Below are 52,731 nucleotides of genomic sequence, written 5' to 3'. Positions count from 1 at the left end.
CAGCTGTAGTCGTTTTCTTTCCCGGTCGACGGCACCACCATGGCAATCTTCTGCCAGTCGGACGGAGCCTGATCAAAGGCGTTCTGGAAGGTCGCTTTCAGATTAATGAAAATCTGACGTACATTTTTTACGTTAATTAACACGGTTCTCTCCTTATTAAATCAGAACCCAGACGCCATCATTCTCAAGACCCAGCACCTTTCCGGCGACCGGGCGGGCGTTGGTATCACTGGTTTTGGCCACGGTCTGGCTGTCCACCACGTAGCAATCCTTGCCAGTCTGCGCCAGCGTGACCGGGTCAGCAGTGCTGTTGGCAAGGAACCAGGCTTTACCGCGACGAACCAGCACGCTCGCATCACCGGCTGCACCGGCAGTGTTATCAACCCAGCCATCACAGATTCCGAGGGTGGTATTGGCTGCAGTGGCGCTGCCTGGTACAGCAAAGCCCGCTGCGTTGGCCGCAATAATGTGGCCGCCAAAGAGTTCTGTGGCTGCCGCAACCGGGACGGCAAACAGCTGGCCGTCGCGATAAGGGGTATGACGATCCATTTCGCTCTCCTTTATTTGAGGTATTTCGCGACGCTTTCCGGGTCATTGCCCATCATTGAGCAGATGGCCGGGTCAATCGCATCATCTTCAGCACCCTGTGACGGGCGTGACGGAAGGCCTGCAGGCGGTTGCCCCTGAGTCTGACTGGTAGTCAGTGCGGCAATCTTTGGCGTTTTTTCGATAAAGGCGGTAAGACTGGCCGGATCGGATTTCGCCAGTGATGCAGCCCATTCCTGCTGTGCCGGAAGCAGACGACCGTCGCCGAGGGCAACCGTAATCAGCGCTTCAGCCTGCTGCGTGGCAAGCGCGGCGGTATTTCCCGCACCGGCACGCTCTGTCGCCTGCTGAACGGCTGAATGCATGACCTCCACCGAAACCCACTTAGCCGGGTCAGGCGTGTCGAGTTTCGCCGTCAAGTCGGCGATGTTCTGCGCGTTCTGGTTCAGGATATCCAGCAGACTGACCGACGCCGCTGCAGTCCCCTGGCCACCGGAAATCATGGTGATGATTTTTTGCAGCTCAGCCATGATCTCTTCTTTCGTTGAAGCGGTTGGCAGATTGAGCATCCAGCGCAGGTTGCTCAGTAACTCGTTGAGAAATTCTTCATCCATTTCGGTCTGACCCTCTGTGGTTAAATGCGCGGCCATCAGGGAGGCGGCAGCAAGTAACACTTCCTCCATCCCGTCGACCGCTGGTGTATTGGTCAGCGCGGCGTTGAGCAACTCCAGCACCTGACCGGTTTTGTCGTAAGAAAATACGGGGGAAATAAAGCGATATGCTTTTGCTGCCACCATGTCTGCAGCGGCAGTGGTCCACTCAACATCGACAGCAAAGAGGCCTTCACCTTCGCGCCACTCCAGCTTTTTGAAAAAGGCCGCAGCGGGAGCTGGCAGACCATTTTTGGCTGAACGTAAAGTCTGATGTTCATAGTCCAGGACATACGGCGTCTCGCGTTCATCGGCTGCGGCAATCAACCGCTCGGCGATTTCACGCGTCATCAGCCAGGCGGCACATTCGGTCGGACGGCCATCTCGGGCGCGGAATTCACCAGCCGGGAAGAGCTGGATGACACCGGGAGTGGCGGTGTTAATTTCCTGGGTGAGTGAAGCGATGAGTGTCTTTTTCATGGTGCCGACGATACGGCACCACTGCGGGGAGGTTCAGATGAAGAGGTTCAGTGGATTATTGCTGAGGATCGTTTTCTTTGGTTGTCGGCTTATCGGGTTTAGCAGACTGACGCTTCTGATGCCGGCGGGCAAAGTATCGGTCAGTGAGCCACTCAGCAACCTTTATAACCAGGCCCCCAAAGATGCCAATGAAAACCCACTGCTGCGGGGTGAAATAATCAAGGAAAGCTTTGAATGTGTCCAGTTGCTCGCTCCCGTAATGCATTTATGAGCCCAGACCTTTTTAAACCGCTTTTAAAAACGTCTGAATACCTTCTGGCCGAATCACTCTAGCACAATCAGACTGAACGCGTCACAGCGCCTTACAGGACGAATTTGCCCTCAGTCTAAAATACGTTTCAGATATTGCTCAGCCGTACTCTCCATCTTCTCCACGTCATCTTCGGTGAGATGCAGGAAAGGACGCGCGGGCATCTTAATTTTATACGCCCCGATAGTGTTCCACTGCTCGAAGTTGGAACGGGATTTTTTAACGAACCGGTTACCCACTGAACCATCCTTGTTCTGGCGGTAGTAGGCTTTCTGGCTGCGGGCCGGAATGCTGATTTCCCCACCTTCCTGATGAATGCGGGCATATTTCACATTGGTCCCGACCGTCGCCTCATCATTCGTGCTGTACTGCGTGATACTTGCCGCCAGTCGACCGCTCTTCTGGAGAATTTTACCTCCCCGGCGCTGACGGGCATATGCCGGGCTCCAGCCCATCCACGCGGGCCGCCCCTGTTGCGCGAAGTTTTCTTCAACCGCATCTCCCATAGCAGCGGCCATCTCACGCATCAGGGGGGCGCGGTTTTCCAGCTTTTTAATGAGTTCACCGAGTGAGCGCTCAAAGTCACCAATGTCATACCTGATGGCGTAGCTCATGATTTCAGCTCCAGCAGCTGCGCCGCGCGTTCAGATAACACATCGCCAGGGGTGACTGTGGCACCGGCGTTTACAAGCGACAGACGCCAGCCATCGTCAGACTGCACACCACGCACGGCGCGGGTGCCGTTCTGCCCGGACAGGAGCCACACCAGAGCGTCATCATCAAGCCAGACACCAGCAGGCTGACGGAGCAGAACGGGAAGCTCTGACCACATCGGGCCCGGAGCCAGCCGGACATCCTCTTCGTGAATACTTAATGTGATCGCACCGTTAACACCACGCTCTTCGAGGCGATTCAGCAGCTCAGGCTGGATACCGCCAACGCGCCTCAGGTCGCCACGGGTCTTCTGCCGCACGCTGACGGTGTCGACCCAGCGACGCACATCATCGCTGACGGCATCCAGCACAGCTGGTTCAGACAGGGTTTCATGGATAGCCTGAGAGGCAATCCGGGGCGTGGTAGTTGCAGATTTATCCATCAGGCGCTGTCCGAGAGAAGAGAGCCAGCCCTGACCCGGATTGTGCCCGAATCCGGCATCAGGCGTATAAAGCTCGCCGTTGAAGCGTAACGCCTTAACGTCACGGGTTTCTTTTGGTCCCCATGCCTGCTGTACCGTGACAATGTCCTGCTCCCATGATTTGACCTCAATCCCCATGCGGTCTGCATCTGCCTGAGTTCGGGCACGAATGCGGCAGCGGCAGTGGTAACCGTCAGGCGGGTACATAAACTGCCACACTGGATCGTCATAGCGGGCAGTGAAGCCATTGAGTCTGGCGTGGAGTGGCCGGGTGTGCATATCCATGACGGCCACGCGTTCCCATATGGGGCGAAATTCCGCGTTGGCCATCTGCTCCGCATAGCGACCGGCACCATAGGCCGCCTGCATATTGGTTTCAAAGATGGTCCGCAGACGGCGTGGCGTGAGTTGCTTACCCTCCAGAACGCCATCTTCATCGGCGACCAGCCTGGCACGGTCGGCGAGCCAGCCCTTACGGATCAACGTTGGGGTAATCTGCCGTTCGAAGTCACGAAGCGTGCCGCCGTTAACAATATGCTCGCGAAGCGATTTATGAATATCCTCAAGCACATCCTGTTTAAGGACGCCCGCCACGGTGAAACTGGTGGCATGGGCGCGGGCCTCAATATCGTGCCAGTTAAAGCCGGTGGCATAGCCCTTCGATTCGAAGTAGGCAATCGCTTCTTCGGGCTTTAACCCGATGGCGTACCCCAGATCAACATCAGCTTTCGGCATTGAGTCGCCCCCAGACCTCGCTGACAAACAGCGCCTGCTTTATCAGCTGTTGCAGCTGCGTATCATCCAGCTGAGGGTAACTCGCAGCAATGATATCCAGTGCCTCATCAGGGCTTTGCCCCTTGCTCAGGGCCGAGACCAGCGGAGCAATCAGCTTATCCATGGCCACCGCGATGCTCTCCCCTGGCGACGTGGCGCTGTCCAGCGCATCCTGAGCAGGGTCAACAACCTCGCCCGTGGTGCTCAGTGCCGCGAAATGACGGAATACCGGCGTGGTGCTCAGCCCCACCGGAGAGGGAGTTGCGGGCGGCGTCAGTACAGCTTCGTTCTCTTTTGGCACCGGAATCCCGACCTTTTTGTGTATCCATGAGGTCGGGATAGTGTCCATCCCGGCGCGTACCAGTGCGGAAACACCATTGGCGAAGGTTTCAATGCTCTCCAGCTCACGGGTATCAAATACCAGACGAGGCTGACGGCGCGGGCTGACGTTATAACCATTAATGGCCAGTAACATACGAATGAAGCCACGATAAAACCCTTCCAGCTGGCGGGCATCAGCGGTCAGCAGATCGTGGCGGACTTCGTTATGCACATTACCAAGGGCATTTGTTGAGGACTTGCCATCTGCCTGTGACGTCAGCGTGCCGCCCAGAATGACCTTTGATTCGGTACGTTCGCACCAGTTAATCATCGCCATGAAAGGATCGGACTGCCCCTCGGCGGCATCCTTAAATTCGATTTTGGTGTTATCAGGGATGATCCCCGAGGCGTTATGACCGATGCTGACCAGCGCCTCCATAAGTTTATCCTGTTCATCCTGGCTGGCCCCGGACATATACGACCCGATACGCGGTGGCAGCCCGTAGATTTCCAGGAACTCAGCGAGATCGCGCACGCTGTAGTTTTTAAACAGATAAGGCCAGACCAGTACGCGGTATAAGCCGGACTGCGCGATATAGCCTGACTTGGCGTTGTGCGTATGCACCAGCCAGCCAAACGGCCAGAGTTCTTCTCCACCCAGCGTGCCGGTGTTAAGGCGCACCTCATCCCCGGCTTCCGGCGTGGTACAGAACCAGCGATGCGGACGCAGTTTGATTTTGACGGGAAGCCAAAGATTGCCGTCAAGTTCCCACTTTTCAATCTCCTGAGCGGAAAAGCCATGCCCGATAGCTTCAGCCGCATTCAGGGTAATATCTTCCATCTCCTGAAGGTCAGCGAACCAGCTGGCCACCATCGCGGCGATCTGCTTTTCTTCCGCCGTCGCGTTCGGCGGTGGCTCGATGCTCCAGTCCAGAGTGAGCAGCGCATTCTTGCGCTTGGCCATTTCAGAAAAGATATGCCCGTCCCGCTCAACCATATCTTCGAAAAGGTCAGCCTGAGCCGCCAGGTCGCCGCGTTCAGCCGCTTCCAGCAGTCTAGGAAGCCGAGCAATGGTCATTCCCCGTGAGGGGTGAGTTGGCCAGTCACGCTGCAGCTCGAACGTGCGGGAGGTCTGGGGGGCTTTAAGCACCTCTTTATTAAGCGGGCGACCATACTGGTCAAGAATCTGAACCATTATCAAAATCCTCCTGAAGGACCGAACCTGTCCCCGCTATGTCCACGGCGGGGAACAGCTTTAAATTCGAAATTACCAGCGCCGGAAACGGCCAGCATCCAGAGCATATGCAGGGCATCAGGCCCGTCATCATGGTCAGCTTTGGGGAAGTGCCGGAGCTGGTCGATGAGAGTAGTCTGCGAAGGGTGCAGGCGTATCAGGCCGTTGGCCATATGTGGCTGCAGTGACTCAATGCGCAGGAGCTTATCAACCGAAGGCGTGACGGCTCTGGCAGGAACGGGGATACCCATCGCAGCGGAGCGCTTCACCAGTTCGGTGCGCAGGAACTCCTGGAACTGGACGGACTCGACCGCCCAGACGAGGCAGTTATATTCCCGCTGCAGCTCGATAACGTCAGAGATAATTTTGTCCGGCACACGCTTTCGGATACGCGCTTCAACAACATCCAGAATGCCGGTGAAGCGGTTGAAACCGCCAACCAGCAACGCAGAAGGGTCCCGGCTGTTGCCGTGTTTACCCAGGCTCGGATCACATGCGCCATAGAAACGCCACTCGTTAAGGCGGTTGACCCAGAAATTAATACAGCCGGTAAATGGCGCATCTTCGCCGCTGACGGGATCGTTCTGATATTCCGCATCAAAGGTACTGTGGCCATCACGGGCACGGATGAGCATCAGGGCATAAAGCGGACGCGCAGCCCATGACACCACGGCTCCTTCATCCATCTCAGCCTGATGCTCACGGTAGTACGCCTGTGCCAGCATCTGACCATCTTCGTCGTTGTTGCGCAGGATTTCTTCCCACTTATCCCACAGCGACATATTGTGCGGCCAGCTGATAAGCGCTTTGAACCGGGCCCGCGTCCATAGCGGATTTTTAAGGGTGCGGGAAAGCACGGAATCGTAGTGCAGGATTGTCCCGATATACACCACATCGAATTTGGCCCCCGCGCCGCCGAGCGGCAGTACGGTTTTTTTGAGCCAGTTATCGAGCTTGTCGCGTTGCTCAGGGTTACGCACCAGCTCATCGTTCTCGATATCATCGAGCACAGCCAGGTCAGGACGATACGGGCCATGGCGCAGACCACGCAGCTTTTTGCCACTACCGGCGACCTGTACCTTAATGTCGTTTCGGGTGAGGATTGTCCCGGCCTGCCAGACGCGGCCACCGCCCGTCGCTTCAGGGAAGTCCATCAACAGGCGGGGGTTAAACTGCAGCTCCGCCTTTATCGCCTCCAGCATCGGATAGGCCTGGTCGATGGAATCCATAATGATGACCGGGTAATGCTTGAGCGCCAGCACAATGCACCAGATGACAAAAAGCTGACTCACGATGGTGGATTTGGCTTCACCACGCGGAGCTGCGATCGCATCGTTCTGGCTCCCCGTGGCCTGGATGATTTCAGGCAGGCGCTTATAAAGATAGTTATGCAGCTCACTGCGGGCGGAATGGCGGACATAGTGCGGAAAATAATGCTGCACAAAGTATTCAAACCCCGTTACAGGGTCAGCAACGAGGCCGCGACGCTCAGCAATTGCTGCAGCGGAGGGGTCAAAGCCCACATCTTCGGCTTCAATGGTGCGACGCAGACTGGCGGAGAGTTCCGCCAGTTCGGCAAGAAAATCTTTGCTGGATAACTTAGTTCTGGCCATGATTAATTTGCCCTTAACAGCCTGTTAATGGTGATTGCGGAGGGCTTTATTAACCTCGCTGATGAAGCGGTTCATCGACTCGATGCCGGTTTTATCTCGTTCAACATCGAGGCTGTAGCAGCCTGTCGACGTCGCGACGGTTACGTTTCTGCCGCCCGCGAACCGGACGCCCAGCACGTCACTGGCCATCACATAGTTTTCACTGTTAACCCGGATTAACTGGTCAGCCATAGTGTTGCTCCATCTCCTTGCCGAAGGGTTCAAGGATTTCCACGAATGCGGCCAGATGCTTTGGATAGTGCTCGGCGACAAATGCGCTGAGCTTCTGGATAACATCCAGCGCCACCGCCAGCTGGCTTACCTCCGGCAGTATTTTCTTGTTTGCTGCGACAGCTTTGTTAAATGCATCAGCAAGGCTTGCCAGAAGCTCGACGCGTTCCCCCGGAGGGAGCTGAGACTCGGTTGTAAGCAGTTCCAGCGTGGTCTGATACTGGGTCATTAACCCGGTGAGAATGGCGCGGCCAATCTCTTCAAGTCCATTACCGGCCATAAGGTGAGCGGCGCGTAACTTATCCCAGTCATCGCCTGCGTCCTGTGCTTCCTTTTTCCAGCGGCGAGCTGTCGCAAATGCCACGCCAGCCTGAGCGGAGGCGATTTCGAGCGACATCTGGCCGAAGATATAAGATCGTCGCAGTTTTTCCCGTGTTTCCTGCGGATGCGCCATATCACAGCTCCAGTTTTGCGCGAATGAGCAGAATCGCTACCGTGATGACGCCGCCCGCGATGCCACCTGTAATCGCACCCGCAGAGGCACCACGGCGAGCGGCATCGTCGCTGATGGTAGTGAGACGAACATCAATCCGGCTCAGCTTGTCATTAATCCCGCCCAGAATGTCCGGGCTGACGGGAGCCTGCAGGCGATCGAGCTGAGCGGAAATCCGGCTCAGCGTTTCCTGTTCGCTCTGGCTGATTGTCGCGCGGCGGGTTCGGCGCTTGTGCCTGGCTTTCATTTGTCCTGTTTCCTGTCCAGTTTGTTATCAATGCGCTCGATAGCCGCTCGCAGCTCCCTCATCGCATCCATCATTGCGGTGTAGTTACTTTTGGCATCCTCACGGCGCTGGTATTCATCCCGGATGCGATCAACCGCCTTTTCCAGGTCGGTGATGTCTTTTTGCAGACGACGTATCCAGATGGTGCCGAAGGTTGCAGCCAGCGCCAGCGCAATCTGAAAGGCCATATCAAGAGTCATAATATTTTTCACTTCCTGTAATACTCGTTTATTGCCTGCAGCCTGCCCTCAAGGAGCTGGCACCATGCGCCGTATTCCGCTGAAAACGACACTATTCCCGTGGGGGAGAGTCCGCCACCGGTGCCTGTGGCCTGGCCGGAATGACCAGAAGTGCCGCTGGCGGTGGCTGGCAGATGCTGACCAGCGGGGAGGTTTTCGGTTCCGGGGTAGCCGAAGGCTTCACGGAAGAGTTGCAGGCCGCCAGGACCAATGCCGGTATAACCAGGACCATCTTTATCAAGTGCATCTTTAAGCCTCTTTTTAAGATCGCGAACAGTCTCGTCATGTGCCTTTTGTTTTTCAGCCAGCTCGCGGGTCAGCGCATCCGCTTTCTGCTGCCAGGCGTTCTGCTTATCAAGTGCAGCCTTCAGGTCAGTTGCATATTGATTCGCAGCACTGAGCCGCTCCTGATCCCACTGCCGTTCTTTTTCACTGAAACCATCAGTCAGGCGTTGCTTCTCCTGGCTGAAGGCCAGCGCCTGAGCGTCCAGCTTGTTGCCTGTGATGAAGGTGCCGAACCATATCCCGCAGCCTGTCAGTACCACGACGACGAGCAGCGGTTTCCAGCTAACCTTCAGGATTTTCAGGGCTGCTTCCCACATCGCGCACCTCTCTGGCTCGTTTGATGGACATGTGTTTTGATGCCTGGCTCTGTGCCACCCATGCGCCCAGATAGGTGAAATACAGCTCACCAGGTGTTTCGGGACGGGTTACGGTGATCCAGACCAGCACGAAGGAACTGACCAGGAAGGCCAGAAAAACGATGGTATCTGACGTTGAGAGACGACCGGTGGCCGGGTTCGTCACCAGATCGCGCAGAGAGATCGTCATAGCGCCGCCTTAGCGACATTCAGCCGCGCCACACGGTCGGCCTGACCTTCAGCCGGAGGGTTGATACGGCGGGTGACAGCCAGAAAATCGCCTTTGTCCGCCAGCTCGTTGCAGCCATTAGCCTTCCAGTACCAGGCCGCGCTGCGGGCTGCGTTGACATACTCCAGTAGCAAATCGGGGTTAGCGATGAGATCGAGACCCAGCGCCTTACCACAAAGCAGGTAATTATTGCGCAGGGTAATCTGAATCAGGCCACGCCCGCGAAAGCGCCAGCCATCGCCTGATGTTTCATTACCGTTACCCCCCTGATTCGCGTAAACATAATTCGCCATTTTTTCAGGGTTACGGGTATAACGGCGGGCAAATTCAATCTCGCCGGGCTCGATAATACGATTCTTATTGAGATCGAAGTCGCTGCGGAAAATACGCGCCACGCGCTCAGCATCTGAATAATAGAGATTTTCACTGAGCCGACTGAAACCCGCGCTTTCATGGCCGGTTTGAGCAATAAAGGCGGCAAGCCGAGCGGGTGTATTAATCTGGAATTCAGCGGTGGCTTTACTGAATGGTTCAAACCAGCGTTGCGCCATCACTGGCGAAAGGCCTGCTGCTCGCTGAAATTGTGGGAGTGTTAAAAGCATAACGCCATCCGGTTAAAAAAGGATGGCGTCAGTATTTCATCGGGTTAGGTGAATAATCAGGTGAAGGGGTTCAGTGGTTTATTGAGTAACATCAATTATCTCTACATCGTCACTTTCTTCAATATGTGCCGGAGGTGGGTTGTTAATTGCAAATTTACATTCCTTACCCTGTTTTATGTATGATTCACCCTGCGCATTCACAGCCTTAACATTATCAGTTTTTAATGAAGATAGCCTTGCCATCCAATATGAGTAAGCTGCTGCTGGTAACGTAGCACAAGAGCTAAAAGGTGTAGGGTTTAAAAGAAGATTCTCCCCATACAATTTTTTCGCATCCTCATCAAGGAGGAGGAAATGACGACTCACTGCAACAACTTCAGGTGTAAGATATCCTAGGTTCTTGTACATATCAAAAACAGCAGTTGCACCCATTAAAGTGCTCTGCGTTTCATTAAATATTCTTTTGGTTTCCTCAAGTTGATTTTTATAAGTTTCAACTGCTTTTGTATTGGGTACTGTTTTTGCTACTGCAGTAGTACTAAATACCACCAAGAAAAATGCCATATATCTCATTGTATTGCCCATTAGAATAATTTTCCTTGACTGTTACAATCTTTATTTTTCTGCTGTGCAAGAAGTTCCCACGCAAAGCGATCACTAAATCCATACTTAGGACAAAGAAAGGTCATGGCCATAAGAGAAGAAGAGCCTTGTTCACGCACTTCGGCGAACTCAGCAAGAAAGCGACGGTTACGTAATTCACGAAGGGCACGATCACAGCGGGGTAAATAGAGAACTTCGCCACCAAAATTCTTGATGAGTAACTGGGTTTTCTCATCGCCGATAGTATCGCGCAGGAGGGCTGCGCGGCTGGCTCCCATAGCGCGGAGGCCTTTACCTATCGGGAACGTGGTGCCACCAAAAGCAGACAGAAGCTGCTCGGTCGCCGGGAAGCCTATCAGGTCAGCTATTTGTATCACTGCTGATGGCAGCAGCTCCGTTACCTGTTCCAGATTCATTATTACGCTCCCGCTTTTTTCGCCGACTCGCATCAATGCTGAGAGCCTGCATGAGTTTGGTTAACTGTTCTGTCGTCAACCACTCGATGTATTTGACGTGGAACATATGATCGCACATTTTCTCGGCATAATTCCACGGACGTTTTGCATCTGCAAGTAATGCATGAATTTTAGCAAGAATTGATTCACGCGTTTTGGCAACTTTTGGGCGTCGACCGTGTTTTGCTGAGTAGCGAGGAAAGCCCTTATCATGCATATATTCCCTGACAGCCTGCAGTTCGTCGAGGGTGCATTTAGTGGATGATGTTTTACCGTTGCATAAGCGAGACAGAACACTACGGTAGGTTACATCATCCCACCCCAGATATGCCTGACCGGCTTTAATTGCCCCTATAAGACCTCGTTTTGCTGGCGTGGACATAATATTTCTCCTGTTGGTTGCCATTATCGCAGGCACTTTATGAAGTGCCTGCTGTAATGACTTACTTTAAAGGTTCCATTTTGCTGACGGATATACCACCGATTTTCCCTTCAACCCTGACAACCAGACGACCATTGCGCATATGCCAGGCTGCTGAGCTGGTTATTACAATCTCTCGCTCCGATACACCTGGTGTCAGGTAATAATGGAACTGCGAGCCAACGGGGAAGCGCTGGTTAAACGTCTTTGCTGTCAGATTTCTCAGGAGATGTTTCATCGGTTTCCTCCAGATTCGCATCGGTCGCGATAATGCTCAAAGGCCATAAGAGAAAGGCAAACCAGCAATTCTGGCGGGATAAATTAGCTAATCCCACTAATCGGACAAGGATGCATACCCAACACCAGCCAAGCGTTAAATACATCGCCAGCAATATGATAATGAAAGCTATATCCATCACTGTATTCCCCGAAGTTTCTTGAAAGACTCAATCGCCTTTCTCATATCAGCCTGAGTCCCCTTATTACGAACGTTGCGGTTACTCGCATCGTAATAGTTGAACCGCAGCTTAAGAGGCACCGACAACAACTCAACAACCTGGCTGTTATCACGGAAGAACCAGACACGGCGGTTGCCGTTATCCTGGAACTGGCAACCCGTTACGCTATGCATAACTCTCCTCCGTTAATGGGTGACGTTTACGGTGGATCGCAATCGACACGCTCTCCCAGTCCTGGTAAAGGAACAGCAGGCCCAGCTCACAGGCGCGATCAAACTCCCTGGTTGCGCCGGTGCTTTTTTCCCACCCGTTAAGCAGGAAAACAGCATCAGCCTGTTCAAGCATGGACAACGTAATTTGCAGGTACTGCTCATGCTGCAGGCCGTCCGGAAGAATGGCCGGGTTAAGAACGGTGAAGCCGCGCTCTTCAAGGATGCGTGCCTCAGCATTGAATTCATCGCGGTTAAAGTTGTGATAGCCGGTCATCGGGCCTGCAATGAACACCACAGACTTACGCTCAGATTGTTTATTTATATTCATCAGAGATACCTCGCATGATTTTTCCAGCGGTTCTGTGCAGCGCTGCGTTTCTTCTTGTCACACCACTCCTTGCCTGGCTGGGGTATCGTTGCTGGCCAGCCTGTCATCGCTTTACGGTTACTGAATTTGAAAGGCATGCGCAGCAGTCTTCTTGCTTTGCGGTTTGTCATTTGGCGGCTTCCTCAGAGCGGAACATCATGATTGTCAGAGCGCCCTTTGTGGCAAGACGAACGGTTGTACCTGGCTCAATGCCCTGCAGATCGAAGGCATCGTACAACTCATCAATAGCCTTCTGGCGACGTGATGATTTGCGATGTTTATCCCAAGATTTCAGGACAACTGAGGTAAACCACTTACCGGCCTGGACCATGATGAATAACCAACCCATGAAAGCGAGTCCGGTATTGAGAATTTCGGTGATCGTCATTTGCCATTCTCCGTTTGGGAAATGGATAAGAGCATGGCGGTGCGGCAGGCATTCCAGATTTTCTGTGCCAATAATTTATCTTCGATGTTATGCGCCAGCAGACTGACAATATGACCAGCCAGACCTTTTGGTATTCCCTCCGGCACTAGTGGTGCTGGCGGTGCGGCGTAAAGCATCACCTGACGGCGCGGGTCAGCAAATTTATTGGCATCACAACCAATAGCGAATAGATAGCCACTTCCTCCGTTATTTGCATCACGCAGTTCGTCCGCATCAGTCCACGCGACAGGCTCAGCGGCCAGCGAAGCCAACGTATTGGCGCGAGAGAGCTGAACATCCAGCTCTGTAGCCAGTCGGCTGACCAACTTTGCGATCTCGATTAAGGGGGTATCAGCCCCCATTGCTGCTGCAAATTCGTGGCCAGCCCGCACCAGTTCTTTGACTGGTGATGTTTCCAGTTGAGGCGAGGTTTTCATTTTGTCACTCCGATCTGTTCGCATTTATTAGCTGAACTGCTTACCGCGTGATGCAGCTGCGCATTGCGGCCAGCCAGATAACCCTCGTTTTCCGCCTTATCTGTTCCCCTGGCTTTGCCGGGTTTACGCGGCTCCAGCTTTTTCATGCCTTCGCTTAATTTCCTGCTGCGGTGACACTCCATCAGCGTTGTCTCCGCATCCGTGACGGCGAAATCACTGACAACGGCATAAGCACCGTTGACCCAGGCGGAGCAGAAGATATCTGCGCGGGCAACTTTGGTGGCCTGTTTGATGTTCTTGCGTAATGTGGAGAGGTAATCACGGCGGGCTTTCGCCAGTTGCTTACCCAGAACTTCGAATGAATATGCCGCTATCTGAGGGCGTTCGTCGGGGCCGTAATAGTGTATGGTGCGTTTTGCTGGCTTGCCCCACTGCTCAGTGCCATGGCTGGTATAAAACTTCACACCAAAAACGCGGGCGACCATCTCTGCCAGTATTGCCATATATTCCGGCATCTTCTCAGCATGAGAGGGGGCCTTCTGGGTAGAAGCTTCATTGATATCCATCAAATCAGCATCAGCCTCAGTCAGCTTGTGGGTTTCCATCAGACGCTGAGCGCGGCGGAGGGCAAGTGCGGCTTCTTCGGCGCTGGAGTTATTACGCGCCATCGCGAGCAGCTTTTTAATTCTCTGGATATATTTCTCTTTATTTTCCATTGTTCAACTCCTGAATTTGGCGTAAGCCAGCCCCTGCGGGTTTACGCCATTTTTAAAAGTGATTTAATTAAAAGTTATTTCAGCTAGCTGGTATCAGCGATTTAATATTGGCGAAATAAGGCTCCTGGTTTATTTCAACTACCGATACATCGCGGCAGTCACGAGCCTGGTCAACGGTGCTGACGACCTTACCGCCACGTAAAACCGGATTTGGCTGATAAATAAAGACGCTGCCAATCGGGTATCGCAGATTGAACTCTTTAGCTTTCATTCGGAATCCCCCAACCACGATTCGCCGCATGAAGACAGAACTCCATTCGCGATATTGCCCAGATAGAATTGACCTCTGTTTTCGCCAGGCTGAATGCAGTTTTCCAGGCTGTTGCAGCGTTATGAAAATCGCCAACTTGCTCAGCAAGTACAGCGCTGACTGCATAAGACATAAATGGACTGCATGGTTTACGGGCATGGGTGCGATCTACCAGAACATACATATCACACCCCCGCACCGGCAATATCGAGAGCAATCGGACGATATTCATCCGAATCACCAACACGTTCATACACGCGGATATAAGAACGGCTACCGACGACCTGCACCGCTTCACCGATTGCCTGCATGGCTTGCTGCCAGCGTTCATCATCAATTTCCAGGCGACGAAGTGCCAGAACGCGCCCGGTATTGATATTGCCTTCTTTGTCAGTATCAAACGCCTCATTGACCAGCGCCTTCAGCTCCGGGCGGGCACCTTCTGTCCAGTCAGCAAGACAGGTATCAATAAGCGCCTTTGCAGTCTGAATACGCTCGTCCAGGGCAATTCTGTCCTGCATGGCTCGCTGGATTTTGAAACGGCCATCAAAGCTGTAGAGCGTGACATTACCTTTTTTACCGCCTTTGATGGCCCCGTATTTTTCAGCCGAAAGGTCGATAAACGCCTGAATATCAGCAAAGGCGCGTGATTTCAGCTCACTCAGAGCAGAGGAAACGACAATCGCCTGCTCAACAAGTTCGCCAACGAGCTGGTCGCGATCGCGGTCGATTTCTTTAATCAGACTGACTGGCGTCAGAACGCCGCGAGCATCAGTCCAGTATCCCTCTGGAGCCTGGGTGGTAGTGTATTGTTTGATGGTGTTTTCAGTGGACATTGGACTTCCCCTTTTTCTGGATTGCATTACGGATTTTTTCGTTAACATGGCCCGCCAGACCATACCCCACAGTGGCTGCGACCTTCTGGGTCAGCTCACTGTCTTTTTCATCTGGAACAACCTGGCACTCCACACTGATGCCGCGCGGTGCATCGGTTATGCTGATCACGACTTTTGCCACTTATTTTCTCCTTCAATGAATAGATTCTGACCAGACGACACGACAGCCATCCTGGATGAAAAGGCCCTGGCGGTATTTACCCGATTTCCCCTGGCCATATTCGATGTAGCGGGCTTTACCGCTGCTGAGCAGGTAATCACACATGGCATGGCGCTGAATACGAATGACCGGCTGACCTTCCCGAACCACGATGCCTTTCACTTCCACGCCACGAGCCTGGAGGGAAACGACAACAGCTTCGGTACGATACAGCGCTGAAACCAGCGTGTTATCTGATGTTAAAGTCAGCATAAAACCTCCTTAAATCCGGATTAATGGATCAACATTTCGGCTATCTGATTGACGATATGACCGCTGACCGGAACATCATTCATTGCACTGGTACGAACTGCACCACGCAGCAGCTTGAACAGTCGGCGGGCATTACCTTTTGACGCGTTAAACAGCGCTTTGCTCAGGTCTTCATTCAGACCATCCGGGAGAACGCTGCTGGCGATGACGTCAATATCAGCACCCGGCAGGCTATGCCCGAGGTTGAGGGCGAAACCGACACGGCTATAGAGCTGTACGAGCTCACCGCGTTTGCCCTTGAGGTTCAGAATCAGGCGAGGCATACCAACCAGGACGATGCCGATCCCCGTTTTGTCATGGATGCGGCGGATAGATTCCAGCGCACGCAGAGGGAGGTTCTCAGCTTCATCAATAATCAGCACGCGCCCGGAGTCGCGCAGCTTGTTGATGCAGGCTTCGCTAAGTTCATGCATATTGCCGCGGGTACTGAGCCCCAGCAGGTTGCAGAGCTCTTCCAGGACTACGCGTGCGGTGTAGCCAGGGTCGGCCTCAATCAGCAACGCATCCCGGTATTTAGAGACGTAGGCTTTGCAAATCATCGTCTTGCCCAGACCGGCTTCGCCGTAAAGCACGTTAATATCACCTTCGACGTGCGCCATGCGTATAACATCAACGGCTTTGCGCGTTGTTGGGGTATCAACAAATTTGACGCTGATACGTGCCGAGCGCTCTTTTTCATGCTGACGATCGATAAAGCTACGAATATCGTTTTCCAGCGATGCAATATCGCCGTCGTATTTATTATTCAGGTACTGGCTGATTACGGCAGAGCTCTTACCAATAGCGCGGGCGACCTGCGTTTGGTTAAGACCTTTTGCTTTCATCAGTTCGACAAGTTCATTTTTAGCTGACATAATTACTTCCTCTGTTTTAGTAAATCAGCGGCCTGTGATGTCCAGTCAGAAGGCCGCTTTTTTATTGCCCTGACTTTTCAGCCATTCTTCTCGCTCTGACTCGAACAGGAACACGTGTTCCCGGTCATCATTAATACGCTCGGCATCTGATGGTATTAACGCGCCGAAATCAGGGTACATATCGCTTTCTGGCAGCAATCCTCGCGCCTCTGCTTCAATCTCTTCTCGCTGTTCGTCGATGCGCTTCAGACGACGCTGGCGGCGTTTCTCAACGGCGATATCCATCATGCTGGTTGGCAGCGCGGCACGCTTGTTGCCGTTCCAGATGGCGGTGCAGACATAAGTACCGTCCATACGGCGAACGATGACGGCGGCAGGGTCGTGAATGTCATAGGCAACACGAACCTCTTCACCATCGACCTGTATCAGGTCAGCGCTGAAATACTGGTTGTTCATCAGGTCAATCCAGCCTCTCTGGGCCGTACGGCACATTTCCGGCATGAAGGCTTCACGAAGTTCGATATCCGTCAGATATTCAATCTCGTCACCCTCAGTGGCCAGGACCTCGCGACGGTACTGTGCTGGCGTCATATGAACACCATTACGCTTCGGTAACTCGCTGTGCTCATGCAGGTTGTTGTATTTGTCGACTTCCTCAGCAATGGTATCCAGCAGCATCTGCCACGATGGAAGTTTACGCAGCGCGTTACGCTGTACGCTCGTGAGCTCGCGACCATTCTCCTGAGCCTTAATCGCTGACTGGATGGCGCGACCGGTCATCCGGACATGCTCACGGTCGGCCCCGAATCCGTTGTAAGTATCAAATTTGTTGGCGATCGCTCTCGGTATTACGGCGTTCAGGCGTTCGATAATCCCGCGAGACTGAGGTCGGCCAGGAATACTTGTCGGGTGATCAATACCCATGCGGGTGAAAATACCGGTGATATCAGCATCCAGCGTTTTGTTTGTTTCGCCGCCACCGTTATCCGAATAAACAAAAAGAGGTTTCCCGTGGAATTTCATGGCGTAGCGATAGGCATCCGCTACGGCGATGACGTTCTCCGAGAGCGCCAGGCTCCAGCCCACCAGGAAGCGGGTTCGTCCATCAATCACCAGCGTCAGTTCGGGCGTGAACGGGCGGCCATGGACCGGATGAGCAACTTTCATATCCAGCGATTTACCATCCGCAATCCAGCAACCATTTACGGGCATCTGTGACCAGTCACGTTTCTGGTAAACCTCAAAGGCCAGAGCCGCTGAACCGCTGATACGGCCGCGAGCGCGTTCACGTTTGGGCAATTTTTCCATCGCACGGCGAACGGCATCATAAGACGGACAGACGGCGAGCATCGCTGGCTGTCCCGCATAAATAGCCTGCCATTCAGCCTTGAATGAACGCCACGCATCCACCAGGGAAGGGCCTGATAGTTTCCGCCAGTGCGCGAGAAAATCAGGGAGCCACTTAATCTGTTCAGGCTTACGCGCTTTAAGATGGCCAGGGGCCAGTAAAGCAAGACGTTCGATACCTGGGCGGGTTGAAAGGTAAACAGACAACCATTCCTGGAGTGTTCTTTCACCCACGCCACGACGGCTGGAGCCTTTACGGGCATTCGCAATATCAGCCGCAGTCTGGATGTTCTCCGGCAGCGTACCCTTGCGTGACTCTTTGGCGATGAATTCAACCGCCGATGCGCGAGACATACCGATATCCCGAAGGCGCTCAACCTCTGCGGCTAATAATGCACGCGCATCGGCGATCTGTTTCTGGCGTTCGGTAAGGTCGGAAACTTCACGCTCCAGCAATACAGGACACTGACGCAATAACGCCAGTTCATCGCGGGTCGTGGTGACTTCCCGTTTTGGCGCTGCAGATGCAGATGCACAACCGCTTTGCTTAAGTACCTCGTGGTAATGGCGGGCTTTGACTATTTCACGAGCCTGTTCAGGGAGACAATCGACGTGATATTCGAAAGCTTTAGAACCAGTGCGGCGGCGACGTAATTCAGTGCTATCACCGACCCGTTTATTCAAACAATTTCGGATGTTGTGCTCCATACCAGGAAGACCAGGCAGGCCGACAGATTCCTTTGCGGTTAACCAGATAGACATTAATTCCTCCAGTTAAGCCGTAAGACGGCTGTCAGAAAAGTAGCGGCTCGGCCAGATCATCGAAGGTGATACTCCGATTTTTTCTGCGATAGCTTCTTCATAACGTCCGCATTTACGGTAGAAAACATTGCGGATCGCATTTTTGCCGACGCCCAGCTCGTTCTCCAAATCACTCAGGCTTACGCCCTGGCGATCAAGGGCAGCAATGATCGCCTTGCTCGACCAGTCTTGCCCTTCAGACACAAACAGGCTGGCCATATCTTGTCTCAGCAATTGCATTGTTGGTATGCTCCTCTGTTTATCTAAAACGATAATCACATTTGATAATCGTCTTCATACAATTTAATCGCACAATAAACCGAATTCAAGCGGTTTATTCGCAATATTGCACGATTCAAATTAAAGTCATTACTTATCAGGGTGTTATATGAATAAAACCGATGTAATAGAAAAAAACCGTGGGCGGTTTATAGCTATGCCAGGAATAAACCGATTTTCTGAGCGTCTAAAAATCGCAATGGATGGGCTTACGAATGTGGCATTAGCTAGTCGTTGTGACATATCTGAATCTGCGGTTCGCAGCTATTTAAGCGGCAAAAGTTATCCAGGCATCGACAAGATTCAGGCCATATCAGAAGCCTGTGAAGCCCCTTTAATCTGGCTAATTACCGGAGAAGATGTCGCAATAAATAACGATTTTGGCGCTGAATTTTGCGACGCCCAGCTTGCAGGTGTTTTAAGTGTCATGTCGAATGAACAGCGCCGTCAGTTGACTCTAGCCATCGTCCAGTATGGACTAACGGGGATTTTCAATGCACTAAGAGGGATCGAATCTATCTCTGAGTTTGCGATGCTTCCAGAAAATGAACGATCACAACTGATGAGATTGCATGGGAAGGTCAAAAAAGGGGCATCTGATGTTAGTGAGAACAACGAGCTAGACAACTCCACGCATAAGAACGTGGGTCGCGCTTAGTTTTACGGCCTGCGTTCTGTGTAGAGTTGTGTGCAATCCATGTAAGAGCATGAACGACATACGTCTGTATTCACAAAGAAAGAAAAGCAAAAAAGTAGTTAATTTTTACTTTTCCATACCAGTATTAAAGTTATTTTGTATCAACAAGTTATAGCTTGTTACTGAGACGACAAAAAGAAAATTATTTTTCTTTTTGTTGGGCAAGAAAAGAAACAAGCAAGAGGAGTTTGTATTTTGCTTATGACTGATTAAAGAGGAGTTAAACTCGATCTAAAAGAGCTCAACAGAGTGCAAAATTAAACGCAAAAATAGCTATTTTTACTCATTTTTGTTTTTGCAGTGCAAAATCACATAATCCACGCAATCCCTCTATTCATCGGCCTTCCCGGCATCCTCCTCTAGATTCTTCACAGTGCAGAAACGATCACCTCCCCACAAGAAGCGAATGCCACGGTACGGATCTACGACGGCATTACGCTGGTGGGCACGGTGACCGCCGACGGCAGCGGCAACTGGACTCTGCCGCAAACCACCCTCCCGCTGACGGAAGGCACGCATAACTTCACCGTCACGGCCACCGATGCGGCGGGCAACACCAGCGTGGCGTCAGCCGTGACGACGATTATCGTCGATACGATCGCCCCAACGGCGCCGACCGGGACCTTCAACGCCGACGGTAGCGTCCTGACCGGGAATGCCGAGGCAGGCAGCACCGTCAGCATCCGCCTTGCGGACGGCTCGACGGTGACCGCCATTGCGGGCAGCAACGGCACCTACAGCTACACCTTCCTGAACAAACAGACCGAAGGCCAGACGTTGCAAATCACCGCCACCGACGTCGCGGGCAACACCTCGCTGCCGGGCTCCGCCCTTGCGCCGGTGCTGCCGCTCTCCGCCAGCAATAACGTTGAAGAGCTGAACCTCAGCACCACGGCGACCGTGACCAACAGCCAGTACAGCGATTACGGCTTCCTGCTGGTCGGCGCCGTGGGCAACGTTCTGACGCTGCTCGGCAATGATACCGCCCAGGTGAACTTCACGGTGGGCAACGGCGGCAGCGCGGATATCGTGGTGAACGCCAACGCCACGGGCGCGGTGCTCTCGCTGCTCAATACTCTTGAGCTGGTGGTGCAGCACTACGTCAACGGCGTCTGGACCACCGTGGTGGATACCGGCCAGCCGCAGTTTGCCGATCTGCTGACCCTGGGCGCCACCGGCGTGTCGCTGAACCTGACCGGGCTGGCGGACGGCAACTATCGCGTGCTCAGCTATAACACCAACCTGCTGGCAACCGGCTCCTACACCAGCCTCGACGTGGCGGTGAAAGAGACCGGCCCGGGTACGGTTACCGGTGAAACCAGCCTCAACGGCAACGTGATCCTCGATACCGACCCGACCGCAGGCAGCGACAACGCGCCGGCCGGAACCACGATCTCCGCGGTCACGAACGCGCAGGGCGTCACTACCAGCGTCAACGCCGACGGCACGGTGATCCAGGGTCAATACGGTACGCTGACCATCAACCGCGACGGCAGCTACAGCTACAACCTGACCGACACCAGCGCGTCGGTCATTGGCCGGACGGAGAGCTTCACCTACACCATCACCCATAACGGCGTCAGCGCGTCGGCACAGCTGGTGCTGTCCCTGGGCGTCGGTACGGTTAGCAACGGCATTGTCGCCGTTGACGACACCAACGCCCTGACGTTCGACACCAGCGTGCACGAAATCAATAACGGCGCGTCGTCTCAGGCTGGCTTTACCCTGGTGGGCATTAATCTCGGCAGCACGCTGGGGCTTAACCTGCTGGACGATATGACCAACCCGATTATCTACAACGTGGAGGAAGGCACGACCCGCACCATGACCATCCAGGCCTCCGTGGGCGGCGTGGCGCTGGCGTCGGTATTCGATCTGTACGTCTATAAGTTCAACAACGCGACCCAGACCTTCGAGCAGGTTCGCGTTGAGTCGGGCTGGCTGCGCGCCCCGCTGCTGGGCGGCTCGTCATCGCAGCTGACGCTGAACCTGCCTGCCGGGGAGTATCTGTTCTTACTCAATACCGCGTCGGGGATCGCCGTTCTGACGGGCTATACGCTGAGCGTTCTGCAGGATCATGTCTACAGCGTATCGAGTATCAGCGAAACGACCACGGGCGACGTGCTGGCGAATGACCCGGTTCCTGCGGGCACGCTGGTTACCGAAGTGAACGGCGTGGCGGTCAACGGCAGTGGAACCACCACCATTCAGGGAGAATACGGCACGCTGACCATTAATTCGTCCGGCCAGTACACCTATACCCTGAGAAGCGGCGTGGGAGCGGATCATATCAGCACGCCGGATACCTTCGTTTACACCGTCACCGCCCCGAACGGCTCGAAGGACACGGCATCGCTCAACATCACCCCAACCGCGCAGGCGATGAATGCGGTCAACGACGTCAGCGCCGTCATGGACGTCACCTCGGTGCACCACACCTCGGCCTACTCCGACACGACCGTGGGCGTGGCCAGCTGGACGACGGCCCTGCTTTCGTCGACCCAGGGCAGCGGCAGCGGCACCTTTGTGGTGGATCCCAACACTGCCCTGCACAACGCGTCGCTGCACTTTAGCGTGGCATCGCTGCTGGCGCTGGGCGGGCTGACGGTCAACTGGACCATCAGCGACGGTTCTGGCGTGATCCGCAGCGGCTCCTTCAACGGCGGCTCGCTGCTGGGCGGCAGTATCGACGTCCCGCTGACCGGGCTGGATCTCAACGCCGGGACCTATACGCTGAACTTTACCGGCAGCGTCCCGGGGCTGAGCGTCGGTAACATCACCATTACCCCAAGCGTGAACGGCACCACCTACTCGCTGACTGATTTCGACGCGACCGGCACCCACACCGTCAACGGCAATATCTTCGACGGCACCGACTCGGGCGGCGTGCTGGATCAGCTGCACTCGGTGGATACCCGCCTGAGCGTGACCGGCTATAACGGCGTGACCACCACGCTGGATCCGTATACCGGCAGCGCAACGGTGAACATCACCGGCCATTACGGCATCCTGGCGATCGGCGCAGACGGGCATTACACCTATACCCTTAACAGCGGGGTATCGCTCTCATCCATCACCTCGAAGGAGACCTTCAACTACACCCTGACGGATGCGACCGGGAAGACGGACAGCGCCACGCTGACCATCAACATGGCGCCGCAGTTCATCAGCTCTGAACATAACGACGTTATTACCGGCACCGCCTACGGCGACACGCTGATTTACCAGGTGCTGAACACTACGGTGGGGAACGGCACGGGGGGGAACGTCAGCAGCAGCGCGGGCGACCACTGGACCGGCTTCTCGCTGGCGCAGGGGGATAAAATCGACATTAGCGACCTGCTGGTGGGCTGGAACGGTAGCGCCTCCACGCTCGGAAACTATCTCCATGTCACTAATAGTAATGGTAATACCGTGATCTCCATCGACCGTGATGGTGCAGGGAGCACCTACACTAATACCACGCTCGTAACGCTTGATGGCGTTCAGACCACCTACGACGAGCTCGTTAACCAGCAACACATCATCACCACATAGCACCTGTTGTACCTAACCCGGGCGCACCGCGCCCGGGCATTAATAATAAAGCTGCACTTATTTTATTAGGGACATGACATGGGAATGAAGATGCCTTACTGGTGGCTCTCGTGCTGCCTGATATCTGTGCCCGCTCTTTGCGCGAACCCGGCGGCAACCATCAATACCGGCGAACTCCGCGAAACGCAGGAACTCCCCTCGCTCAACGGCCGCGTTGCCCCGGCGGCGGGCAAAGCCGCGCCAGGCACACTGCAGCTGGGCGACGCCGTCAACCGCGCCGTCACCTGGCACCCGGCCATCAGCGAAGCCGTGGGGAAACTCTACCAGCAGAGTGAAGAGGTGGACGTCGCGAAATCGAAATACTATCCGCAGATTAATGCCGGCGTGGACAACGGTTACTCCCACGACGGCGACCAGAACGGCTTTACGCCGTCGCTGGTGCTTTCTCTCTCTCAAATGCTCTACGACTTTGGCAAAGTGGCCAGCCAGGTGCGCGCCGAGAGCGCCGGGGTCGCCCAGCAGCAGGCTAACGTGCTGGTGAGTATCGACACCATCGCCCACGACACCGCCGTCGCCATGGTGCAGGTGCAAACCTGGCAGCAGATGGTCGACACCGCCAAAGAACAGCTCGACGCCCTCTCCTCCATCGGCGCGCTGACCCGCCAGCGTAACGACGAAGGCGCCACCTCGCTCTCTGACGTGGTGCAGACCGATGCCCGTATAGAAGGCGCGCGCGCCCAGCTGATGCAGTACCAGGCAAACCTCGACAGCGCCCGCGCCACGCTGATGAGCTTTCTCGGCTGGAGCAACCTGAACGCGATCGACAATGATTTTCCGCAGAAGCTGGGACGTAGCTGCGACATCGCCGAGCCGGACGACCGTCTGGTTCCCGCGGTGCTTGCCGCCTGGGCCCAGGCTAACGTCGCCCAGGCGAACCTCGACTACGCCGACGCGCAGATGACGCCAACCGTCTCGCTGGAGCCTGAAGTGCGTCACTACATGAACGATCGCTACGCGGGGAGCGACACGCGGGACCGCACCCAGTATTCCGCCTGGGTGAAAGTGCAGATGCCGCTCTATCAGGGCGGCGGCCTCACCGCCCGGCGTAACGCCGCCGGACACGCGGTGGAGGCGGCGCAGTCCACCATTCAGCGCACGCGGCTTGACGTCCGCCAGAAGCTGCTGGAAGCCCGCAGTCAGGTGATGAGCCTGCAAAGCACGCTGCAAATTCAGGGCCGCCAGGAGGCGCTCAGCGCCCGCACCCGCGAGCTGTACCAGCAGCAGTATCTCGATCTCGGCTCGCGCCCGCTGCTCGACGTACTCAACGCCGAGCAGGAGGTCTATCAGGCGCGCTTCACCCAGCAGCAGACCCTCGGTCAGCTGCACCAGCTGCAGCTCAACTGCCTATACAATACCGGCCAGTTGCGCCATGCGTTCGATCTTGATAACCGCACCATCCAGACCGTGGAGATCCAGCCATGACGCAGCGTGAAACCCCGCAAGGTGAAAACATGACGGACGAGGCGCTGGCGCAGTGGGCGCAGGCCTTTGGCTTTGTCGCCACGCGCTACCGCGTCGCCTGCTCTCCCGGCGCCTTGATCGCAGGCGCGCCGTGGCTGAAGGGCAAACCGATGGTTCCCGCGCTTACTCAGCTGGCGCGCGAGGCGGGGCTGTCGTTTCAGCTGCTCACCGCTGACCAGCAGTCGATCAACAGCTGGCGTCTGCCGGTGGTGGTAGCGATGAATGACGGCCGGATCGGCGTGATCGAGCACTTCGACGGCGACGACACCCTGGAAATCAGCTTCTTCGACGAGGAGACCTACACCAACCGGCTGTCGATGACGGCGACGCTGCCCGCCATCCGCCACGTTATCGCCCTGCGTCCACTCGCCGCGCTGAAGGACAGCCGCGTGGATGCCTATATCTCAAAATACCGCCCGGACTGGCTCTACCGGCTGGTGATGCGCGATTTGCGCCCCTACAGCTGGGTGATGCTCGCCGCGCTGTTTATCAACGTGCTGTCGCTCTCCGGGATCGTCTTTTCCATGCAGGTCTATGACCGGGTGATCCCCGCTCAGTCCTACCCGACGCTCTACGTCCTGACCATCGGGGTGCTGATTGCCACCCTGTTTGGTTTTGTGCTGCGCGTGGCGCGCGGGCACATTATGGATCTGCTGGGCAAGCGCTCGGATATGCGCGTTTCGGATCGCGTATTCGGCCACGCGCTGCGGCTGCGCAACAGCGCGATCCCCCGCTCCACCGGCAGCTTTATCTCTCAGCTGCGCGAGCTGGAGCAGATCCGCGAGATGGTCACCTCCTCCACCATCTCGACGATTGTCGACCTGCCCTTCTTTTTACTGTTCGTGGTGGTGCTGGCGATCATCGCCCCGCAGCTGGCGTGGATCGCCCCGGTCGCGGCGGTGATCATGGTCCTGCCCGGCCTGCTGCTGCAGAAGAAGCTGGCGGAGCTGGCGAAGCAGTCGGCCCATGAATCGACCCTGCGCAACGCGGTGCTGGTGGAGAGCGTGCAAGGGCTGGAGGACATCAAGCTGATGCAGGCGGAAAACCGCTTTTTGCAGCAGTGGAACAGCTATATCCAGATCACCGCCGAATCCGGCCTGCGCACCCGCGAGCTGACCCAGAACCTGATCAGCTGGGGAATGACCATCCAGAGCCTGGTGTACGCCGCCGTGATCGTGGTCGGCGCGCCGATGGTGATCGACGGCACCCTGACCACCGGCTCGGTGGTTGCCGCGTCGATGCTGGCCTCCCGCATGATTGCCCCGATGGCGACGCTGTGCGGCGTGCTGGCGCGCTGGCAGCAGGTCAAAGCGGCAAAAGAGGGGCTGGACAGCATCATGCAGCTTCCCACCGAAAATCAGCGCGAGGAGACGCCGATCCGCCAGGACGTGCTGCGCGGACACTATCTTTTCGAGCAGGCGCAGTTCCGCTATCAGCCGGACGATCCGCGCATGGCGCTGCGCATTAACCGGCTGGAGATCCGGCCGGGTGAAAAAGTGGCGATCCTCGGGCGCAACGGCGCGGGAAAATCGACCCTGCTGCAGGCGATGGCGGGCGGGATGGATCTGGCGGCAGGCGAGCTGCGGCTCGATAACTTCAGCCTGCCGCATCTCGACGTCGCCGACGTCCGGCGCAACGTCGGCTTTATGACCCAGAACGCCCGGCTGTTTTACGGCACCCTGCGCGAAAATATCACCCTCGGCATGCCGCGCGCCACCGACGAAGAGATTTTCGAGGCGCTGGAGCTGACGGGCGCGGCGGGCTTCGTGCAGAAGCTGCCCAAGGGGCTGGACTACCCGATCATGGAAAACGGCGTGGGGCTTTCCGGCGGGCAGCGTCAGTCGATTCTGCTGGCGCGGATGCTGCTGCGCGATCCCAATATCGTGCTAATGGATGAACCGACCGCCTCGCTGGACGAGCATACCGAGCGGGAGTTTATCCAGCGGCTGGGCGACTGGCTTGGCAACCGCACCCTGATCGTCGCCACCCACCGCGTGCCGGTGCTGGAACTGGTGGAGCGCGTGGTGGTGTTGAAAGAGGGGATGCTGGTCATGGACGCGCCAAAAGCCCAGGCGCTCAACAACAGCCGTATGCAGCAACAGCAGCAGCAGCAGGCAGCAGCCGGACGGGAGTGGAAAAATGAAAATCAGTCAGCGTGACGTGGCGGCAATGGACGATCTGGATAACGCGCTGGATTCCGAGAGCGGCTATACCGGCGCGCGTCGGATCGTTTTCTTCTCGCTGCTGATGTTCGTGGTGCTGGGCGTCTGGGCGTGGTTTGGCATGCTGGATGAGGTCTCAACCGGATCGGGAAAAGTGATCCCCAGCTCGCGCGAGCAGGTCTTGCAGTCTCTCGACGGCGGGATCCTCACCGAGCTGAACGTCCACGAGGGCGATCAGGTACAGGCCGGACAGATTCTGGCGCGGCTCGATCCGACGCGTTCCGAATCGAACGTCGGTGAAAGCGCGGCGCGCTACCGGGCTTCGCTGGCCTCCAGCGCGCGCCTGTACGCCGAGGTGAACGATCTCCCGCTGAAGTTCCCCCCTTCGCTGGCAAAATGGCCGGATCTGATTGCAGACGAAACGCGGCTCTACAACTCCCGCCGGGCGCAGCTGGAGGACACCCAGCGGGAGCTGCGCGCCGCGTTAGATCTCGCCAATAAGGAGCTGGCCATCACCCAGCGGCTGGTCAAAACCGGGGCCGCCAGCCACGTGGAGGTGCTGCGCCTGCAGCGGCAGAAAAGCGATCTGGAGCTGAAGCTCACCGACGTGCGCTCGCAGTATTACGTTCAGGCCAGGGAGGCGCTCTCCAAGGCCAACGCGGAGGTGGATATGGTTTCCGCCGTCCTGAAAGGCCGCCAGGATTCCGTCACCCGCCTGACGGTAAAATCCCCGGTGCGCGGGATCGTAAAAAATATCAAGGTGACCACCATCGGCGGCGTGATCCCGCCCAACGGCGAGCTGATGGAGATTGTGCCGGTGGACGATCACCTGCTGATTGAAACCCGCCTGTCCCCGCGCGATATCGCCTTTATCCACCCGAACCAGGAGGCGCTGGTTAAAATCACCGCCTACGATTACGCCATTTACGGCGGGCTGCACGGGGTAGTGGAGACGATTTCCCCGGACACCATCCAGGACGAGGCCAAGCCGGAGGTGTTTTACTACCGGGTGTTCATCCGCACCAGCCAGGACTACCTGGTGAACAAGGCGGGCAGGCACTTCTCGATTGTGCCGGGAATGATTGCGACGGTGGACATCAAGACCGGCGAGAAAACGGTGCTGGACTATATGATCAAGCCGTTTAACCGGGCGAAAGAGGCGCTGAGGGAGCGGTAGTCAATCGCCGGGTGGCGGCTTCGCCTTACCCGGCCTACGTTCCCGCAGGCCCGCGCAAGCGTAGCGCCGCCGGGCGACGTGTTGCAGTATGAGTATCTTGAACCGCTCAATCTGAAAATCAGCGATCTCGCGGAGATGCTCAATGTCCACCGCAATACCGTCAGCGCGCTGGTCAATAACAACCGTAAGCTTACTGCCGATATGGCGATAAAACTGGCAAAAGCCTTTGATACAACTATTGAGTTTTGGCTGAACTTACAGCTGAACGTCGATATCTGGGAAGCGCAATCTAACGCCAGGACGCAGGAGGAGCTTAGCCGTATTAAGACCGTTGCAGAAGTGATGGCCAGGCGTAAATCCGGTCGGCCGGACGTGGCCTGACTCACGCTCTCACTCCGCCGGGCGCGGGGCGGTGCGGCTGAACACCTCAACATACCGCGTAAACTTGCCGATAAACACCCCGGCAAACACCCCGCCGGAGACAACCGCAAGGGCGCTCATAGCAGGCTGCTGCATCGTCTGGGGAGAGACCGCGCTCATCACGCCCAGCACATACTTCACCCCGAACGCCAGCATCATAAACGGCAGCGCGGTGTAGTCTGCCTGACGGTACAGGCTACGCGGTGCCTCTGCGCGGGTAATCACCGCCTGCTTAATCAGGAAATACCCCAGAACGGCTCCGGCGAGGATCCCAACCGCCCAAAGTGCGACAGCGCCGGGTGTCAGCGTGCGGTAGACCACCAGATCGTAAATATCCCAGATAAGAAAGATCGCCGGAATGATGGCAAGCCGTTCCAGCGTAACGGTGGCAGGCCTGCGGGCTTTGATGCCGCGCGAAACAAGGAAGATAAACAGCACCCATACCCAGACAGGCGTGTGCGTAACGACACCGAACAGAAATTCAAACATGGAGATCTCCATGGACGATTGCGGCCCGTGCCGCTCTGAACGCGTATTGCGCATAACGGCAGAGAAGCCATTATGCGCAGGTCTTTTACAGCGATTTTTTCAGGCGTTGAACCGCTTCCTTCAGCGCTTCATCCGTTGGCGTGACAAACGACATGCGCAGCGTCGAGTGGTCTGGATCATTGCAATAGAAAAATTCGCCCGGCACAAATACTACGCCGTTACTTAACGTTTTTTCCAGCCAGCGGGTGGTGTTCATGCCATTATTCATTCTGGCCCACAGGAACATGCCGCCCTTCGGCTTATGGAAAGACATCACCCCCCCCAGCTCGGCCTCAAGTTCCGTTGCAAACGTCTGGTATTTCTGGCGATAGGCTTCGCGGATCGTCTTGATCTGCGCCGCCAGACGACCGGTTTTCAGGTACTCATACGTCATTAACTGCGACAGCGTGCTGGTGTGCAGATCGGTGGTTTGCTTAAGGTTAACCACCGCGCGCTTCAGCCATTCCGGCACCAGCACCCAGCCCACGCGCGTGCCCGGCGCGAGAATTTTAGAGAAGGTTGAGGTGTACACCACGTTCTCTTCGTTGCCGATGTCTTTCGCATGGGCAATTAACGGACGGAAGATCTCATCGGTATAATTAATTTCGCTGTACGGATCGTCTTCAATAATGACGAAGTCATAGCGCTTCGATAATTCCACCAGCTGTTTACGGCGCGCTTCAGACAGCGTTACGCCGCCCGGGTTACCAAACGTCGGGACAATATAGACCGCTTTAATCGTCTTATTTGCCGCCAGCGCTTCGAGTTCGTCGATCTTCATGCCGTCGCCGTCGGTGCCCACGGATTCAAAATTCGCCTGCGCCAGGCCAAATACCTGCAGGGCAGCAAGATAGGTTGGACGCTCGACGACGACAATATCGCCGGGGTTAATTAACGCGCGCGCCAGCACGTCAAGGGACTGCTGCGAACCGGAGGTCACCACCACGTCATCAGCCTTACAGCGAATGCCTCGCCCCTCGCAAATCCGCTGGATCTCTTCCCGCAGCCCGGGGATGCCTTCGGTCAGGCCGTACTGAAACGCCTCGCCAAAATGCTGAGACAATACGGCATCCGCCGCCATTTTCAGCCCTTCGCGATCGAACAGGTCAGGGTTAGGGATACCGCCCCCCAGCGAGATCACACCCGCCATTTTGCTATGTTTTAATAATTCACGGATGGCGGATGATTGCAGGCCCTGCGCGCTGCTGGCGAGTTTACTCACGGACATTCTTTGCTTACCTTCTGTTTTTATAGTGTGCTCAATCTTAGCAGAATATGGGCGATAAATTCCGTCAGCTTGGGCAGGGGGCGTAAATCCTGACGCCACAGTAAATGCACCGGCCTCGGCGCGGGGGTGAACGGTTCGAGCACCCGAATCAGACTGCCGCTTGCCAGCTCTTCCGCCACCAGCACTTCTGGCTGCAGCAGTAATCCCGCCCCGGCTCTTGCCGCCATCCGCAGCCCGTAGCCGTCGTTACACCGTAATACGGCATCGCGTTTCCAGCGCACCTCCCCTTCCTGACCCGGCAGCCGCCACTCGTTGCGCGCGGTCCACACCGTATGCGAAAGACAGAGATGATCCACCAGATCGGCAGGCGTTTGCGGCGTGCCGTGGCGCGCTAAATAGTCCGGCGCGGCGCAGATCACCATGTTGTAGGGGCACAGGTATTTCGCCACCAGATCGTCATTGCCAACGTCACCAATGCGGATGGCGAGATCGACGCCCTCTTCCACCAGATCGACCATCCGGTTAGTGAGATCCAGCTCGACGCGTACCTCCGGGTAGCGCTGTAAAAAGGTTGCCGTCAGCGGGGCAATGACGCAGCCGCCAAATGACGTAGGCGCCGTGACGCGCAGGGTTCCGGCGGGCGCGGCGCGCAGGCGTTCAACCGCGTTTTCGGCAATGGAGACCTGCTCAAGAACCCGTCTGGCCTCTTCAAAATAGACGCGACCGGCATCGGTCAGGCTCTGACGCCGCGTGTTACGCTCCAGCAGGCGGGTGCCGAGCTGTGATTCCAGCAGCGCAACGTACTTTCCCACCATCACCGCCGACATCTCCAGCCGTGCAGCCGCACCGGTAAAACTGCCGCTCTCTACCACCGCGATAAACGTCTCCATGCCGCGAAGCTTATCCATATTCCAAACCTCTGATTAGCAATCTTCTAACTTTAGCCCAGTTTATCTGCGTTTTTATTTATTAAAGAATGAAGGCTCACAACATAAGGAGTCGGCTATGAAAATCGTCATTATTGGTGCCAGCGGTACGGTTGGTCGGGCAGTAGCGGAAGAGCTGAGTCGTCGCCACGAGGTCATTCGCGTGGGCCGCACGCAGGGCGACTACCGGGTAGATATCACCTCGCAGGCGAGCGTGCAGGCGCTGTTTGAGAAAATCGGTAGGGTGGACGCCATTGTGTCCGCCAGCGGCGGCCTCCACTTCGGCCCGCTCGCGACCATGAAAGACAGCGACTTCAACCAGGGCCTGCAGGACAAGCTGCTGGGGCAGGTGCGTCTGGCGCTGACCGGCCAGCACTACCTCAACGAAGGCGGCTCGATTACGCTGATAAGCGGGATTGTCGCGCACGAGCCGATTGCGCAGGGGGTGAATGCCACCACGGTGAATGCCGCGCTGGAAGGGTTCGTTCGCGCCGCCGCCTGCGAACTGCCTCGCGGGATCCGCATCAACCTGATTAGCCCAACGGTCCTGACGGAATCCGCGGAAGCGTACGACGGCTTCTTCCCGGGCTTTGAGAGCGTCCCCGCCGCAACCGTGGCCCAGGCCTACCGTCGCAGCGTGGAAGGAGTGCAGAGCGGGCGAGTGTATAAGGTCGGGTATTAAGCCTTGCGGGCGGCGATCAGCACCAGCATCGGACGCTCCGCCTCTTCGGCCAGCGCGGGCCAGGCATCGACCTGCGCCTGCGTGGGTCCCCACTCATTGACGTCGCTTATCGTTAACCCGGCCTTGATCAGCGCGTTAAGCGTAGTGCCCAGCGTGCGGTGATACTTAATTACCCCATCCGCCAGCCAGTTGCTGACGCGCTTGCCTTCGTCCTGATAGTGATTCACGCCCCAGAACCGCTCGCCCTTATCGTCGGTCAGCCAGCCCTGACGCGTGGCGCAGGTGTAGATCGGGTGCTCCATCGAAAAAACCAGGCTGCCGCCGGGTTTGAGCGCGCGCTGAACGCTGGCGAATAGCGTGTTCAGTTCCGGGAGGTAGTGCAGCGCAAGCGAGCTGTAGACAAGGTCGAGGCTGTTTTCGTCGAGTCTGAGCGACTCCAGATCGCTGCGCTGATACCGGATCTGTGGGTCCGCGGTAAGCTCTGCTGCCCGGGCAAGCATCTTTTCGGAAATATCAACGCCCGTGACGTCAGAAGCGCCCAGTTCACGCGCGGCGCGGCAGAACCAGCCGTAGCCGCAGCCGAGATCGACAACCGATTTACCGGTTAAATCAGGCAGCATGTTTTTCAGCGCGGGCCACTCCGGCGCGCCGTCCAGGCCCTGCACCGAGCGCGGAAGCTGGGCGTAGCCTTCGAAAAATGCCGGATTGTCGTAGATATTTTGTGCCATGGCAGATCCCTCTTAAAGAATATGCATAGCAGTATACTGCATTGTCGGGCGGCGGCCTCGCCTTACCCGACCTGCAAAACGCGCCAGAACTCGCGCATGCTGACCGACAGCTAAGGCGAGCTTAGCTTTTGGTTTGTACCCAAAACGCGTGGATAAGTCCGGGGATGTAGCCCAGCAAGGTCAGAATAATATTCAGGATAAACGCCCAGCCAAACCCCTTGCCGAGCAGCACGCCCAGCGGAGGGAGAATAATCGTAAAGACAACACGCCAAAAACCCATAAACACTCCGTATACGCTAACCAGTTGAAAATAAAAAAGAGTAATGACTGTAAGCGTAGCCAGCTTATCGGCTTCTGCCATTCAGACCCGTCCCATTTACCCTCTTTTACGCTTTTAACGCTGGTGTAAAGTGCGGGATTAATTTAGCATTACCTTAATTAAGGGAGTGCTAAAATAACATGACAGAACTTGAACAACTCCAGGCCAGCGCCGAGCAGGCCGCCGCCCTGTTGAAAGCCATGAGCAACCCGCATCGGCTGCTGATCCTCTGCACATTATGCGGGACCCCCGGCACCCGCGCGGGCGACCTGGCGCGGGCCACGGGGCTGAGTCCTTCCGCTACCTCGCAGCATCTGGCACGCATGCGTGAGGAAGGGCTTATCGACAGCACCCGCGAGGCGCAGCGCATTCTGTACTTCATTAAAAACGATGCGGTACATCAGCTCATCAGCACCCTGAAAACCCTTTATTGCCCGTAAGGAGCGCCCATGTCACTTCCCCTTCTTTCGCCGCGCGAGGCCAATGCCCGCATCTCTGAAGGCGCAAAACTGATTGATATTCGCGATAGCGACGAGTACGCCCGCGAGCATATTCCCACCGCGAGGCTGGTGCCGCTGGAAACCCTATCCGGCGCTCTTAACGCGCAGGCGGGTGAAACGGTGATTTTTCACTGCCAGTCCGGCGCCCGGACGTCGGGCAATGCCGACCGCCTTGCCCGGGCCGCCGCGCCCGCTCGGGCATTTGTGGTGGAAGGTGGTATTCAGGGCTGGAAGCAGGCCGGGCTGCCGACCGTCGAAGACAGATCCCAGCCGCTGCCGCTGATGCGCCAGGTGCAAATTGCCGCCGGGCTGTTGATACTCTGCGGCGTGGTGCTGGGTTATAGCGTCTCCAGCGGCTTTTTCCTGCTCAGCGGTTTTGTGGGAGCCGGGCTGCTGTTCGCCGGTATGACGGGCTTTTGCGGCATGGCGAGACTGCTTAAGGTTATGCCCTGGAACCGTCGTACCTCATAAGCAGTAATCGGTGAAAGTCACTGTACCCGGCGTCATGCGTGGGCTAAGGTGAAGATCGCTAAAACGATGAGGAGGTAATATGTTTTCTGTCGGTGATTATGTGCAACCGCGTAAAGGCGGTCCGAAACTGAAAGTGCTCGAAGTGAACGGTGATACGATTGTGGCGGTTCAGGCGAGTAATGAACAGGGCGAGAAATATACGCTGAAAGCGGCCGATGTGGCGCCGTATACCGAAGAAGGTGATTTCGGCGTCTGCTAACAGACAGCCGGGCGGAATATTCCGCCCGGTTAACGCCTTAGATCAGAAAATCATCCAGTGATTTCCCGTTTGCCAGCGCGCTGGCAATCGGCTTCGGCGTGCGGCCCTGGCCGGTCCACGTTTTCTCTTCACCGTTCTGGTCGATAAAGCGATATTTTGCTTCACGCGGCTTACGCTTTTTCGCTGGCTTACCCGCCTGCGCCAGCTCGGAGCCCAGCAGGTCGGTCGGTGAAATACCATCGGCTTTCATCAGCTCCAGCAGGGCATTAATTTTCTCCTGCTGCTCAGCACGCTGCTGCTCTAATTCCGCCTGCTCGCTCCGTTTCTCTTCAGCAACGACCCTGACCTTTTCCAGCATTTCCTCAAGAACGTCCAGGGTTAATTCGCGGGCCATGGCGCGCAGAGTTCGGATATTATTAAGATTCTGTAACGTCAAAGACATATTATTTGAAAACCTTTTCTTTAGGGTAAATAGATAAATCGCCGCCAGAATAATTCATTTTCGTTGAAATATCTACCCGCAGGGTCGTTCAGACAATAATGGGAATAGCCTTTACTCGGATCGTTAATATTATCTCATGCTGCTTGTGGGATCCTCATAGATTCAATCATCACATCAATATAAATGGTCAACTTTAATCCAAATTCCAGCATTCTTCGCCACAGGCAGGCAGAAGGATCCTCCTCTTAACGTCAAAAAAAATAACTATTTGATTTTTATATCAAAAAGTTTAATCGAGACAGATTATAACGAACCGAACAAAAAACAACCAAATTTAGAGAATTTTGTGGACAAAAGGCGATTAAATAAAAATTAATCACTAGTTGTTAGTTCAAACGCAGAGATATACGCTATACACGTCCAACAAACCAACCTAAAGCACTAGTCGCTTCGGGAAAATCGTTTCTTTTTTGTGTTCTTCTCAAGGAGTTCAGACATGTTCTCACCGCAATCACGCCTCCGCCATGCCGTGGCGGATACTTTCGCGATGGTTGTCTACTGTTCCGTTGTGAACATGCTGATCGAAATATTCCTCTCCGGAATGACCTTCGAGCAGTCACTTTCTTCTCGTCTGGTGGCGATCCCGGTCAATATTATTATTGCATGGCCTTACGGGCTATACCGCGATGCGGTTATGCGTTTCGCGCGTCGTATCAGCCCCGCTGGCTGGGTGAAAAACCTGGCGGACGTTCTGGCGTATGTGACGTTCCAGTCGCCGGTTTACGTGGCCATTCTGCTGACGGTGGGTGCGGACTGGCACCAGATCGCCGCGGCAGTGAGTTCGAATATTGTGGTTTCAATGCTGATGGGGGCGGTATACGGCTATTTCCTTGACTACTGCCGCCGCCTGTTCAAGGTCAGCCACTACGGCCAGGCAAAAGCGTAATGTGAAGCGACTGGCGCACGCCAGTCGCGAATTTATTGCACGTCGCCAAACAGTCCCTTCAAAAACCGTTCCAGCGCCATACGCGAACTGAAACCATGCGGAATACCATAATGCTCGTGCCGTTCCCCGCCTAAATAGAGCGGGAATTGCTGATAGTGATCGCAGGTTTTAATATCCGAGGCAGGCTCAGCAAATGACAGACTTCTGTCTTTCAGCGTCGGGTGAATAATGAGCGCGGTACGTCCCATTCTTGCTTCGCGATTAACGTAAACATAATTCTCGCCGCGGCGATATCCATACGCTTTTGATGTCACCTCGTCCATGGTGAATCCCTCTTTTTCAAGAACGCGTGCCACCTCATCAGGTCGTAAATACATATCTTTTCCTCGTTATCTTTTCCTGCCCGGCAACCTTACAGTATTCAGCATTAGCAGGGCTTTCAGAATAGTCCATAAACTGGCGGATAACGCGTGATGCGCTTCAGATATTAAATTTATGAACTAAACTGAACGGGAACACAAAATTACGGAGGATCGTATGTTTAACAGACCGAACCGAAACGATATTAATGACGACGCTCAGGATATTCGTAATGATGTCAGCCAATTAGCGGACACGCTGGAAGAGGTGCTGAAGTCCTGGGGAAGTGACGCGAAGGACGAAGCGGATGCCGCAAAACGTAAGGCTCAGTCTCTGCTCCGTGAAACCCGCGCGCGTTTAAACGGGCGTACGCGAACCACTCAGGCCGCCTGCGATGCGGTCAGCTGCGCTACCAGCTTCGTGCGCGAAAAACCGCTTTACACGCTGGGCACGGTCGCGGCGGTCGGGATCTTCGTCGGCGCCCTGCTTAGCCTGCGTAAGTAAGCGCACCTTCTTAGCCCCGGCTGCCTCAGGCGCCGGGGCTTTTCTTTGCCTTCTCGCCTGTAAAACCCGCATGGTCTGCCCTGCCCCGCTGTGCTCATCACTAGGGCAACATCAATCTGAATTTCCCATATCTTGTATGGTTGAAACTTAAGGCAACTACATCTAGTATCTCTCTTAGCAAGACACACACAACCTGACGCGATGATTCGCGCCGCCCCCTCATTTTAAATGGAAATACGAATCATGAGCATTATTATTTACACTCGTAACGATTGTGTTCAGTGCCACGCCACTAAACGGGCGATGGAGAGCCGCGGCGTAGCGTTTGAGATGGTGAATATTGACCAGGTCCCCGAGGCCGCCGATACCCTGCGCGCCCAAGGGTTTCGTCAGCTTCCCGTGGTGGTTGCCGGGGAGACAAGCTGGTCCGGCTTTCGCCCGGACATGATTAACCGCCTCGCCGCGCAGGCCGCCCGGGCATGAGCAGGCTGGTGTTCTTCTCCAGCAGCTCGGAAAACACGCTCCGCTTCATTGAGCGCGTCGGGCTGCCCGCGGTTCGCATTCCGCTTAACGAGCGGGAGCGGATCCGGGTAGAAGAGCCTTACATTCTGGTGGTGCCCAGCTATGGCGGTGGCGGTACGGCAGGTGCCGTGCCTCGTCAGGCGATCCGCTTTCTGAACGATCCCCACAATCGCGGGCTGATCCGCGGGGTTATCGCGGCAGGGAATCGCAATTTCGGCGATGCTTTTGGCCGCGCCGGGGACGTCATCTCTCAAAAATGCGGCGTGCCGTATCTCTATCGTTTTGAGCTGATGGGGACACAGCAGGACGTCGAAAACGTGCGTAAAGGAGTGAACGAATTTTGGCAACGACAACCGCAGAACGGGTGATTCAGGCGACACCGGATTACCACGCACTCAACGCAATGCTTAACCTCTACGATCGCGAGGGGCGCATTCAGTTCGATAAAGACAGGGAGGCGGTGGACGCCTTTTTTGCCGCCCACGTGCGGCCCAACAGCGTGGCTTTTGCAAACCAGAATGAACGTCTCGACTATCTCGTGAACGAGGGGTACTACGACGCGCGCACGCTCACCCGCTACGAACGTACCTTCGTGGTGAAGCTGTTTGAACGCGCGCACGCCAGCGGCTTTCGCTTCCAGACGTTTCTTGGCGCGTGGAAGTACTACACCAGCTACACCCTGAAAACCTTCGACGGTAAACGGTACCTGGAAAGCTTTGAAGATCGCGTGGTGATGGTGGCGCTGACGCTGGCGCAGGGCGACGAAGCGCTGGCGGAGCAGCTCACCGACGAGATCCTCTCCGGTCGCTTCCAGCCCGCCACGCCCACCTTCCTCAACTGCGGCAAAGCCCAGCGCGGGGAGCTGGTTTCCTGCTTCCTGCTGCGTATCGAAGATAATATGGAGTCGATTGGCCGCGCGGTAAACTCGGCGCTGCAGCTTTCCAAACGCGGCGGCGGCGTGGCGTTTTTGCTCTCTAACCTGCGCGAAGCGGGCGCGCCGATCAAGCGCATCGAAAACCAGTCCTCCGGCGTGATCCCGGTAATGAAGATGCTTGAGGATGCGTTCTCCTATGCCAACCAGCTTGGCGCGCGTCAGGGAGCGGGGGCGGTTTACCTGCACGCGCACCACCCGGACATTCTGCGTTTTCTCGATACCAAACGCGAAAACGCCGATGAGAAAATCCGTATCAAAACCCTGTCGCTGGGGGTGGTGATCCCGGATATCACCTTTAAGCTGGCCAAAGAGAATGCCGGGATGGCGCTCTTCTCCCCGTATGACGTTGAGCGTATTTACGGTAAAGCCTTTGGCGACGTGGCCATCAGCGAGCGCTACGAGGAGCTGCTGGCCGACGATCGCATTCGCAAAAAATATATCAACGCCCGCGATTTCTTCCAGACGCTTGCGGAGATCCAGTTTGAGTCCGGCTATCCGTACATCATGTATGAAGATACGGTAAACCGCGCGAACCCGATTGCCGGGCGCATCAACATGAGCAACCTGTGCTCGGAGATTTTGCAGGTCAACAGCGCGTCAGCCTACGACGAAAACCTGGACTACGCGGATATCGGCAAAGATATCTCCTGCAACCTCGGGTCGCTGAATATCGCACACACGATGGATTCACCCGACTTTGGCCGCACGGTGGAAACCGCCATCCGCGGGCTGACGGCGGTGTCGGACATGAGCCACATCCGCAGCGTGCCGTCTATTGAAGCGGGCAACGCCGCATCGCACGCCATCGGGCTGGGGCAGATGAACCTGCACGGCTATCTGGCGCGGGAAGGCATCGCCTACGGCAGTCCGGAAGGGCTGGATTTTACCAACCTCTATTTTTACACCATTACCTGGCACGCGCTGCATACCTCGATGATGCTGGCGCGCGAGCGCAGCCAGCGGTTCGCGGGTTTTGAACAGTCGCGCTACGCCAGCGGGGCCTATTTCAGCCAGTATCTGGAAGGCGACTGGCAGCCGAAAACCGAAAAAGTGCGCGATCTCTTTGCCCGCGCGGGGATTACCCTGCCGACGCGCGAGATGTGGCAGCAGCTGCGTGACGACGTGATGCGCTACGGCATCTATAACCAGAACCTGCAGGCCGTGCCGCCGACCGGATCGATTTCCTACATTAACCATGCCACGTCGAGCATTCATCCGATCGTGTCGAAAATTGAAATTCGTAAGGAAGGCAAAACCGGACGCGTTTACTACCCTGCCCCGTTTATGACCAATGAAAACCTGGCGCTGTATCAGGACGCGTATGAGATCGGCCCGGAAAAAATCATCGATACCTACGCCGAGGCGACAAAACATGTGGATCAGGGGCTGTCGCTGACGCTGTTCTTCCCGGATACCGCCACCACGCGGGATATCAACAAAGCGCAGATCTACGCCTGGAAGAAAGGCATCAAAACGCTCTACTACATTCGCCTGCGCCAGCTTGCGCTGGAAGGCACCGAAATTGAAGGCTGCGTGTCCTGCGCGCTGTAAGGAGAAAGGATGAAACTGTCACGCGTGAGCGCCGTTAACTGGAACAAAATCCAGGATGACAAAGATCTGGAGGTGTGGAACCGCCTGACCAGCAACTTCTGGCTGCCGGAAAAGGTTCCGCTTTCCAACGATATTCCGGCCTGGCAAACGCTCGGCCACGCCGAACAGCAGCTGACGATCCGCGTCTTTACCGGCCTGACGCTGCTGGACACCATTCAGAATACCGTCGGCGCACCGGCGCTGATGGGCGACGCGCTGACGCCGCACGAAGAGGCGGTGATGTCGAACATCAGCTTTATGGAGGCGGTACATGCCCGCTCCTACAGCTCGATATTTTCCACGCTGTGCCAGACCAAAGACGTGGACGCGGCCTACGCCTGGAGCGAAGCGAGCGAATCACTTCAGAGAAAGGCGGAGCTGGTGCTGGCGTATTACCGGGCCGACGAGCCGCTGAAGAAGAAGATCGCCAGCGTGTTCCTGGAATCTTTCCTCTTCTATTCCGGCTTCTGGCTGCCCATGTACTGGTCGAGCCGGGGCAAGCTCACCAACACCGCCGATTTGATTCGCCTCATCATTCGGGATGAAGCGGTGCACGGATACTACATTGGCTATAAGTATCAGAAAGGGCTGGAGAAAGTGGACCAGGCGAAGCGCGAGGAGCTTAAAGGCTTTGCGCTCGATTTGCTGATGGATCTGTACGACAACGAGCTGAGCTATACCGAGGAACTGTATGCCGGAACGGGCTGGGAAGAGGATGTCAAAGCGTTCCTCTGCTACAACGCCAACAAGGCGCTGATGAACCTGGGTTACGACGCGCTTTTTCCGCCGGAGATGGCCGAGGTGAACCCGGCTATTCTCTCCGCGCTGTCGCCTAACGCTGACGAAAACCACGATTTCTTCTCGGGATCGGGTTCATCGTACGTGATGGGCAAAGCGGTAGAAACCGAGGATGAAGATTGGGATTTTTGATGAACGCTAACGTTTGTTAATTTAATATAAACCCAACAATTTCCTCTCTAATATTTACATAACAACTACACTGTCATTTCCGCGTCATATTCGCCTGAATCATTCCGGTTCAGGCGAAATTCCCCAGTGCAGCAGCAAAAAATTGAGAAAAATTCAAACCGCCCTCAGCCCTTTATTCATGGGAAATTCAGCCGTTTCGCTTGCGTCAAAATTACGGCCTCAGCCTGACTCAGGGTTGTCTCAGATTCTCAGTATGTTAGGGTTATGCCCGTTAACAATTTACCATGGTAATCATATTGGCATAAACAAATAACAGGAAACACCCTATTGCATGGCAATTAAATTAGAAGTGAAAAATCTTTATAAAGTATTTGGCGAGCATCCGCAGCGCGCATTCAAATATATTGAGAAAGGCCTTACCAAAGAGCAAATTCTGGAAAAAACCGGGCTATCGCTTGGCGTTAAAGACGCCAGTCTGGCCATTGAAGAAGGCGAGATTTTTGTCATCATGGGATTATCCGGTTCGGGTAAATCCACTATGGTTCGCCTTCTCAATCGCCTGATTGAACCCACCCGCGGACAGGTGCTGATTGACGGCGTGGATATCGCCAGAATATCAGAGGCCGAGCTTCGCGAGGTGCGCAGAAAGAAGATTGCGATGGTGTTCCAGTCCTTCGCGCTGATGCCGCACATGACGGTGCTGGATAATACCGCTTTCGGGATGGAATTAGCCGGCACGCCCGCGCAGGAACGTCAGGAAAAAGCCCTTGACGCACTGCGTCAGGTCGGGCTGGAAAATTATGCGCATGCTTATCCGGATGAACTTTCCGGCGGGATGCGTCAGCGCGTGGGATTAGCCCGTGCATTAGCCATTAATCCCGACATTTTATTAATGGATGAAGCCTTCTCCGCCCTCGATCCGTTAATTCGCACCGAGATGCAGGATGAGCTGGTAAAATTACAGGCTAAACATCAGCGAACGATTGTCTTTATTTCCCACGATCTGGATGAAGCCATGCGTATTGGCGACCGTATTGCCATTATGCAAAACGGTGAAGTGGTGCAGGTCGGCACGCCGGATGAAATTCTCAATAATCCGGCGAATGATTATGTGCGCACCTTCTTCCGCGGCGTGGATATTAGCCAGGTGTTTAGCGCCAAAGATATTGCCCGTCGAACGCCAAACGGCATCATCCGTAAAACGCCGGGTTTTGGCCCGCGATCGGCGCTGAAGCTGCTGCAGGACGAAGATCGTGAATACGGTTATCTGGTTGAACGCGGCAATAGATTTGTCGGCATTGTCTCCATCGACTCCCTGAAATCCGCGCTTGGTGAAAACCAGGGGATCGATGCGGCGCTAATTGACGCTCCGCTTGCCGTGGACGCCGAAACGCCGCTCAGCGAATTACTCTCTCACGTCGGCCAGGCACCGTGCGCCGTGCCGGTCGTGGGTGAGGAGCAACAGTACGTCGGCATCATCTCAAAACGGATGCTGCTGCAGGCTTTAGATCGCGAGGGGGCAAACAATGACCGATCAATCTAACCCGTGGGGCACGACCGAAGCAGCGGACAGCGCTGCACAATCCGCCGATGCGTGGGGTTCCACGCCAGCCCCCGCCGACGGCGGCGGCGCGGCTGACTGGCTCAACAGCGCTCCCGCGCCTGCGCCAGAGCATTTCAACATTATGGATCCATTCCACAAGACGCTGATCCCGCTCGACAGCTGGGTCACGGAGGGGATCGACTGGGTAGTCACGCACTTCCGTCCGGTCTTCCAGGGGATACGCATCCCGGTGGATTACATCCTCAACGGCTTCCAGCAGCTGATGCTGGGCATGCCGGCGCCGGTGGCGATTATCCTCTTCTCCCTGATCGCCTGGCAGTTCGGTAGCGCAGGAATGGGGGTCGCCACGCTGATTTCGCTGGTTGCCATCGGCGCGATTGGCGCCTGGTCGCAGGCGATGATCACCCTGGCGCTGGTGCTGACCGCCCTGCTCTTCTGCATTGTCATCGGCCTGCCGATGGGGATCTGGCTGGCGCGCAGCCCGCGGGCGGCGAAGATTATTCGTCCGCTGCTGGATGCGATGCAGACCACCCCGGCGTTCGTCTATCTGGTGCCTATCGTGATGCTGTTCGGCATCGGCAACGTGCCGGGCGTGGTGGTGACCATTATCTTCGCCCTGCCGCCGATCGTCCGTCTGACCATTCTGGGGATTAACCAGGTGCCAGCGGATCTGATTGAAGCGTCACGGTCGTTCGGTGCCAGCCCGCGCCAGATGCTGTTTAAGGTTCAGCTCCCGCTGGCGATGCCGACCATTATGGCGGGCGTTAACCAGACGCTGATGCTCGCGCTCTCGATGGTGGTGATTGCCTCGATGATCGCCGTGGGCGGCCTGGGACAGATGGTACTGCGCGGCATTGGCCGTCTCGACATGGGGCTGGCTACCGTCGGCGGCGTCGGGATTGTGATCCTCGCCATTATTCTTGACCGCCTGACTCAGGCCGTTGGTCGTGATTCACGCAGTCGCGGCAACCGTCGCTGGTATAGCACCGGCCCTGTCGGGTTAATCACCCGCCCATTTACAAAATAAGGAACAACGATGCGACATAACGTACTTTTTGCCACAGCGTTTGCCACCCTTGTCTCCACCAGCACGTTTGCGGCAGACCTGCCGGGAAAAGGCATTACCGTACAGCCGGTGCAGAGCACCATTTCCGAAGAGAGCTTCCAGACCCAGCTCGTCAGCCGCGCGCTGGAGAAGCTGGGCTATACGGTCAACACGCCGAGTGAAGTGGATTACAACGTCGGCTACACCTCGATTGCCTCCGGCGATGCCACCTTTACCGCCGTCAACTGGCAGCCGCTGCATGACGACATGTATGCAGCCGCCGGTGGCGACAAGAAATTCTATCGCGAGGGCACCTTCGTGACCGGCGCCGCGCAGGGGTATCTGATCGACAAGAAAACCGCCGACAAGTACCACATCACCAACATTGAACAGCTGAAAGATCCAGCGATCGCCAAACTGTTTGATACCAACGGTGACGGCAAGGCCGACATGATGGGCTGCTCGCCGGGCTGGGGCTGTGAAGCGGTGATTAACCACCAGAACAAAGCCTTCGATCTGGCGAAAACGGTCGACGTGAGCCACGGCAACTATTCTGCGATGATGGCCGACACCATTGCCCGCTTCAAAGAGGGGAAACCGGTGATCTACTACACCTGGACGCCGTACTGGGTGAGCGACGTGCTGAAGCCGGGTAAAGACGTGGTGTGGCTGCAGGTGCCGTTCTCCTCCCTGCCGGGCGAGCAGAAGGATATCGACACCAGGCTGCCGAACGGCATGAACTACGGCTTCCCGGTGAACACGATGCATATCGTGGCCAACAAAGCCTGGGCGGAGAAAAACCCGGCGGCGGCGAAGCTGTTCTCGGTGATGAAGCTGCCGCTGGCGGACATCAATGCCCAGAACGCGATGATGCATGCGGGCAAATCGTCTGAAGCGGATGTTAAAGGCCACGTTGACGGCTGGATCAAAGCCCACCAGCAGCAGTTTGACGGCTGGGTGAAAGAGGCGCTGGCGGCGCAGAAGTAAAAAAACAAAACCCTACCCCTCACCCTAACCCTCTCCCCAAAGGGGAGAGGGGACTTTATACACCCTCTCCCCTTTGGGGAGAGGGCTGGGGTGAGGGGATTAACCGCACAAACACACACATAACAATCCCCCACCCTTCACAATCATTCGCTATTATTGTTTCCGGAAAAATAATCACTTAACTAACGATTCCTGAAACAAATGACAAAAACAGCTCAGGGGCTTAGCCCCGCACTCATCCTTTTAATGTCCGTGGCAACGGGTCTGGCGGTCGCCAGCAACTATTACGCGCAACCGCTTCTCGACACCATCGCCCGCGCGTTCAACCTTTCCGCCAGCTCCGCTGGCTTCATCGTGACGGCAGCACAGCTCGGCTATGCCGCCGGGCTGCTATTCCTGGTGCCGCTCGGCGATATGTTTGAACGGCGAATGCTCATCGTCTCCATGACCCTGCTGGCCGCCGGTGGGATGCTGATCACCGCCAGCAGCCAGTCGCTGACGATGATGATCGTCGGTACCGCGCTCACGGGGCTGTTCTCCGTGGTGGCGCAAATCCTGGTGCCGCTCGCTGCGACCCTCGCCTCCCCGGAAAAACGCGGCAAGGTGGTGGGCACCATCATGAGCGGCCTGCTGCTGGGGATTTTACTGGCCCGAACCGTGGCAGGGCTGCTGGCAAGCCTCGGCGGCTGGCGCACCGTCTACTGGGTGGCGAGCGTGCTGATGGTGGTGATGGCGCTGGCGCTGTGGCGCGGGCTGCCAAAGGTGAAGCAGGAAAATCACCTGAACTACCCGCAGCTGCTGGCCTCCGTTTTCAGTCTGTTCACCCAGGATAAGCTTCTGCGTACCCGCGCCCTGCTGGGCTGTTTCACCTTCGCCAACTTCAGCATTCTGTGGACGTCGATGGCGTTTCTGCTGGCCGCGCCGCCGTTCAATTATTCCGAAGGGGTGATTGGCCTGTTCGGTCTGGCCGGTGCCGCTGGCGCACTGGGCGCGCGTCCCGCTGGCGGGCTGGCCGACAAGGGCAAATCCCACGTGACCACCTCCGCAGGGCTGGTTTTACTCCTGCTCTCCTGGGGGGCAATCTGGTATGGGCACATCTCGGTGCTGGCGCTGATCGTCGGTATCCTGGTGTTGGATCTTACCGTTCAGGGCGTTCACATTACCAACCAGACCGTCATCTATCGCGTGAAGCCAGAGGCGCGTAACCGCCTCACCGCCGGATACATGACCAGCTACTTCATCGGGGGCGCAGCCGGTTCATTAATTTCTGCATCGGCATGGCAGCATGGTGGCTGGTCGGGCGTGTGTGGGATTGGGGCCATCGTCGCCGCGCTCAACCTTCTTGTATGGTGGCGCGGCTACCATCGCCAGGAAGCAATACACTAAGTTTTACATTGCGTTGGCCTCTTAGGGTGTTAAGAGGCCCTGCAGTCTGTTAAGGTAAACGTAATCATTTATCCCAGAAATTTTAATGTGGGTGACATATCTACAATTGGCATGAATAGTTCAGACCCCCGTCCTCACATCCTCTCTTCCACGGGTTCACACCCTACGCTTTCTGTGCTCACCGGGTCACGGACTTACCCGGCGCTTTCTGATGGTGACATAAGTTTGGCGGATATAACCGCACAAATAATTCATTTACATTATTTGTCACTATCGTTACTATATCGGCTGTAATTAATGAGGTTATGCCCAAATGGATAGTTCGTTTACGCCCATTGAACAAATGCTTAAATTCCGCGCCAGTCGCCATGAGGACTTCCCGTATCAGGAAATCCTGCTGACTCGCCTGTGCATGCACATGCAGGGTAAGCTACTGGAAAACCGCAATAAAATGCTGAAAGCTCAAGGGATTAACGAGACGTTGTTTATGGCGTTGATTACGCTGGAGTCTCAGGAAAATCACAGCATTCAGCCTTCCGAACTGAGCTGCGCGCTGGGCTCCTCCCGCACCAATGCCACCCGTATTGCCGATGAACTCGAAAAGCGCGGCTGGATTGAGCGCCGTGAAAGCGACAACGATCGCCGCTGCCTGCACCTGCAGCTGACCGAGAAAGGTCACGAATTCCTGCGCGAAGTGCTGCCACCTCAGCACAATTGCCTTCACAAACTCTGGTCCGCCCTCAGCACCGCCGAGCGCGACCAGCTTGAGCACATCACTCGCAAGCTGCTCACCCGTCTGGACCAGATGGATGAAGACGGCGCCATTCTTGAGGCGCTGCGCTAAGGCGACGACACGCTCACCATTCCAGATTCATAAGAAAACCGACAGGCCAGCACGTCACACTGCTGGCCTTTCTGACAACAGGTCGGCTCAGCCGATGTGAAAATAAGAAGATCGTGGAGAACTACAATGAGCGCAAATGCGGAGAGCACTACCCCGCAGCAGCCGGGCAACAAGAAAGGCAAACGTAAGAGCGCCCTTCTTCTGTTGACCTTGCTCTTTATCATTATTGCCGTGGCATATGGGATCTATTGGTTTTTAGTACTGCGTCATGCTGAAGAGACAGACGACGCCTACGTGGCAGGGAACCAGGTACAAATTATGGCGCAGGTGTCGGGCAGCGTGACGAAAGTCTGGGCTGACAATACCGACTTTGTGCAAAAAGGCGATGTGTTGGTGACCCTCGATCCAACCGACGCGCAGCAGGCATTTGAAAAAGCAAAGACCGCGCTGGCCTCCAGCGTCCGTCAGACCCGCCAGCTGATGATCAACAGCAAACAGCTGCAGGCCAACATCGACGTGCAGAAAACCGCGCTGGCGCAGGCGCAGAGCGACCTGAACCGCCGCGTGCCGCTCGGCACCGCCAACCTGATTGGCCGTGAAGAGCTGCAGCACGCCCGCGACGCCGTTGCCAGCGCCCAGGCGCAGCTGGATGTGGCGATTCAACAGTACAACGCCAACCAGGCGATGGTGCTGGGCACCAGCCTGGAAAACCAGCCCGCCGTTCAGCAGGCGGCGACCGAAGTGCGTAACGCGTGGCTTGCCCTTGAGCGTACCAAAATCGTCAGCCCGATGACCGGCTACGTCTCCCGTCGTTCCGTCCAGCCAGGGGCGCAGATTAGCCCAACCACGCCGCTGATGGCGGTCGTACCGGCAGACAACCTGTGGGTCGACGCCAACTTTAAAGAGACGCAGCTTGCGCACATGCGTATCGGCCAGACCGCGACGGTGGTCAGCGACATCTACGGCGATGACGTGAAGTACACCGGAAAAGTGGTCGGCCTGGATATGGGGACCGGCAGCGCCTTCTCCCTGCTGCCCGCGCAAAACGCCACCGGTAACTGGATCAAAGTGGTTCAGCGTCTGCCGGTGCGTATCGAGCTGGATGCGAAACAGCTCGCCGACCATCCGCTGCGTATTGGCCTCTCTACGCTTGTGACGGTGGACACCGCCAACCGCGACGGTCAGATCCTGGCAAGCCAGGTGCGCAGCAGCCCGGCTTATGAAAGTAACGCCCGTGAAATTAGCCTCGATCCGGTCAACAAGCTGATCGATGACATCGTGAAGGCAAACGCCGGTTAATCCGAAGGTGAGCGTTATGCAACAGCAAAAGCCGCAAAAACCGCTGGAAGGCGCGCAGCTGGTCATTATGACCATTGCGCTGTCGCTGGCGACATTCATGCAGGTGCTGGACTCCACCATCGCAAACGTGGCGATCCCAACCATCGCCGGTAACCTTGGCTCGTCGCTGAGCCAGGGGACCTGGGTCATTACCTCATTCGGGGTGGCGAACGCCATCTCCATTCCGATCACCGGCTGGCTGGCAAAGCGCGTCGGTGAGGTGAAGCTGTTCCTCTGGTCAACGATACTGTTCGTGCTCGCCTCCTGGGCGTGCGGCATGTCCAGCAGCCTGACGATGCTGATCTTCTTCCGCGTCATTCAGGGGATCGTGGCCGGGCCGCTGATTCCGCTGTCGCAGAGTTTGCTGCTTAACAACTATCCGCCCGCTAAGCGCTCTGTCGCGCTGGCGCTGTGGTCGATGACGGTCATTGTCGCGCCAATTTGCGGGCCTATCCTCGGCGGCTATATCAGCGATAACTACCACTGGGGCTGGATCTTCTTCATCAACGTGCCGATTGGTGCGCTGGTGGTGATGCTCACCCTGCAAACGCTGCGCGGTCGCGAGACCCGAACGGAGCAGCGGCGCATTGACGCCGTTGGCCTGGCGCTGCTGGTGGTCGGCATCGGTAGCCTGCAGGTCATGCTCGATCAGGGTAAAGAGCTGGACTGGTTTAACTCGACAGAGATTATCGTGCTGACCGTTGTCGCGGTGATATCGCTGAGCTTCCTGATCGTCTGGGAGCTGACGGACGATAACCCGATCGTCGATCTCTCGCTGTTTAAGTCGCGAAACTTCACCATCGGCTGTCTGTGTATTAGCCTCGCCTACATGCTCTACTTCGGCGCGATCGTTCTGCTGCCGCAGCTGCTGCAGGAGGTCTATGGCTATACCGCCACCTGGGCAGGTTTAGCCTCTGCGCCGGTGGGTGTCATTCCGGTCCTGCTGTCGCCAATTATCGGCCGCTTCGCCCACAAGCTCGACATGCGCAGGCTGGTGACGTTCAGCTTTATCATGTACGCGGTGTGCTTCTACTGGCGCGCGTATACGTTCGAGCCGGGCATGGACTTTGGCGCGTCCGCGTGGCCGCAGTTCATTCAGGGCTTCGCCGTGGCGTGCTTCTTTATGCCGCTGACGACCATTACGCTTTCCGGCTTACCGCCCGAGCGCATGGCGGCAGCATCAAGCCTGTCGAACTTTACGCGTACGCTGGCGGGTTCCATCGGGACGTCGATCACCACGACCCTCTGGACCAACCGCGAGTCGATGCACCACGCGCAGCTAACGGAAGCGGTGAACCCGTTTAACCCTAACTCCCGGGAGATGTACAGCCAGCTTCAGGGGATGGGCATGACGGAGCAGCAGGCATCCGGCTGGATAGCCCAGCAGATCACTAACCAGGGGCTGATTATCTCTGCAAACGAGATTTTCTGGATATCGGCAGGGATCTTCATCGTCCTGCTGGGGCTGGTGTGGTTTGCGAGGCCGCCGTTTGGCGCCGGTGGCGGGGGTGGCGGCGCGCACTAATCCTGTGCGCTGGATGCCGGGTGGCGGCTACGCCTTATCCGGCCTACGGTTTGAGGTCTTGTAGGCCCGGTAAGCGCAGCGCTACCGGGCACCTACAGGCACGGTACTAGATGTGCAGTTCCTGCAGTTTTTCTTTTGGCAAAGCCAGCTCTTCGTTGCTGTTCACGCGAACATCACGCTCGATAATGTGACGCGCGATCTCCTGCGCTTCTTCCAGAGAGTGCATCTGGTAAGTCCCGCACTGGTAAACGTTCAGCTCAGGGATCTGGTTCTGCTCTTTCACCTTCAGCACGTCTTCCATCGCCGCTTTCCACGCATCTGCAACGCGTTTCTCTTCCGGCTGACCAATCAGGCTCATGTAGAAACCGGTACGGCAGCCCATCGGAGAGATGTCGATGATCTCAACGCCGTTGCCGTTCAGGTGGTCACGCATGAAACCCGCGAACAGGTGTTCCAGCGTATGAATGCCTTTCTCCGGCATCACTTCTTTGTTCGGCACGCAGAAACGCAGATCGAAGACGGTGATCGTGTCGCCGTGCGGGGTGTGCATGGTCTTCGCCACGCGGACTGCAGGTGCTTCCATACGGGTATGGTCGACAGTAAAGCTATCTAATAACGGCATACGTCACCTCCGATAGTGATTTTTTTTAAAATAAACTGAACTCTTCTACAGAATGCGCGTCTGAGTATATGAAAGACGCGCATTTGTTATCATCATCCCTGAATTCAGAGATGTATATTTTGGCCACAGCGATGTGGCCTTTTTCTTTTCTGCTTAAGCCTGCTTCGCCAGAAACGCCTCAAACGACTCGGTATCCGCCGCTTCAACCTCTTTCTGACGCACAACGGACGCATCGCGTTCCGCTGCAAAATCCGCTTCGCTCAGCACTTCTAACGGCTCCTGCATCAGCATCTCACGGTACTCGGCTGAGAGTGAACGCCCCGTGCCGCCAATGCCCTGATCGATCATAGAACGCAGAATGCGTGCTGAGAACGTCAGTTCCGGGTTATCAAAGCATTCCACCAGCTGGTCGCAGATCTGTTGATACGCGTCGCCGCCGTCGATGCTGTCCATTGTTCGGGCAACACGCTTCAGGTCACGGAACAGATCTTTGCCGACTTTGGTCAGCGGGAACTGTGCCGTTTCGCAGCCGATACCCAGCGTCAGGCCCGGTTTACGCCCTTCCAGAATCACGCGGTTCCAGTTTGTGCGGGTGCAGAGCAGTTCATCTGCACTCATTTCCGGCGCATCCGCCAGCACGCACCAGACCATAAACAGATCCAGGAAGCGAATCTGCTGCTCATCAACGCCAATCGGTGAGAACGGGTTAATATCCAGCGAACGCACTTCGATGTATTCAATTCCGCCGCGCTGTAGCGCATCCGACGGCGTTTCACCGCTGCGCGTCACGCGCTTAGGACGAATTGGCGCATACAGCTCGTTTTCAATCTGCAGCACGTTGCTGTTGATCTGCAGGCGCTTGCCGTCTTTTTCGAGGCCGATTTTCTCGTACTCTTCCGACGGGGTTTTGATCGCCCGCTTCAATCCTGCCACATATTCGTGCAATTCGTTAAACGTAATACCGAGATTGCTTTGCGATTTATTGGTATAGCCGAGATCGCTCAGGCGCAGAGAGGTGGCGTACGGGAGATAGTACATCCCACACTCGGTTTTCTCGAACGGCAGCGTGGTCGGTTTCCCCTGCAGGAACGAAGAACATATCGCCGGGGAAGCACCAAACAGATACGGGATCACCCAGCCGAAACGGTAATAGTTGCGGATCAGGCGGAAGTAGCCCGCTGAAATCGCGTCTTTATCCGTTTCACCGCATTTCGCCTGCCAGAACGCCATGGGCAGCGAGAAGTTATAATGCACGCCCGAGATCGTCTGCATCAACGCGCCGTAGCGGTTCTTTAGCCCTTCGCGATAGAGCGTTTTCAGCCGTCCGATATTTGACGTGCCGTACTGCGCCAGCTCAATCTCCTGGCCCTGCTCGATATAGCACGGCATGCTGAGAGGCCACATACGTTCGTCGCCCATGTTGCGCGCGGTGTAGCGATGGATATCGCGCATGATCGTCAGCATATGATCAATATCACCCTCTACTGGCGTAATGAACTCCAGCAGCGCTTCAGCAAAATCGGTTGTGATCCATTTATGTGTCAGCGCCGAGCCTAACGCCTTCGGGTGACCCGTTGTCGCTAAGCTACCGTCCGCGTTAACGCGCAGCGTTTCACGCTCAAGACCACGCTGAATACCCTTCAATGCCTGAGGGTGGTTTTCCAGCCAGGCCAGCGCCTGAGATACGTCCGGGATCAAATTGACCTCCCGCCTGTCAAAGTAATGTTACTCAGCATAATTGTAATGGTTGACGATTGAAGGTCGCGTATTCATTCCACCAATTAGTGCCACCACGTCATACCCTGTAGTGTTGCCCACGCCACGAGAACATAGCGCAACGCCTTGCCAAGGCACAAAAAAAAGAGCACCGGTCCCCAGGAGATGCGCATCCATCCCGCCAGCAGACACAGTAAATCGCCTATTACAGGCATCCAGCTTAATAACAGCGTGGCAGCGCCATAGCGTTTTAGCCAGCCCACTGCCTTTTCCTGCCAGCGCGATTTTTCGCGCAGCGGAAAGAAACGCCCAAGAATAACGTTAGTCAGCCCTCCAAGGCTATTACCCATTGTTGCTATTAATACAAGCAGCCAGGGCTGACTCACGCCGGACAACAGCATCGCCACCAGCACCACTTCCGAATTGCCCGGTAACAGCGTGGCGCTTAAAAAACTGCTGGCGAATAATGAGGCGAGTGACAGCGCGTCACTCACAGTAAGCGCACATCCACCGCATCCATTCCGGCATCACGCGCGGCCTGGATACCAAAATCGGCATCTTCAAACACGACGCATTTTGTCGCCGGGACGCCCATTAATTCTGCGCAGAGCAGAAAGGTGTCCGGTGCGGGCTTGTGATGTTTAACATGATCGGCGGCGACCACGGCAGAAAAATAGTGGCGCAGGCCAAGATGGTTGAGTAATGCCTCAGCAATCGCGCTTTCGCTGCCTGTTCCTACCGACATAGGCCGACGCCCGTGCCACTCTTTGACCACCTCAATCAGCGGCAGAGGGCGTACGGTATCTAAAAGCATGGCTTTTACCGCATCGGTTTTTTCGCGCGCGAGCAGGTGCGGGTCGAGATCGGCCTGATTGAGTTCAATCACGGCCTGCGCAATACGCCAGGTGGGGGATCCGTTGAGGGCAATCATCGCCTGGAGATCGAAACGCATGCCGTAGCGGCCCAGGACATCAGTCCAGGCTTGACGGTGCGTGGGTTCGGTATCCAGCAGGGTACCATCCATATCGAAGATCAAACCGTCATACTGTGCGTACATCGTGCTCTCGCTAACCGATTAACAAAGCATTACTTTATCGTAAATGGTGGTTTTTGTCGCTGACTGAGAAGTGATAACAACGAGAGTGATTAAGAACTGAACATTGGAAGGAATGACAAGAAGAAATGGTGCATCCGGGAGGATTCGAACCTCCGACCGCTCGGTTCGTAGCCGAGTACTCTATCCAGCTGAGCTACGGATGCATCGGGATTTACTACTGTACTGCTCGATACTCACATCACTCTAAAGCAATATGAAGTAATAGATGGTGCATCCGGGAGGATTCGAACCTCCGACCGCTCGGTTCGTAGCCGAGTACTCTATCCAGCTGAGCTACGGATGCATCGGGATTTGCTACTGTACTGCTCGAAACTCACATCATTCTA

The 52,731-nt window shown here is 55.9% G+C and carries 66 protein-coding genes, 2 tRNA genes and 1 pseudogene (1 of these 69 running past the window's edge); 23 read left to right on the top strand and 46 right to left on the bottom strand.

Annotated features, from left to right (window positions below):
* From ACJBF3_RS12370 to ACJBF3_RS12210, 33 genes are all read right to left on the bottom strand, one after another.
* On the bottom strand, window positions 1–143 hold the start of the coding sequence (locus ACJBF3_RS12370) for a Mu-like prophage major head subunit gpT family protein (protein ID WP_406545106.1). It extends 766 nt beyond the left edge of the window; only the first 143 of its 909 coding nucleotides appear in the window; the start codon lies at window positions 141–143; its stop codon lies beyond the left edge, outside the window.
* Window positions 144–156: 13 nt separating this feature from the next.
* Window positions 157–549, bottom strand: a complete 393-nt coding sequence (locus ACJBF3_RS12365; protein WP_045261517.1) for a hypothetical protein — start codon at window positions 547–549, stop codon at window positions 157–159.
* A gap of 11 nt (window positions 550–560) precedes the next feature.
* Window positions 561–1,676 carry a phage protease gene (locus ACJBF3_RS12360; protein ID WP_096218649.1) on the bottom strand — a complete coding sequence of 372 codons (1,116 nt, stop codon included), beginning with the start codon at window positions 1,674–1,676 and terminating at the stop codon, window positions 561–563.
* Between the two features lie 55 nt (window positions 1,677–1,731).
* On the bottom strand, window positions 1,732–1,941 hold the full coding sequence (locus ACJBF3_RS12355; RefSeq protein WP_063161512.1) for a phage holin: 210 nt from the start codon (window positions 1,939–1,941) through the stop codon (window positions 1,732–1,734).
* A gap of 116 nt (window positions 1,942–2,057) precedes the next feature.
* Complete coding sequence (locus ACJBF3_RS12350) at window positions 2,058–2,600, bottom strand: phage virion morphogenesis protein (protein WP_047063499.1); 543 nt, start codon at window positions 2,598–2,600, stop codon at window positions 2,058–2,060.
* On the bottom strand, window positions 2,597–3,856 hold the full coding sequence (locus ACJBF3_RS12345; RefSeq protein WP_130938585.1) for a phage minor head protein: 1,260 nt from the start codon (window positions 3,854–3,856) through the stop codon (window positions 2,597–2,599). The genes ACJBF3_RS12350 and ACJBF3_RS12345 overlap by 4 nt, the downstream gene beginning before the upstream one ends.
* On the bottom strand, window positions 3,843–5,411 hold the full coding sequence (locus tag ACJBF3_RS12340; RefSeq protein ID WP_060570694.1) for a DUF935 domain-containing protein: 1,569 nt from the start codon (window positions 5,409–5,411) through the stop codon (window positions 3,843–3,845). The genes ACJBF3_RS12345 and ACJBF3_RS12340 overlap by 14 nt, the downstream gene beginning before the upstream one ends.
* A gap of 2 nt (window positions 5,412–5,413) precedes the next feature.
* Window positions 5,414–7,063, bottom strand: coding sequence for a phage terminase large subunit (gene terL, locus ACJBF3_RS12335; RefSeq protein WP_023311732.1), 1,650 nt, complete (start codon window positions 7,061–7,063; stop codon window positions 5,414–5,416).
* Between the two features lie 24 nt (window positions 7,064–7,087).
* A complete protein-coding gene (locus ACJBF3_RS12330; protein ID WP_023311731.1) occupies window positions 7,088–7,294 on the bottom strand; it encodes a hypothetical protein in 207 nt (68 codons plus the stop codon).
* Window positions 7,287–7,787, bottom strand: a complete 501-nt coding sequence (locus ACJBF3_RS12325) for a DUF1804 family protein (protein ID WP_000941096.1) — start codon at window positions 7,785–7,787, stop codon at window positions 7,287–7,289. Before ACJBF3_RS12325 ends, ACJBF3_RS12330 begins: the two co-directional genes overlap by 8 nt.
* Before the next feature lies 1 nt (window position 7,788).
* A complete protein-coding gene (locus ACJBF3_RS12320; RefSeq protein WP_021567611.1) occupies window positions 7,789–8,073 on the bottom strand; it encodes a hypothetical protein in 285 nt (94 codons plus the stop codon).
* Entirely contained in the window at window positions 8,070–8,312 is a 243-nt protein-coding gene (locus tag ACJBF3_RS12315) for a hypothetical protein (protein ID WP_000171281.1), read from the bottom strand. The genes ACJBF3_RS12320 and ACJBF3_RS12315 overlap by 4 nt, the downstream gene beginning before the upstream one ends.
* 8 nt (window positions 8,313–8,320) lie before the next feature.
* Window positions 8,321–8,953 (bottom strand): hypothetical protein, encoded by a 633-nt coding sequence (locus ACJBF3_RS12310; protein WP_406545101.1) that lies wholly within the window; start codon window positions 8,951–8,953, stop codon window positions 8,321–8,323.
* Window positions 8,919–9,182, bottom strand: a complete 264-nt coding sequence (locus tag ACJBF3_RS12305) for a DUF2644 domain-containing protein (RefSeq protein WP_023063181.1) — start codon at window positions 9,180–9,182, stop codon at window positions 8,919–8,921. Before ACJBF3_RS12305 ends, ACJBF3_RS12310 begins: the two co-directional genes overlap by 35 nt.
* Window positions 9,179–9,823 carry a glycoside hydrolase family 19 protein gene (locus tag ACJBF3_RS12300; RefSeq protein ID WP_075200113.1) on the bottom strand — a complete coding sequence of 215 codons (645 nt, stop codon included), beginning with the start codon at window positions 9,821–9,823 and terminating at the stop codon, window positions 9,179–9,181. The genes ACJBF3_RS12305 and ACJBF3_RS12300 overlap by 4 nt, the downstream gene beginning before the upstream one ends.
* Before the next feature lie 78 nt (window positions 9,824–9,901).
* Window positions 9,902–10,408, bottom strand: a complete 507-nt coding sequence (locus ACJBF3_RS12295) for a hypothetical protein (protein WP_075200114.1) — start codon at window positions 10,406–10,408, stop codon at window positions 9,902–9,904.
* Entirely contained in the window at window positions 10,408–10,842 is a 435-nt protein-coding gene (locus ACJBF3_RS12290) for a Mor transcription activator family protein (RefSeq protein ID WP_039262135.1), read from the bottom strand. The genes ACJBF3_RS12295 and ACJBF3_RS12290 overlap by 1 nt, the downstream gene beginning before the upstream one ends.
* The gene (locus ACJBF3_RS12285; protein ID WP_075200115.1) at window positions 10,787–11,263 is read right to left on the bottom strand and encodes a gp16 family protein; all 477 of its coding nucleotides are present in this window, start codon (window positions 11,261–11,263) and stop codon (window positions 10,787–10,789) included. Before ACJBF3_RS12285 ends, ACJBF3_RS12290 begins: the two co-directional genes overlap by 56 nt.
* Before the next feature lie 61 nt (window positions 11,264–11,324).
* Entirely contained in the window at window positions 11,325–11,540 is a 216-nt protein-coding gene (locus tag ACJBF3_RS12280) for a hypothetical protein (RefSeq protein WP_075200116.1), read from the bottom strand.
* Between the two features lie 177 nt (window positions 11,541–11,717).
* Window positions 11,718–11,933, bottom strand: a complete 216-nt coding sequence (locus tag ACJBF3_RS12275) for a hypothetical protein (protein ID WP_023063185.1) — start codon at window positions 11,931–11,933, stop codon at window positions 11,718–11,720.
* Complete coding sequence (locus ACJBF3_RS12270) at window positions 11,926–12,300, bottom strand: DUF4406 domain-containing protein (protein ID WP_038637780.1); 375 nt, start codon at window positions 12,298–12,300, stop codon at window positions 11,926–11,928. The genes ACJBF3_RS12275 and ACJBF3_RS12270 overlap by 8 nt, the downstream gene beginning before the upstream one ends.
* Window positions 12,300–12,470 (bottom strand): hypothetical protein, encoded by a 171-nt coding sequence (locus ACJBF3_RS12265; protein ID WP_406545098.1) that lies wholly within the window; start codon window positions 12,468–12,470, stop codon window positions 12,300–12,302. The genes ACJBF3_RS12270 and ACJBF3_RS12265 overlap by 1 nt, the downstream gene beginning before the upstream one ends.
* Window positions 12,467–12,727, bottom strand: coding sequence for a DUF4752 family protein (locus ACJBF3_RS12260; RefSeq protein WP_038637777.1), 261 nt, complete (start codon window positions 12,725–12,727; stop codon window positions 12,467–12,469). The genes ACJBF3_RS12265 and ACJBF3_RS12260 overlap by 4 nt, the downstream gene beginning before the upstream one ends.
* Window positions 12,724–13,203, bottom strand: coding sequence for a hypothetical protein (locus ACJBF3_RS12255; protein ID WP_051594506.1), 480 nt, complete (start codon window positions 13,201–13,203; stop codon window positions 12,724–12,726). Before ACJBF3_RS12255 ends, ACJBF3_RS12260 begins: the two co-directional genes overlap by 4 nt.
* Window positions 13,200–13,919, bottom strand: coding sequence for a DUF2786 domain-containing protein (locus ACJBF3_RS12250; protein ID WP_406545096.1), 720 nt, complete (start codon window positions 13,917–13,919; stop codon window positions 13,200–13,202). Before ACJBF3_RS12250 ends, ACJBF3_RS12255 begins: the two co-directional genes overlap by 4 nt.
* Before the next feature lie 79 nt (window positions 13,920–13,998).
* Window positions 13,999–14,190 (bottom strand): hypothetical protein, encoded by a 192-nt coding sequence (locus tag ACJBF3_RS12245; RefSeq protein ID WP_406545095.1) that lies wholly within the window; start codon window positions 14,188–14,190, stop codon window positions 13,999–14,001.
* Entirely contained in the window at window positions 14,180–14,413 is a 234-nt protein-coding gene (locus tag ACJBF3_RS12240; protein ID WP_001568899.1) for an ANR family transcriptional regulator, read from the bottom strand. The genes ACJBF3_RS12245 and ACJBF3_RS12240 overlap by 11 nt, the downstream gene beginning before the upstream one ends.
* A gap of 1 nt (window position 14,414) precedes the next feature.
* Window positions 14,415–15,065, bottom strand: a complete 651-nt coding sequence (locus tag ACJBF3_RS12235) for a DUF3164 family protein (protein WP_406545093.1) — start codon at window positions 15,063–15,065, stop codon at window positions 14,415–14,417.
* A complete protein-coding gene (locus tag ACJBF3_RS12230; RefSeq protein WP_063616981.1) occupies window positions 15,055–15,246 on the bottom strand; it encodes a hypothetical protein in 192 nt (63 codons plus the stop codon). The genes ACJBF3_RS12235 and ACJBF3_RS12230 overlap by 11 nt, the downstream gene beginning before the upstream one ends.
* A gap of 12 nt (window positions 15,247–15,258) precedes the next feature.
* A complete protein-coding gene (locus ACJBF3_RS12225; RefSeq protein WP_406545091.1) occupies window positions 15,259–15,537 on the bottom strand; it encodes a hypothetical protein in 279 nt (92 codons plus the stop codon).
* Window positions 15,538–15,557: 20 nt separating this feature from the next.
* Window positions 15,558–16,451, bottom strand: coding sequence for an AAA family ATPase (locus ACJBF3_RS12220; RefSeq protein ID WP_061548759.1), 894 nt, complete (start codon window positions 16,449–16,451; stop codon window positions 15,558–15,560).
* 45 nt (window positions 16,452–16,496) lie between these two features.
* On the bottom strand, window positions 16,497–18,560 hold the full coding sequence (locus ACJBF3_RS12215) for a Mu transposase C-terminal domain-containing protein (RefSeq protein WP_406545089.1): 2,064 nt from the start codon (window positions 18,558–18,560) through the stop codon (window positions 16,497–16,499).
* Between the two features lie 12 nt (window positions 18,561–18,572).
* Window positions 18,573–18,839: a helix-turn-helix domain-containing protein gene (locus tag ACJBF3_RS12210; protein ID WP_063930228.1), complete on the bottom strand. Its 267-nt coding sequence runs from the start codon at window positions 18,837–18,839 to the stop codon at window positions 18,573–18,575.
* A gap of 148 nt (window positions 18,840–18,987) precedes the next feature.
* On the opposite strand from ACJBF3_RS12210, the gene ACJBF3_RS12205 reads away from it, so the two are divergent.
* The 6 genes and pseudogenes from ACJBF3_RS12205 to ACJBF3_RS12180 all read left to right on the top strand — a co-directional run bounded on the left by ACJBF3_RS12205 (window position 18,988) and on the right by ACJBF3_RS12180 (window position 28,353).
* A complete protein-coding gene (locus ACJBF3_RS12205; RefSeq protein ID WP_406545087.1) occupies window positions 18,988–19,536 on the top strand; it encodes a helix-turn-helix domain-containing protein in 549 nt (182 codons plus the stop codon).
* A 420-nt stretch (window positions 19,537–19,956) separates the two neighbouring features.
* A pseudogene (locus ACJBF3_RS12200) lies at window positions 19,957–23,112 on the top strand (BapA/Bap/LapF family large adhesin); the annotation flags it as partial.
* A 78-nt stretch (window positions 23,113–23,190) separates the two neighbouring features.
* Complete coding sequence (locus ACJBF3_RS12195; RefSeq protein WP_045331114.1) at window positions 23,191–24,594, top strand: TolC family outer membrane protein; 1,404 nt, start codon at window positions 23,191–23,193, stop codon at window positions 24,592–24,594.
* Entirely contained in the window at window positions 24,591–26,792 is a 2,202-nt protein-coding gene (locus ACJBF3_RS12190; RefSeq protein ID WP_045331111.1) for a type I secretion system permease/ATPase, read from the top strand. Before ACJBF3_RS12195 ends, ACJBF3_RS12190 begins: the two co-directional genes overlap by 4 nt.
* A 10-nt stretch (window positions 26,793–26,802) precedes the next feature.
* A complete protein-coding gene (locus tag ACJBF3_RS12185; RefSeq protein ID WP_088475387.1) occupies window positions 26,803–27,972 on the top strand; it encodes an HlyD family efflux transporter periplasmic adaptor subunit in 1,170 nt (389 codons plus the stop codon).
* Window positions 27,973–28,050: 78 nt separating this feature from the next.
* On the top strand, window positions 28,051–28,353 hold the full coding sequence (locus ACJBF3_RS12180) for a HigA family addiction module antitoxin (RefSeq protein WP_045331107.1): 303 nt from the start codon (window positions 28,051–28,053) through the stop codon (window positions 28,351–28,353).
* Between the two features lie 9 nt (window positions 28,354–28,362).
* Here the strand turns inward: ACJBF3_RS12180 and ACJBF3_RS12175 are convergent, their stop codons facing one another.
* From ACJBF3_RS12175 to ACJBF3_RS12165, 3 genes are all read right to left on the bottom strand, one after another.
* Entirely contained in the window at window positions 28,363–28,881 is a 519-nt protein-coding gene (locus ACJBF3_RS12175; protein WP_045331104.1) for a DUF6622 family protein, read from the bottom strand.
* Between the two features lie 85 nt (window positions 28,882–28,966).
* The gene (locus ACJBF3_RS12170; protein ID WP_045331101.1) at window positions 28,967–30,148 is read right to left on the bottom strand and encodes a PLP-dependent aminotransferase family protein; all 1,182 of its coding nucleotides are present in this window, start codon (window positions 30,146–30,148) and stop codon (window positions 28,967–28,969) included.
* A gap of 20 nt (window positions 30,149–30,168) precedes the next feature.
* Window positions 30,169–31,056 carry a LysR family transcriptional regulator gene (locus ACJBF3_RS12165; RefSeq protein ID WP_045331098.1) on the bottom strand — a complete coding sequence of 296 codons (888 nt, stop codon included), beginning with the start codon at window positions 31,054–31,056 and terminating at the stop codon, window positions 30,169–30,171.
* A gap of 97 nt (window positions 31,057–31,153) precedes the next feature.
* On the opposite strand from ACJBF3_RS12165, the gene ACJBF3_RS12160 reads away from it, so the two are divergent.
* Entirely contained in the window at window positions 31,154–31,756 is a 603-nt protein-coding gene (locus tag ACJBF3_RS12160; protein ID WP_032642952.1) for a short chain dehydrogenase, read from the top strand.
* Here ACJBF3_RS12160 and ACJBF3_RS12155 read toward each other — a convergent pair.
* The gene (locus ACJBF3_RS12155; RefSeq protein ID WP_045331097.1) at window positions 31,753–32,484 is read right to left on the bottom strand and encodes a bifunctional 2-polyprenyl-6-hydroxyphenol methylase/3-demethylubiquinol 3-O-methyltransferase UbiG; all 732 of its coding nucleotides are present in this window, start codon (window positions 32,482–32,484) and stop codon (window positions 31,753–31,755) included. The genes ACJBF3_RS12160 and ACJBF3_RS12155 overlap by 4 nt on opposite strands.
* 121 nt (window positions 32,485–32,605) lie before the next feature.
* The gene (locus tag ACJBF3_RS12150; RefSeq protein ID WP_032642954.1) at window positions 32,606–32,764 is read right to left on the bottom strand and encodes a YqaE/Pmp3 family membrane protein; all 159 of its coding nucleotides are present in this window, start codon (window positions 32,762–32,764) and stop codon (window positions 32,606–32,608) included.
* Between the two features lie 179 nt (window positions 32,765–32,943).
* On the opposite strand from ACJBF3_RS12150, the gene ACJBF3_RS12145 reads away from it, so the two are divergent.
* The 3 genes from ACJBF3_RS12145 to ACJBF3_RS12135 all read left to right on the top strand — a co-directional run bounded on the left by ACJBF3_RS12145 (window position 32,944) and on the right by ACJBF3_RS12135 (window position 34,033).
* Entirely contained in the window at window positions 32,944–33,243 is a 300-nt protein-coding gene (locus ACJBF3_RS12145) for a helix-turn-helix transcriptional regulator (RefSeq protein WP_045331094.1), read from the top strand.
* Window positions 33,244–33,252: 9 nt separating this feature from the next.
* On the top strand, window positions 33,253–33,774 hold the full coding sequence (locus tag ACJBF3_RS12140; protein ID WP_045331093.1) for a rhodanese family protein: 522 nt from the start codon (window positions 33,253–33,255) through the stop codon (window positions 33,772–33,774).
* A 79-nt stretch (window positions 33,775–33,853) separates the two neighbouring features.
* Window positions 33,854–34,033 (top strand): hypothetical protein, encoded by a 180-nt coding sequence (locus tag ACJBF3_RS12135; protein ID WP_045331090.1) that lies wholly within the window; start codon window positions 33,854–33,856, stop codon window positions 34,031–34,033.
* 37 nt (window positions 34,034–34,070) lie between these two features.
* On the opposite strand, the gene stpA is transcribed toward ACJBF3_RS12135, so the two are convergent.
* Window positions 34,071–34,475, bottom strand: coding sequence for a DNA-binding protein StpA (gene stpA / locus ACJBF3_RS12130; RefSeq protein ID WP_045331089.1), 405 nt, complete (start codon window positions 34,473–34,475; stop codon window positions 34,071–34,073).
* Window positions 34,476–34,971: 496 nt separating this feature from the next.
* On the opposite strand from stpA, the gene alaE reads away from it, so the two are divergent.
* The gene (gene alaE, locus ACJBF3_RS12125; RefSeq protein WP_045331087.1) at window positions 34,972–35,421 is read left to right on the top strand and encodes an L-alanine exporter AlaE; all 450 of its coding nucleotides are present in this window, start codon (window positions 34,972–34,974) and stop codon (window positions 35,419–35,421) included.
* 32 nt (window positions 35,422–35,453) lie between these two features.
* Here alaE and ACJBF3_RS12120 read toward each other — a convergent pair whose 3' ends face one another.
* The gene (locus tag ACJBF3_RS12120; RefSeq protein WP_023333165.1) at window positions 35,454–35,798 is read right to left on the bottom strand and encodes a DUF2002 family protein; all 345 of its coding nucleotides are present in this window, start codon (window positions 35,796–35,798) and stop codon (window positions 35,454–35,456) included.
* Between the two features lie 160 nt (window positions 35,799–35,958).
* Here ACJBF3_RS12120 and ACJBF3_RS12115 point away from each other — a divergent pair, with 160 nt between their 5' ends.
* The 12 genes from ACJBF3_RS12115 (at window position 35,959) to emrB (ending at window position 48,950) form a co-directional block, all read left to right on the top strand.
* On the top strand, window positions 35,959–36,285 hold the full coding sequence (locus ACJBF3_RS12115) for a DUF883 domain-containing protein (protein ID WP_045331085.1): 327 nt from the start codon (window positions 35,959–35,961) through the stop codon (window positions 36,283–36,285).
* 243 nt (window positions 36,286–36,528) lie between these two features.
* Window positions 36,529–36,768, top strand: coding sequence for a glutaredoxin-like protein NrdH (gene nrdH / locus ACJBF3_RS12110; RefSeq protein ID WP_045331084.1), 240 nt, complete (start codon window positions 36,529–36,531; stop codon window positions 36,766–36,768).
* Entirely contained in the window at window positions 36,765–37,175 is a 411-nt protein-coding gene (gene nrdI / locus ACJBF3_RS12105) for a class Ib ribonucleoside-diphosphate reductase assembly flavoprotein NrdI (RefSeq protein ID WP_045331082.1), read from the top strand. Before nrdH ends, nrdI begins: the two co-directional genes overlap by 4 nt.
* Window positions 37,148–39,292: a class 1b ribonucleoside-diphosphate reductase subunit alpha gene (gene nrdE, locus ACJBF3_RS12100; protein ID WP_045331080.1), complete on the top strand. Its 2,145-nt coding sequence runs from the start codon at window positions 37,148–37,150 to the stop codon at window positions 39,290–39,292. Before nrdI ends, nrdE begins: the two co-directional genes overlap by 28 nt.
* A gap of 9 nt (window positions 39,293–39,301) precedes the next feature.
* Window positions 39,302–40,261, top strand: coding sequence for a class 1b ribonucleoside-diphosphate reductase subunit beta (gene nrdF / locus ACJBF3_RS12095; protein WP_045331078.1), 960 nt, complete (start codon window positions 39,302–39,304; stop codon window positions 40,259–40,261).
* A gap of 331 nt (window positions 40,262–40,592) precedes the next feature.
* A complete protein-coding gene (gene proV / locus ACJBF3_RS12090; RefSeq protein ID WP_045331076.1) occupies window positions 40,593–41,804 on the top strand; it encodes a glycine betaine/L-proline ABC transporter ATP-binding protein ProV in 1,212 nt (403 codons plus the stop codon).
* Complete coding sequence (gene proW / locus ACJBF3_RS12085; RefSeq protein ID WP_045331074.1) at window positions 41,788–42,852, top strand: glycine betaine/L-proline ABC transporter permease ProW; 1,065 nt, start codon at window positions 41,788–41,790, stop codon at window positions 42,850–42,852. Before proV ends, proW begins: the two co-directional genes overlap by 17 nt.
* Window positions 42,853–42,861: 9 nt before the next feature.
* Window positions 42,862–43,857 carry a glycine betaine/L-proline ABC transporter substrate-binding protein ProX gene (proX, locus tag ACJBF3_RS12080; protein WP_045331073.1) on the top strand — a complete coding sequence of 332 codons (996 nt, stop codon included), beginning with the start codon at window positions 42,862–42,864 and terminating at the stop codon, window positions 43,855–43,857.
* A gap of 201 nt (window positions 43,858–44,058) precedes the next feature.
* Window positions 44,059–45,243, top strand: coding sequence for an MFS transporter (locus tag ACJBF3_RS12075; protein WP_045331070.1), 1,185 nt, complete (start codon window positions 44,059–44,061; stop codon window positions 45,241–45,243).
* A gap of 313 nt (window positions 45,244–45,556) precedes the next feature.
* A complete protein-coding gene (gene mprA, locus ACJBF3_RS12070; RefSeq protein ID WP_032642977.1) occupies window positions 45,557–46,087 on the top strand; it encodes a transcriptional repressor MprA in 531 nt (176 codons plus the stop codon).
* Window positions 46,088–46,213: 126 nt separating this feature from the next.
* Entirely contained in the window at window positions 46,214–47,386 is a 1,173-nt protein-coding gene (gene emrA, locus ACJBF3_RS12065) for a multidrug efflux MFS transporter periplasmic adaptor subunit EmrA (protein WP_045331067.1), read from the top strand.
* A 16-nt stretch (window positions 47,387–47,402) separates the two neighbouring features.
* Window positions 47,403–48,950: a multidrug efflux MFS transporter permease subunit EmrB gene (gene emrB / locus ACJBF3_RS12060; protein WP_045331065.1), complete on the top strand. Its 1,548-nt coding sequence runs from the start codon at window positions 47,403–47,405 to the stop codon at window positions 48,948–48,950.
* Window positions 48,951–49,056: 106 nt separating this feature from the next.
* Here the strand turns inward: emrB and luxS are convergent, their stop codons facing one another.
* The 6 genes from luxS to ACJBF3_RS12030 form a co-directional block, all read right to left on the bottom strand.
* Window positions 49,057–49,572, bottom strand: a complete 516-nt coding sequence (gene luxS / locus ACJBF3_RS12055; RefSeq protein WP_008499539.1) for an S-ribosylhomocysteine lyase — start codon at window positions 49,570–49,572, stop codon at window positions 49,057–49,059.
* A 153-nt stretch (window positions 49,573–49,725) separates the two neighbouring features.
* A complete protein-coding gene (gene gshA / locus ACJBF3_RS12050; RefSeq protein WP_045331063.1) occupies window positions 49,726–51,270 on the bottom strand; it encodes a glutamate--cysteine ligase in 1,545 nt (514 codons plus the stop codon).
* A gap of 83 nt (window positions 51,271–51,353) precedes the next feature.
* Window positions 51,354–51,782: a YqaA family protein gene (locus tag ACJBF3_RS12045; RefSeq protein WP_008499541.1), complete on the bottom strand. Its 429-nt coding sequence runs from the start codon at window positions 51,780–51,782 to the stop codon at window positions 51,354–51,356.
* Window positions 51,779–52,345: a fructose-1-phosphate/6-phosphogluconate phosphatase gene (gene yqaB / locus ACJBF3_RS12040; RefSeq protein ID WP_045331060.1), complete on the bottom strand. Its 567-nt coding sequence runs from the start codon at window positions 52,343–52,345 to the stop codon at window positions 51,779–51,781. The genes ACJBF3_RS12045 and yqaB overlap by 4 nt, the downstream gene beginning before the upstream one ends.
* A gap of 126 nt (window positions 52,346–52,471) precedes the next feature.
* Window positions 52,472–52,548, bottom strand: a tRNA-Arg gene (locus ACJBF3_RS12035).
* 63 nt (window positions 52,549–52,611) lie between these two features.
* Window positions 52,612–52,688: transfer RNA gene (locus tag ACJBF3_RS12030), tRNA-Arg, on the bottom strand.
* Window positions 52,689–52,731: the final 43 nt, after the last annotated feature.

This window comes from Enterobacter sp. PP-008-ECC_S150 (assembly GCF_045257065.1).
GTDB classification, from domain to species: domain Bacteria; phylum Pseudomonadota; class Gammaproteobacteria; order Enterobacterales; family Enterobacteriaceae; genus Enterobacter; species Enterobacter chengduensis.
This window is presented reverse-complemented; position numbering and strand designations above follow the sequence as displayed.

Bases quoted from the DNA above. Each gene is read 5' to 3' on its own strand.
- ACJBF3_RS12215 (WP_406545089.1), bottom strand. From the start codon at position 18,560: ATGTCTATCTGGTTAACCGCAAAGGAATCTGTCGGCCTGCCTGGTCTT.
- luxS (WP_008499539.1), bottom strand. From the start codon at position 49,572: ATGCCGTTATTAGATAGCTTTACTGTCGACCATACCCGTATGGAAGCA.
- ACJBF3_RS12205 (WP_406545087.1), top strand. From the start codon at position 18,988: ATGAATAAAACCGATGTAATAGAAAAAAACCGTGGGCGGTTTATAGCT.
- ACJBF3_RS12120 (WP_023333165.1), bottom strand. From the start codon at position 35,798: ATGTATTTACGACCTGATGAGGTGGCACGCGTTCTTGAAAAAGAGGGA.
- ACJBF3_RS12285 (WP_075200115.1), bottom strand. From the start codon at position 11,263: ATGTCCACGCCAGCAAAACGAGGTCTTATAGGGGCAATTAAAGCCGGT.
- ACJBF3_RS12150 (WP_032642954.1), bottom strand. From the start codon at position 32,764: ATGGGTTTTTGGCGTGTTGTCTTTACGATTATTCTCCCTCCGCTGGGC.
- ACJBF3_RS12325 (WP_000941096.1), bottom strand. From the start codon at position 7,787: ATGGCGCATCCGCAGGAAACACGGGAAAAACTGCGACGATCTTATATC.
- ACJBF3_RS12210 (WP_063930228.1), bottom strand. From the start codon at position 18,839: ATGCAATTGCTGAGACAAGATATGGCCAGCCTGTTTGTGTCTGAAGGG.
- nrdH (WP_045331084.1), top strand. From the start codon at position 36,529: ATGAGCATTATTATTTACACTCGTAACGATTGTGTTCAGTGCCACGCC.
- ACJBF3_RS12305 (WP_023063181.1), bottom strand. From the start codon at position 9,182: ATGACGATCTCTCTGCGCGATCTGGTGACGAACCCGGCCACCGGTCGT.
- ACJBF3_RS12345 (WP_130938585.1), bottom strand. From the start codon at position 3,856: ATGCCGAAAGCTGATGTTGATCTGGGGTACGCCATCGGGTTAAAGCCC.
- ACJBF3_RS12280 (WP_075200116.1), bottom strand. From the start codon at position 11,540: ATGAAACATCTCCTGAGAAATCTGACAGCAAAGACGTTTAACCAGCGC.
- ACJBF3_RS12115 (WP_045331085.1), top strand. From the start codon at position 35,959: ATGTTTAACAGACCGAACCGAAACGATATTAATGACGACGCTCAGGAT.
- ACJBF3_RS12075 (WP_045331070.1), top strand. From the start codon at position 44,059: ATGACAAAAACAGCTCAGGGGCTTAGCCCCGCACTCATCCTTTTAATG.
- ACJBF3_RS12340 (WP_060570694.1), bottom strand. From the start codon at position 5,411: ATGGTTCAGATTCTTGACCAGTATGGTCGCCCGCTTAATAAAGAGGTG.
- ACJBF3_RS12175 (WP_045331104.1), bottom strand. From the start codon at position 28,881: ATGTTTGAATTTCTGTTCGGTGTCGTTACGCACACGCCTGTCTGGGTA.
- ACJBF3_RS12170 (WP_045331101.1), bottom strand. From the start codon at position 30,148: ATGTCCGTGAGTAAACTCGCCAGCAGCGCGCAGGGCCTGCAATCATCC.
- proX (WP_045331073.1), top strand. From the start codon at position 42,862: ATGCGACATAACGTACTTTTTGCCACAGCGTTTGCCACCCTTGTCTCC.
- ACJBF3_RS12255 (WP_051594506.1), bottom strand. From the start codon at position 13,203: ATGAAAACCTCGCCTCAACTGGAAACATCACCAGTCAAAGAACTGGTG.
- ACJBF3_RS12300 (WP_075200113.1), bottom strand. From the start codon at position 9,823: ATGCTTTTAACACTCCCACAATTTCAGCGAGCAGCAGGCCTTTCGCCA.
- stpA (WP_045331089.1), bottom strand. From the start codon at position 34,475: ATGTCTTTGACGTTACAGAATCTTAATAATATCCGAACTCTGCGCGCC.
- ACJBF3_RS12320 (WP_021567611.1), bottom strand. From the start codon at position 8,073: ATGAAAGCCAGGCACAAGCGCCGAACCCGCCGCGCGACAATCAGCCAG.
- ACJBF3_RS12360 (WP_096218649.1), bottom strand. From the start codon at position 1,676: ATGAAAAAGACACTCATCGCTTCACTCACCCAGGAAATTAACACCGCC.
- mprA (WP_032642977.1), top strand. From the start codon at position 45,557: ATGGATAGTTCGTTTACGCCCATTGAACAAATGCTTAAATTCCGCGCC.
- ACJBF3_RS12365 (WP_045261517.1), bottom strand. From the start codon at position 549: ATGGATCGTCATACCCCTTATCGCGACGGCCAGCTGTTTGCCGTCCCG.
- ACJBF3_RS12140 (WP_045331093.1), top strand. From the start codon at position 33,253: ATGTCACTTCCCCTTCTTTCGCCGCGCGAGGCCAATGCCCGCATCTCT.
- ACJBF3_RS12310 (WP_406545101.1), bottom strand. From the start codon at position 8,953: ATGTGGGAAGCAGCCCTGAAAATCCTGAAGGTTAGCTGGAAACCGCTG.
- ACJBF3_RS12265 (WP_406545098.1), bottom strand. From the start codon at position 12,470: ATGACAAACCGCAAAGCAAGAAGACTGCTGCGCATGCCTTTCAAATTC.
- ACJBF3_RS12160 (WP_032642952.1), top strand. From the start codon at position 31,154: ATGAAAATCGTCATTATTGGTGCCAGCGGTACGGTTGGTCGGGCAGTA.
- ACJBF3_RS12240 (WP_001568899.1), bottom strand. From the start codon at position 14,413: ATGTATGTTCTGGTAGATCGCACCCATGCCCGTAAACCATGCAGTCCA.
- ACJBF3_RS12270 (WP_038637780.1), bottom strand. From the start codon at position 12,300: ATGAATATAAATAAACAATCTGAGCGTAAGTCTGTGGTGTTCATTGCA.
- ACJBF3_RS12235 (WP_406545093.1), bottom strand. From the start codon at position 15,065: ATGTCCACTGAAAACACCATCAAACAATACACTACCACCCAGGCTCCA.
- emrB (WP_045331065.1), top strand. From the start codon at position 47,403: ATGCAACAGCAAAAGCCGCAAAAACCGCTGGAAGGCGCGCAGCTGGTC.
- yqaB (WP_045331060.1), bottom strand. From the start codon at position 52,345: ATGTACGCACAGTATGACGGTTTGATCTTCGATATGGATGGTACCCTG.
- ACJBF3_RS12245 (WP_406545095.1), bottom strand. From the start codon at position 14,190: ATGAAAGCTAAAGAGTTCAATCTGCGATACCCGATTGGCAGCGTCTTT.
- ACJBF3_RS12195 (WP_045331114.1), top strand. From the start codon at position 23,191: ATGGGAATGAAGATGCCTTACTGGTGGCTCTCGTGCTGCCTGATATCT.
- ACJBF3_RS12315 (WP_000171281.1), bottom strand. From the start codon at position 8,312: ATGACTCTTGATATGGCCTTTCAGATTGCGCTGGCGCTGGCTGCAACC.
- ACJBF3_RS12275 (WP_023063185.1), bottom strand. From the start codon at position 11,933: ATGCATAGCGTAACGGGTTGCCAGTTCCAGGATAACGGCAACCGCCGT.
- ACJBF3_RS12355 (WP_063161512.1), bottom strand. From the start codon at position 1,941: ATGCATTACGGGAGCGAGCAACTGGACACATTCAAAGCTTTCCTTGAT.
- proV (WP_045331076.1), top strand. From the start codon at position 40,593: ATGGCAATTAAATTAGAAGTGAAAAATCTTTATAAAGTATTTGGCGAG.
- ACJBF3_RS12145 (WP_045331094.1), top strand. From the start codon at position 32,944: ATGACAGAACTTGAACAACTCCAGGCCAGCGCCGAGCAGGCCGCCGCC.
- terL (WP_023311732.1), bottom strand. From the start codon at position 7,063: ATGGCCAGAACTAAGTTATCCAGCAAAGATTTTCTTGCCGAACTGGCG.
- nrdI (WP_045331082.1), top strand. From the start codon at position 36,765: ATGAGCAGGCTGGTGTTCTTCTCCAGCAGCTCGGAAAACACGCTCCGC.
- ACJBF3_RS12260 (WP_038637777.1), bottom strand. From the start codon at position 12,727: ATGACGATCACCGAAATTCTCAATACCGGACTCGCTTTCATGGGTTGG.
- ACJBF3_RS12190 (WP_045331111.1), top strand. From the start codon at position 24,591: ATGACGCAGCGTGAAACCCCGCAAGGTGAAAACATGACGGACGAGGCG.
- ACJBF3_RS12220 (WP_061548759.1), bottom strand. From the start codon at position 16,451: ATGTCAGCTAAAAATGAACTTGTCGAACTGATGAAAGCAAAAGGTCTT.
- nrdF (WP_045331078.1), top strand. From the start codon at position 39,302: ATGAAACTGTCACGCGTGAGCGCCGTTAACTGGAACAAAATCCAGGAT.
- ACJBF3_RS12155 (WP_045331097.1), bottom strand. From the start codon at position 32,484: ATGGCACAAAATATCTACGACAATCCGGCATTTTTCGAAGGCTACGCC.
- emrA (WP_045331067.1), top strand. From the start codon at position 46,214: ATGAGCGCAAATGCGGAGAGCACTACCCCGCAGCAGCCGGGCAACAAG.
- proW (WP_045331074.1), top strand. From the start codon at position 41,788: ATGACCGATCAATCTAACCCGTGGGGCACGACCGAAGCAGCGGACAGC.
- ACJBF3_RS12295 (WP_075200114.1), bottom strand. From the start codon at position 10,408: ATGGGCAATACAATGAGATATATGGCATTTTTCTTGGTGGTATTTAGT.
- ACJBF3_RS12290 (WP_039262135.1), bottom strand. From the start codon at position 10,842: ATGAATCTGGAACAGGTAACGGAGCTGCTGCCATCAGCAGTGATACAA.
- ACJBF3_RS12165 (WP_045331098.1), bottom strand. From the start codon at position 31,056: ATGGATAAGCTTCGCGGCATGGAGACGTTTATCGCGGTGGTAGAGAGC.
- ACJBF3_RS12350 (WP_047063499.1), bottom strand. From the start codon at position 2,600: ATGAGCTACGCCATCAGGTATGACATTGGTGACTTTGAGCGCTCACTC.
- ACJBF3_RS12330 (WP_023311731.1), bottom strand. From the start codon at position 7,294: ATGGCTGACCAGTTAATCCGGGTTAACAGTGAAAACTATGTGATGGCC.
- alaE (WP_045331087.1), top strand. From the start codon at position 34,972: ATGTTCTCACCGCAATCACGCCTCCGCCATGCCGTGGCGGATACTTTC.
- ACJBF3_RS12185 (WP_088475387.1), top strand. From the start codon at position 26,803: ATGGACGATCTGGATAACGCGCTGGATTCCGAGAGCGGCTATACCGGC.
- ACJBF3_RS12250 (WP_406545096.1), bottom strand. From the start codon at position 13,919: ATGGAAAATAAAGAGAAATATATCCAGAGAATTAAAAAGCTGCTCGCG.
- ACJBF3_RS12135 (WP_045331090.1), top strand. From the start codon at position 33,854: ATGTTTTCTGTCGGTGATTATGTGCAACCGCGTAAAGGCGGTCCGAAA.
- ACJBF3_RS12225 (WP_406545091.1), bottom strand. From the start codon at position 15,537: ATGCTGACTTTAACATCAGATAACACGCTGGTTTCAGCGCTGTATCGT.